General features: G+C 68.7%; 56 protein-coding genes and 1 riboswitch (2 of these 57 cut by a window edge). Of the genes, 25 read left to right on the forward strand and 31 right to left on the reverse strand.

The window, feature by feature from the left end; all coding sequences use genetic code 11:
- Positions 1–441, reverse strand: partial view of a CaiB/BaiF CoA transferase family protein gene (locus FNM00_RS12765; RefSeq protein WP_185973136.1) — the 5' end (the start) only. Its footprint begins 744 nt before the window's first position; the window shows 441 of its 1,185 coding nt (coding positions 1–441); the start codon lies at positions 439–441; its stop codon lies beyond the left edge, outside the window.
- Between the two features lie 253 nt (positions 442–694).
- Here FNM00_RS12765 and FNM00_RS12770 point away from each other — a divergent pair, with 253 nt between their 5' ends.
- Positions 695–1,612, forward strand: a complete 918-nt coding sequence (locus tag FNM00_RS12770; RefSeq protein WP_143913933.1) for a LysR family transcriptional regulator — start codon at positions 695–697, stop codon at positions 1,610–1,612.
- 317 nt (positions 1,613–1,929) lie between these two features.
- Here FNM00_RS12770 and FNM00_RS12775 read toward each other — a convergent pair whose 3' ends face one another.
- From FNM00_RS12775 to FNM00_RS12785, 3 genes are all read right to left on the reverse strand, one after another.
- Entirely contained in the window at positions 1,930–2,265 is a 336-nt protein-coding gene (locus FNM00_RS12775) for a hypothetical protein (RefSeq protein WP_143913934.1), read from the reverse strand.
- A 24-nt stretch (positions 2,266–2,289) separates the two neighbouring features.
- The gene (locus FNM00_RS12780; protein ID WP_143913935.1) at positions 2,290–2,715 is read right to left on the reverse strand and encodes a VanZ family protein; all 426 of its coding nucleotides are present in this window, start codon (positions 2,713–2,715) and stop codon (positions 2,290–2,292) included.
- A gap of 66 nt (positions 2,716–2,781) precedes the next feature.
- Positions 2,782–5,457 carry a hypothetical protein gene (locus FNM00_RS12785; protein ID WP_143913936.1) on the reverse strand — a complete coding sequence of 892 codons (2,676 nt, stop codon included), beginning with the start codon at positions 5,455–5,457 and terminating at the stop codon, positions 2,782–2,784.
- Positions 5,458–5,603: 146 nt separating this feature from the next.
- Between FNM00_RS12785 and FNM00_RS12790 the strand changes: the two genes are divergently transcribed.
- Positions 5,604–8,126 carry a helix-turn-helix transcriptional regulator gene (locus FNM00_RS12790; RefSeq protein ID WP_185973137.1) on the forward strand — a complete coding sequence of 841 codons (2,523 nt, stop codon included), beginning with the start codon at positions 5,604–5,606 and terminating at the stop codon, positions 8,124–8,126.
- A 116-nt stretch (positions 8,127–8,242) separates the two neighbouring features.
- Here FNM00_RS12790 and FNM00_RS12795 read toward each other — a convergent pair whose 3' ends face one another.
- A complete protein-coding gene (locus FNM00_RS12795; protein WP_143913938.1) occupies positions 8,243–9,385 on the reverse strand; it encodes an acyl-CoA dehydrogenase family protein in 1,143 nt (380 codons plus the stop codon).
- A gap of 10 nt (positions 9,386–9,395) precedes the next feature.
- Positions 9,396–10,559 (reverse strand): CaiB/BaiF CoA transferase family protein, encoded by a 1,164-nt coding sequence (locus FNM00_RS12800; protein ID WP_281281118.1) that lies wholly within the window; start codon positions 10,557–10,559, stop codon positions 9,396–9,398.
- Between the two features lie 77 nt (positions 10,560–10,636).
- On the opposite strand from FNM00_RS12800, the gene FNM00_RS12805 reads away from it, so the two are divergent.
- The 4 genes from FNM00_RS12805 (at position 10,637) to FNM00_RS12820 (ending at position 14,741) form a co-directional block, all read left to right on the forward strand.
- A complete protein-coding gene (locus FNM00_RS12805; RefSeq protein WP_143913940.1) occupies positions 10,637–11,773 on the forward strand; it encodes a hypothetical protein in 1,137 nt (378 codons plus the stop codon).
- A gap of 66 nt (positions 11,774–11,839) precedes the next feature.
- On the forward strand, positions 11,840–12,667 hold the full coding sequence (locus FNM00_RS12810) for an alpha/beta fold hydrolase (RefSeq protein WP_143913941.1): 828 nt from the start codon (positions 11,840–11,842) through the stop codon (positions 12,665–12,667).
- A gap of 269 nt (positions 12,668–12,936) precedes the next feature.
- A complete protein-coding gene (locus FNM00_RS12815) occupies positions 12,937–13,986 on the forward strand; it encodes an NAD(P)-binding domain-containing protein (RefSeq protein ID WP_143913942.1) in 1,050 nt (349 codons plus the stop codon).
- Positions 13,983–14,741: an inositol monophosphatase family protein gene (locus FNM00_RS12820; RefSeq protein WP_143913943.1), complete on the forward strand. Its 759-nt coding sequence runs from the start codon at positions 13,983–13,985 to the stop codon at positions 14,739–14,741. The genes FNM00_RS12815 and FNM00_RS12820 overlap by 4 nt, the downstream gene beginning before the upstream one ends.
- Positions 14,742–15,255: 514 nt before the next feature.
- Here FNM00_RS12820 and FNM00_RS12825 read toward each other — a convergent pair.
- Complete coding sequence (locus FNM00_RS12825; protein ID WP_143913944.1) at positions 15,256–18,243, reverse strand: DUF6531 domain-containing protein; 2,988 nt, start codon at positions 18,241–18,243, stop codon at positions 15,256–15,258.
- Positions 18,244–18,585: 342 nt separating this feature from the next.
- Between FNM00_RS12825 and FNM00_RS12830 the strand changes: the two genes are divergently transcribed.
- Complete coding sequence (locus tag FNM00_RS12830; RefSeq protein ID WP_143913945.1) at positions 18,586–19,122, forward strand: PadR family transcriptional regulator; 537 nt, start codon at positions 18,586–18,588, stop codon at positions 19,120–19,122.
- Here the strand turns inward: FNM00_RS12830 and FNM00_RS12835 are convergent.
- Complete coding sequence (locus tag FNM00_RS12835) at positions 19,098–19,337, reverse strand: SCO4848 family membrane protein (protein ID WP_143913946.1); 240 nt, start codon at positions 19,335–19,337, stop codon at positions 19,098–19,100. The two genes, FNM00_RS12830 and FNM00_RS12835, sit on opposite strands and share 25 nt — an antisense overlap.
- Before the next feature lie 47 nt (positions 19,338–19,384).
- Here FNM00_RS12835 and FNM00_RS12840 point away from each other — a divergent pair, with 47 nt between their 5' ends.
- Together FNM00_RS12840 and FNM00_RS12845 are read left to right on the forward strand one after the other, a co-directional pair.
- The gene (locus tag FNM00_RS12840; RefSeq protein WP_143913947.1) at positions 19,385–19,795 is read left to right on the forward strand and encodes a nuclear transport factor 2 family protein; all 411 of its coding nucleotides are present in this window, start codon (positions 19,385–19,387) and stop codon (positions 19,793–19,795) included.
- On the forward strand, positions 19,792–21,810 hold the full coding sequence (locus tag FNM00_RS12845) for an NADPH-dependent 2,4-dienoyl-CoA reductase (protein WP_143913948.1): 2,019 nt from the start codon (positions 19,792–19,794) through the stop codon (positions 21,808–21,810). The genes FNM00_RS12840 and FNM00_RS12845 overlap by 4 nt, the downstream gene beginning before the upstream one ends.
- Positions 21,811–21,819: 9 nt before the next feature.
- Here FNM00_RS12845 and FNM00_RS12850 read toward each other — a convergent pair whose 3' ends face one another.
- From FNM00_RS12850 to FNM00_RS18855, 3 genes are all read right to left on the reverse strand, one after another.
- Positions 21,820–23,364 carry a sigma-70 family RNA polymerase sigma factor gene (locus FNM00_RS12850; protein ID WP_143913949.1) on the reverse strand — a complete coding sequence of 515 codons (1,545 nt, stop codon included), beginning with the start codon at positions 23,362–23,364 and terminating at the stop codon, positions 21,820–21,822.
- 95 nt (positions 23,365–23,459) lie between these two features.
- Positions 23,460–24,980: a sigma-70 family RNA polymerase sigma factor gene (locus FNM00_RS12855; protein ID WP_185973138.1), complete on the reverse strand. Its 1,521-nt coding sequence runs from the start codon at positions 24,978–24,980 to the stop codon at positions 23,460–23,462.
- A gap of 82 nt (positions 24,981–25,062) precedes the next feature.
- Positions 25,063–25,218, reverse strand: coding sequence for a DUF6131 family protein (locus FNM00_RS18855; RefSeq protein ID WP_185973139.1), 156 nt, complete (start codon positions 25,216–25,218; stop codon positions 25,063–25,065).
- A 120-nt stretch (positions 25,219–25,338) separates the two neighbouring features.
- On the opposite strand from FNM00_RS18855, the gene FNM00_RS12860 reads away from it, so the two are divergent.
- Both FNM00_RS12860 and FNM00_RS12865 read left to right on the forward strand, forming a co-directional pair.
- Entirely contained in the window at positions 25,339–25,863 is a 525-nt protein-coding gene (locus FNM00_RS12860; RefSeq protein WP_143913951.1) for a DUF1697 domain-containing protein, read from the forward strand.
- Complete coding sequence (locus FNM00_RS12865; RefSeq protein WP_143913952.1) at positions 25,860–26,663, forward strand: NAD-dependent protein deacetylase; 804 nt, start codon at positions 25,860–25,862, stop codon at positions 26,661–26,663. Before FNM00_RS12860 ends, FNM00_RS12865 begins: the two co-directional genes overlap by 4 nt.
- A gap of 137 nt (positions 26,664–26,800) precedes the next feature.
- On the opposite strand, the gene serA is transcribed toward FNM00_RS12865, so the two are convergent.
- From serA to FNM00_RS12880, 3 genes are all read right to left on the reverse strand, one after another.
- Positions 26,801–28,045, reverse strand: a complete 1,245-nt coding sequence (gene serA, locus FNM00_RS12870) for a phosphoglycerate dehydrogenase (protein WP_246065175.1) — start codon at positions 28,043–28,045, stop codon at positions 26,801–26,803.
- 50 nt (positions 28,046–28,095) lie between these two features.
- A riboswitch (ZMP/ZTP riboswitch) is annotated at positions 28,096–28,184 on the reverse strand.
- Between the two features lie 84 nt (positions 28,185–28,268).
- Positions 28,269–29,270, reverse strand: a complete 1,002-nt coding sequence (locus FNM00_RS12875) for a hypothetical protein (protein ID WP_143913953.1) — start codon at positions 29,268–29,270, stop codon at positions 28,269–28,271.
- A 206-nt stretch (positions 29,271–29,476) separates the two neighbouring features.
- Positions 29,477–29,896, reverse strand: a complete 420-nt coding sequence (locus FNM00_RS12880) for a PaaI family thioesterase (RefSeq protein ID WP_143913954.1) — start codon at positions 29,894–29,896, stop codon at positions 29,477–29,479.
- A 241-nt stretch (positions 29,897–30,137) separates the two neighbouring features.
- Here FNM00_RS12880 and FNM00_RS12885 point away from each other — a divergent pair, with 241 nt between their 5' ends.
- Positions 30,138–30,455, forward strand: coding sequence for a YbaY family lipoprotein (locus FNM00_RS12885; protein ID WP_143913955.1), 318 nt, complete (start codon positions 30,138–30,140; stop codon positions 30,453–30,455).
- A 21-nt stretch (positions 30,456–30,476) separates the two neighbouring features.
- Positions 30,477–32,417 carry an ABC transporter ATP-binding protein gene (locus FNM00_RS12890; protein WP_143913956.1) on the forward strand — a complete coding sequence of 647 codons (1,941 nt, stop codon included), beginning with the start codon at positions 30,477–30,479 and terminating at the stop codon, positions 32,415–32,417.
- Here the strand turns inward: FNM00_RS12890 and FNM00_RS12895 are convergent.
- Complete coding sequence (locus FNM00_RS12895; protein WP_143913957.1) at positions 32,412–32,909, reverse strand: GNAT family N-acetyltransferase; 498 nt, start codon at positions 32,907–32,909, stop codon at positions 32,412–32,414. The genes FNM00_RS12890 and FNM00_RS12895 overlap by 6 nt on opposite strands.
- 1 nt (position 32,910) lies before the next feature.
- Positions 32,911–33,393, reverse strand: coding sequence for a hypothetical protein (locus FNM00_RS12900; protein ID WP_185973140.1), 483 nt, complete (start codon positions 33,391–33,393; stop codon positions 32,911–32,913).
- Between the two features lie 107 nt (positions 33,394–33,500).
- Here FNM00_RS12900 and FNM00_RS12905 point away from each other — a divergent pair, with 107 nt between their 5' ends.
- Positions 33,501–34,772, forward strand: a complete 1,272-nt coding sequence (locus tag FNM00_RS12905) for a hemolysin family protein (RefSeq protein ID WP_143913958.1) — start codon at positions 33,501–33,503, stop codon at positions 34,770–34,772.
- 93 nt (positions 34,773–34,865) lie between these two features.
- Here FNM00_RS12905 and FNM00_RS12910 read toward each other — a convergent pair whose 3' ends face one another.
- Entirely contained in the window at positions 34,866–36,314 is a 1,449-nt protein-coding gene (locus tag FNM00_RS12910; RefSeq protein ID WP_143913959.1) for an NAD-dependent succinate-semialdehyde dehydrogenase, read from the reverse strand.
- Between the two features lie 95 nt (positions 36,315–36,409).
- Between FNM00_RS12910 and FNM00_RS12915 the strand changes: the two genes are divergently transcribed.
- On the forward strand, positions 36,410–36,748 hold the full coding sequence (locus tag FNM00_RS12915; protein WP_143913960.1) for an ArsR/SmtB family transcription factor: 339 nt from the start codon (positions 36,410–36,412) through the stop codon (positions 36,746–36,748).
- Positions 36,745–37,371: an SRPBCC family protein gene (locus FNM00_RS12920; RefSeq protein WP_143913961.1), complete on the forward strand. Its 627-nt coding sequence runs from the start codon at positions 36,745–36,747 to the stop codon at positions 37,369–37,371. The genes FNM00_RS12915 and FNM00_RS12920 overlap by 4 nt, the downstream gene beginning before the upstream one ends.
- 19 nt (positions 37,372–37,390) lie before the next feature.
- Here the strand turns inward: FNM00_RS12920 and FNM00_RS12925 are convergent, their stop codons facing one another.
- Positions 37,391–38,071, reverse strand: a complete 681-nt coding sequence (locus tag FNM00_RS12925; RefSeq protein WP_246065176.1) for a DedA family protein — start codon at positions 38,069–38,071, stop codon at positions 37,391–37,393.
- A 95-nt stretch (positions 38,072–38,166) separates the two neighbouring features.
- On the opposite strand from FNM00_RS12925, the gene FNM00_RS19030 reads away from it, so the two are divergent.
- The 3 genes from FNM00_RS19030 to FNM00_RS12935 all read left to right on the forward strand — a co-directional run bounded on the left by FNM00_RS19030 (position 38,167) and on the right by FNM00_RS12935 (position 39,809).
- A complete protein-coding gene (locus FNM00_RS19030) occupies positions 38,167–38,331 on the forward strand; it encodes a winged helix-turn-helix domain-containing protein (RefSeq protein WP_221933720.1) in 165 nt (54 codons plus the stop codon).
- 126 nt (positions 38,332–38,457) lie between these two features.
- The gene (locus FNM00_RS19035) at positions 38,458–38,688 is read left to right on the forward strand and encodes a hypothetical protein (RefSeq protein WP_221933721.1); all 231 of its coding nucleotides are present in this window, start codon (positions 38,458–38,460) and stop codon (positions 38,686–38,688) included.
- Positions 38,685–39,809 carry an MFS transporter gene (locus FNM00_RS12935; RefSeq protein WP_143913962.1) on the forward strand — a complete coding sequence of 375 codons (1,125 nt, stop codon included), beginning with the start codon at positions 38,685–38,687 and terminating at the stop codon, positions 39,807–39,809. Before FNM00_RS19035 ends, FNM00_RS12935 begins: the two co-directional genes overlap by 4 nt.
- Here FNM00_RS12935 and FNM00_RS12940 read toward each other — a convergent pair.
- Positions 39,782–40,264, reverse strand: a complete 483-nt coding sequence (locus tag FNM00_RS12940; RefSeq protein ID WP_185973141.1) for a tetratricopeptide repeat protein — start codon at positions 40,262–40,264, stop codon at positions 39,782–39,784. The genes FNM00_RS12935 and FNM00_RS12940 overlap by 28 nt on opposite strands.
- Positions 40,265–40,403: 139 nt before the next feature.
- On the opposite strand from FNM00_RS12940, the gene FNM00_RS12945 reads away from it, so the two are divergent.
- On the forward strand, positions 40,404–41,894 hold the full coding sequence (locus FNM00_RS12945; protein ID WP_221933722.1) for a multicopper oxidase family protein: 1,491 nt from the start codon (positions 40,404–40,406) through the stop codon (positions 41,892–41,894).
- 3 nt (positions 41,895–41,897) lie between these two features.
- Here FNM00_RS12945 and FNM00_RS18860 read toward each other — a convergent pair whose 3' ends face one another.
- The 4 genes from FNM00_RS18860 to FNM00_RS12960 all read right to left on the reverse strand — a co-directional run bounded on the left by FNM00_RS18860 (position 41,898) and on the right by FNM00_RS12960 (position 44,445).
- A complete protein-coding gene (locus tag FNM00_RS18860) occupies positions 41,898–42,071 on the reverse strand; it encodes a hypothetical protein (RefSeq protein ID WP_185973142.1) in 174 nt (57 codons plus the stop codon).
- A 208-nt stretch (positions 42,072–42,279) separates the two neighbouring features.
- Complete coding sequence (locus tag FNM00_RS12950; protein WP_143913964.1) at positions 42,280–42,939, reverse strand: VOC family protein; 660 nt, start codon at positions 42,937–42,939, stop codon at positions 42,280–42,282.
- Between the two features lie 189 nt (positions 42,940–43,128).
- Complete coding sequence (locus tag FNM00_RS12955) at positions 43,129–43,671, reverse strand: GNAT family N-acetyltransferase (RefSeq protein WP_143913965.1); 543 nt, start codon at positions 43,669–43,671, stop codon at positions 43,129–43,131.
- A gap of 36 nt (positions 43,672–43,707) precedes the next feature.
- Positions 43,708–44,445: a GTP pyrophosphokinase gene (locus tag FNM00_RS12960; protein ID WP_246065177.1), complete on the reverse strand. Its 738-nt coding sequence runs from the start codon at positions 44,443–44,445 to the stop codon at positions 43,708–43,710.
- A 115-nt stretch (positions 44,446–44,560) separates the two neighbouring features.
- Here FNM00_RS12960 and FNM00_RS12965 point away from each other — a divergent pair, with 115 nt between their 5' ends.
- Positions 44,561–45,361, forward strand: a complete 801-nt coding sequence (locus FNM00_RS12965) for an MFS transporter (protein WP_143913966.1) — start codon at positions 44,561–44,563, stop codon at positions 45,359–45,361.
- A gap of 78 nt (positions 45,362–45,439) precedes the next feature.
- On the opposite strand, the gene FNM00_RS12970 is transcribed toward FNM00_RS12965, so the two are convergent.
- From FNM00_RS12970 to FNM00_RS13005, 8 genes are all read right to left on the reverse strand, one after another.
- The gene (locus FNM00_RS12970) at positions 45,440–45,952 is read right to left on the reverse strand and encodes a copper resistance CopC family protein (RefSeq protein ID WP_143913967.1); all 513 of its coding nucleotides are present in this window, start codon (positions 45,950–45,952) and stop codon (positions 45,440–45,442) included.
- Positions 45,952–47,346 (reverse strand): copper resistance CopC/CopD family protein, encoded by a 1,395-nt coding sequence (locus tag FNM00_RS12975; protein ID WP_143913968.1) that lies wholly within the window; start codon positions 47,344–47,346, stop codon positions 45,952–45,954. Before FNM00_RS12975 ends, FNM00_RS12970 begins: the two co-directional genes overlap by 1 nt.
- On the reverse strand, positions 47,343–47,966 hold the full coding sequence (locus FNM00_RS12980) for a YcnI family copper-binding membrane protein (RefSeq protein ID WP_185973143.1): 624 nt from the start codon (positions 47,964–47,966) through the stop codon (positions 47,343–47,345). Before FNM00_RS12980 ends, FNM00_RS12975 begins: the two co-directional genes overlap by 4 nt.
- A 315-nt stretch (positions 47,967–48,281) precedes the next feature.
- A complete protein-coding gene (locus FNM00_RS12985) occupies positions 48,282–48,791 on the reverse strand; it encodes a hypothetical protein (protein WP_143913970.1) in 510 nt (169 codons plus the stop codon).
- A gap of 365 nt (positions 48,792–49,156) precedes the next feature.
- On the reverse strand, positions 49,157–50,845 hold the full coding sequence (locus tag FNM00_RS12990; protein ID WP_143913971.1) for an FAD-binding dehydrogenase: 1,689 nt from the start codon (positions 50,843–50,845) through the stop codon (positions 49,157–49,159).
- Position 50,846: 1 nt separating this feature from the next.
- Positions 50,847–51,431 carry a TetR/AcrR family transcriptional regulator gene (locus FNM00_RS12995; protein ID WP_143913972.1) on the reverse strand — a complete coding sequence of 195 codons (585 nt, stop codon included), beginning with the start codon at positions 51,429–51,431 and terminating at the stop codon, positions 50,847–50,849.
- Positions 51,432–51,735: 304 nt separating this feature from the next.
- Complete coding sequence (locus FNM00_RS13000; RefSeq protein ID WP_143913973.1) at positions 51,736–52,380, reverse strand: response regulator; 645 nt, start codon at positions 52,378–52,380, stop codon at positions 51,736–51,738.
- A complete protein-coding gene (locus FNM00_RS13005) occupies positions 52,377–53,474 on the reverse strand; it encodes a sensor histidine kinase (RefSeq protein ID WP_143913974.1) in 1,098 nt (365 codons plus the stop codon). Before FNM00_RS13005 ends, FNM00_RS13000 begins: the two co-directional genes overlap by 4 nt.
- A 110-nt stretch (positions 53,475–53,584) precedes the next feature.
- Here FNM00_RS13005 and FNM00_RS13010 point away from each other — a divergent pair, with 110 nt between their 5' ends.
- The 4 genes from FNM00_RS13010 to FNM00_RS13025 all read left to right on the forward strand — a co-directional run.
- Positions 53,585–54,328, forward strand: coding sequence for an ABC transporter ATP-binding protein (locus FNM00_RS13010; protein WP_143913975.1), 744 nt, complete (start codon positions 53,585–53,587; stop codon positions 54,326–54,328).
- Positions 54,325–55,104, forward strand: coding sequence for an ABC transporter permease (locus tag FNM00_RS13015; protein WP_143913976.1), 780 nt, complete (start codon positions 54,325–54,327; stop codon positions 55,102–55,104). The genes FNM00_RS13010 and FNM00_RS13015 overlap by 4 nt, the downstream gene beginning before the upstream one ends.
- The gene (locus FNM00_RS13020) at positions 55,101–55,679 is read left to right on the forward strand and encodes a DUF998 domain-containing protein (RefSeq protein WP_143913977.1); all 579 of its coding nucleotides are present in this window, start codon (positions 55,101–55,103) and stop codon (positions 55,677–55,679) included. Before FNM00_RS13015 ends, FNM00_RS13020 begins: the two co-directional genes overlap by 4 nt.
- A 196-nt stretch (positions 55,680–55,875) precedes the next feature.
- Positions 55,876–55,949, forward strand: the start of a protein-coding gene (locus FNM00_RS13025; RefSeq protein ID WP_143913978.1) for an SAM-dependent methyltransferase. The gene runs 355 nt beyond the window's last position; only the first 74 of its 429 coding nucleotides appear in the window; the start codon lies at positions 55,876–55,878; its stop codon lies off the right edge, out of view.

The raw sequence follows: 55,949 nt of genomic DNA on the forward strand, positions 1-55,949 counted from the left end.
CGCGAAGGCCTCGGCGACACGGGCGAATCCCGGACGCTCCGCGTACGGTCCGGTACGCCCGAAGGCGCTGACGTGGACCATCACCAGGTCAGGGCGGAAGGCCACCAGGTCGTCGAAGTCGACCCCGAAGCGACGCAACGTCGCCGGACGGAAATTGGTCACGACGATGTCCACCGCGGCCGCCAGCCGCCCCACGACCTGCGCGGCGCCCGGCTGGTGCAGGTCTACGGTGACGCTGCGCTTGTTGCGCCCGAGGACCGACCACTGCGCAGAGACGCCCTCCACCAGCGGCGGATAGGAACGGGCCGGGTCACCATGGCGGGGTTCCTCGATCTTGATGACATCGGCACCGAACTCGCCCAGCAGCGAGGCCGCCATGGGCCCGGCCAGGATGGTGGACATGTCGAGGACGGTCACTCCCCGCAGTGGGGCCTCGGTCATGGTCGGTGCCTTTCGATCGCCGTGCGCCCCACGACTGTGAGGCGCGTCACCAGCGACTATCTCGAAGAAGCCCGGCGGGGGGAACTGAGCGGAACCTTCCATATGTGAAAGGTGAAAGTTATCGTCTGACACGCTCCTGCTCGCGCCCTCACCTCCGTGGCCGTGATGACGGCGCAGATCTCCAGCGAGAGGATCTTGCGGTGATACAAGCAGACACTTTCACCGGCGGGCGTCTCCCGGATATCGTGGCGCCGTGCGAGTCGAGCGAGCCCGATACTTCCTCGCGGCCGTCGAGACGGGGTCGCTGCGTGCTGCCGCCGTCCGCTGCGGCATCAGCCAGCCCGCCCTCGGCCAGCAGATCGCGCTACTGGAAGAGGAGCTCGATGTCGTCCTGCTGACCCGCAGCCGATCGGGTGTGCGGCCGACACCCAGCGGCCAGGCCCTCCTGCAGCCGATGGCGCGACTCGTCGCGGCCGAACAGGACGTGCACGATGCCGCCACCGAGTCCGGCGGGTCGTATCGGGGACGGGTCGCCATCGGCGCCATCTCGGTGGTCGTCGAGACGGTCATCGCCAGCGTGATCGGCCGGCTGCACGAACAGCATCCGGGCCTGCGATTCACCCTGACAGAGGCCGCCTCGACGGCGATCGAGGCGGGCGTCGCCTCGGGCGAGCTCGACTTCGGTCTCGTCACGATGCTCTCCGAGCCCGCGGCACCGACCATCGAGCGGACCCTGCTCCTGCAAGCTCCCATCGGCGTCATCGTGCGCGCCGACCACCTGCTCGCCGAGCGCGACAGCGTCGAATGGAGCGATCTGGAGACCTGGCCGATCGTGACCATGCGCGAGGGAACGGTCATGTGGGAGCGGCTGCACGCCGATGTGCCTGAGCCGGACGTGGTGGTGCAGGCGATGTCGGATCGATCGGTCAAGGTGATGGTCGCCCACGGGGCCGGCATCGGCATCCTCGGCCCCTTCGACACGTCGGTCGACGTGCCGGGACTGCGCTGGATCCCCCTGCGCAACACAGCGCCGATCCGCATCGGCCTGATCCAACGCCGCGACAGCCGCCCCTCGCCCTCGGCCCTGACCGTGCGCCGCCTGATCACCGAGCGCGCCGCCGAACTGCTGACGGCGACCGTGAGCGCCCATCGGCTCGGCTCAGGTCGTTGAGATCCTCCGCCGCTGGGAGGATGTCTCCAACGGAGGTAACGATGGCGGATAAGGCGAGGGGTACCGATCCCCTGACAGCACTGTCCTCGGGGATACTCGGCATCCTCCTCGTGGGCGTTCTCGCCCTCGTCTTCCTGCCGGAGAATCGCTTCGGTCCGATAGCGACCCTCGGCGCGATCGGTGGCCTAGGAGGGTTCGGTTGGACGCGATGACCCCTCGCTGACCTATCCGGTCCTCGGCCTGGCACTCGGAATGGCTGCGGGACTCCTCGCCGGAACCGTCGCCTGATCTGAAGGAGGCGCGACTCCGAGGCTCGGTCAGTGGAGGGTGAAAGGTGCCCACGACACGAGGTACACGCCGGCGAGCATCGGCAGTAGCCCGAAGGCCAGCCACGGCACCGACAAGGGCGAATACCCGAGGATCACCCGGGAGACCGCCACGGTCAGCATCCCCGCCAGGGCCGTCATCACCAGCATCAGCACCGCCTCGGGCATCCGCCCGTCCTCGGCGAGGTACTGGCCGACGAGCGGCAACGCCACCACACCGTGCAAGGCGATCGCCAGGAAGCCAATCACCGTCACCCGGCGGCGGACGCGGTCGAGGGACTCGAGCTCCTCGGCGACAACGGGTTGGCTCGGCGCATCCTCATGCATGGCGGACCTCTCGACGACTATTACTTAGCGTACCAAGCGTCTGCCAGCCGCCCATCGCACAGCCAGGGCACCAAGGGCGGCGCCCCCCGTGTTCGCGAGCACATCGGTCACCGACGCGGTGCGATCCAGTGGCGCCACGGCCTGCACCACCTCGATCACCACCGACACGAGCGCACCGACGAGCACGACTCCCCACCACCGCCATCCCGGGAACCGCCAGGAGACGAGGAGCCCCAGTGGCACGAAGAGCGCCACATTGGCCGCCACCTCGATGACCGCATAGGCCGACGAGGCCGAGATCCCCAGGACCGCTGCCAGCGCCCGGGTCAGCGGCCAGTCGACCACGCCGAGGCCCGCATCGACATGCGTCGGCCACCAGGCGATGAGCACCAGCGCCGCCAGATACGTCGCCCCCACCACAAGAGGTAGCAGTCGGAAGGCGCGGCGCATGTCCTGAGAGTAGACGGCATATGACTGAGGGCGGGACCAGAACGGCCCCGCCCTCAGCTCAGAGCATCAGCGCAGTGCGCCGCCCTGGGTGCGCGAACGCGCGATCAGGAACCCGCCGCCGAGCAGGAGCAGCAGCGCCCATCCCGCGACACCTCCCGCGACATTCGCCCCGGTGTTCGGCAGGCGATCCCCGCCGTCTCGATCACGGTCACGATCGCGACCGCCATCACCGCCGCCACCGCCGTTGCCGCCGTCGTCGCCGCCGCCATCATCGGCCTGCGTGATGGTGATCGAGGTCCATCCCAGGAGGATCTCTTCCTCGGCATCGGCGTAGACCGCGAGACGGTGGTCGCCCACCAGCCCGTCGGGCAGCGTGACCTGGATCGTGCGGTTCTCGCTCACCTCGAACGCACCGAGGTACGTCGGCTCGGAGAAGGCCCAGACGCCGACCCGGCTGCCCGGCTCCGCACCCGGCACGACCAGTTCGATGGTCGAGCCCTCGACGGCGGTGTCGGGACCGGTCACTCCACCGCGGTTGCCGTCGGTGAGGTTATCCTCCGACGGCGGCTCGGTCGGGATGGTCGCATTCGGGTCGGGATCGGCCGTCACCGTGAACGTCGCCTCGGCACTCGCATCGCCGACGGCAGCCGTGACGGTGTGCTGTCCGATGCTCGCATTGTCCGAGGTGAGCTGGGCGGTGGCGTTGCCCTGCTCGTCGGCCGTCACGCGGGCGGCTTCCTCGCCACCGACGCTGAAGACCACGACATCGCCTTCGAACCAGCCGGTCGAAGCGACCGTGACGCCCGTGTCCCGCGCCTGGGACTGCGTGAGCGTCTGCGGCGTCACGGTGACCTTCGGGTCACGCACCGCCGGATCCTCCGTGACGGTGACCGTGGCCGAGTCCTGGCCGGCAGCACTGGACGCCGTGAGCGTCAGCGTGCCCGGCTGGTGCTGGCCCTTGTAGGTGTACGAGAACGCACCCCCGCCATTCGCGGCAACCGTCTCGACAGCACTGCCATCGGCCGTGATCGCGACCTGCGCGTTCGCGCCGAAGTCCTCACCCGAGAACACCACACCATCGGACGCCAACTGCGACACCGTCACCGAACCCGGCGACACACCCACCGACGGCTCAGGCTCCGGATCCGGATCAGCCGTCACCGTGAGATTCGCCTGATCGGACCAGTCACCGCTCACGAGCGCAACCGGATAAGTGCCGGGCGCGACGCCCTCGCGCACCAACTCATAGCTCACCGTGCCGCTCGCATCCGAGCCCACGGTCGCCACAGCGGAGCCATCGAAGCGGACCTCGACATCGGCGTTCTCGGGGAATCCCGTGCCGCTGACGGTCACGCCGCCACCGGCGAGCGCCGACTGCGTCACCGAGGTCGGGTCGAGGGAGACGTCCGGGTCGTAGACGGGCGCGTCAGCGGTCACCGTGACCGTCGCCGAGTCCTGACCCGCAGCACTCGAGGCCGTCAGCGTCAGCGTGCCGGGCTGATGATCGCCGGTGTACTGGTAGGAGAACGCACCCTGGTCATCGGCGAGGACCACGATCTCATCGCCCTGACCGTTCGTGATCGTGACATCGGCATTCGCGCCGAAGTCCTCGCCGGAGAACACCACACCATCGGACGCCAACTGCGACACCGTCACCGAACCCGGCGACACACTCACCGACGGCTCAGGCTCCGGATCAGGGTCGGCGGTCACCGTGACCGTGGCCGAGTCCTGGCCGGCAGCACTGGACGCCGTGAGCGTCAGCGTGCCCGGCTGGTGCTGGCCCTTGTAGGTGTACGAGAACGCACCCCCGCCATTCGCGGCAACCGTCTCGACAGCACTGCCATCGGCCGTGATCGCGACCTGCGCGTTCGCGCCGAAGTCCTCACCCGAGAACACCACACCATCGGACGCCAACTGCGACACCGTCACCGAACCCGGCGACACACCCACCGACGGCTCAGGCTCCGGATCCGGATCAGCCGTCACCGTCAGGGTGCTGTCGACGCTGCCATCGGCGGACGAGAGCTCGACGGGATAGGAGCCCGGAGCGAGGGGGCCGTTATAGCCGAAGCTCACGGCGCCATCGGCATCAGCGTCCTTGGTTCCGACCTGCGACCCAGCAACCGTGAGGGTCACCGAGGAATCGGCGATGAAGTCGCCGCCGATGATCTGGACACCGTCGCTGACCAGCTGGGACTCCGTCACCGAGGAGGGCTGGATGCTGATGGTCGGCTCGATCGGACCGGGATCCCCGCCGCCACCATCCGGCCCCTGAGCCGTCCAGGTGAAGTTCATGCCGCCGCACGTCCCGGAGGGCAGGAAGCCGGCCCGACCGGTGCCGCTGGCCGAGCCATCGGCGTTGACCGTGCCGGTCAGCTCGTAGTAGGCCCGAACCGATCCGTCGCCGAACTCCCATCTGAGATCGAACGGCTCTCCGGCATTGACCGGAGTGGAGGGCATTCCCGCCCACTGCACCGGATACACGCCGAAGCCGTCGAAACAGTAGCTCTCGGTATCGAAACCGCTCATATTGCCGTTGGCATCGATCTCGAAGTCGACCGTCGCGCCGGTGTACGCCGTACTCGTGCCGGTATACGAACCCGCGGGCGGCGCCTCAGCGGCCGTCGCAGGTGGGGTGAGCGTCAGCGCCACGAGGGCGATGATCATGCCGAGGACGCCGAACCGGCCGAACCGCCGCCGAAGGCGGTCGGCCGTGGTCGTTCGCCGGTGCTGAGACACAGGGGGACCTTTCGTCACGAAACTGAGCGCCGCGTGGGCAACTCACCCCGGGCACCGAACCCGTCCACGCTACGAAGCCAGCCACCCGGCCCGGTACCCGTATTGCTACGGGTATCCGAAGTCCGCGCGTCTGTGAGATGATGTCGATGCGGACCATGGCGTCCGTACGGGAGCATGGGGGATACGTGATCGGTCGTCATGAGGAGAGGGTCTTCCTCCTCGGACAGTTGCATGCCGCACCCTCCGTACCGCCCCGCATCATCCTGGTCGACGGCCCGATGGGATCGGGCAAGACCGCTCTCGTGACCTCCGCACTCGCCGAGATCGAGCGTCCCGTACTGCTCGCCCGCGCCGATCGTTTCGCCGGCGCCTCCCCTCTCGCCAGCGCCCGCCCCGTCATCGAGAGCCTGCTGGACGCCGACCTGCAGCAGATGATCGAGGAGCACTCGCTCCGCGGCATCCTGCGCGAGTGCATCACCGTGCTCCGCGAACGAGACGCCATCATCACCATCGACGATGCTCAATGGCTGGACCCGATGTCGAGTCAGTTCTTCGCCGATCTGATCAGCGGCACCGCGCCGCTCACCGTTTTGCTCGCCTATCGACAGGCGATGGCTCCGGTCCGACTCATCGATACCGCGCGCTCTGCCGGAGCGAGCATCGAGCATCTCTCCGTCGGACCACTGGCCGATCCGGACATCGCGACCCTCTCCGCCGGGGTGACCACCGAGCAACAGCGGATCGTCGTCGAGACCGCGGACGGCAATCCGCTCTTCGCCCGGACGCTGCGCGCCGCCTTCCTCCGTCACCCCGACGCGACCACGCTCGATGAAGTGCTCCCGCTGGGCCGCGGCCCGCGTTCGGAGTTGCTCCGCTCGGTCGTCAGCGCGGATGTCCGGGCGCTCCCCGCCTGTGCCCGCCGCACACTCGAGGCGGTCGCGGTGCTCGGCGCCATCGATCCGGCACGCCTCGCCGCGCTCACTGGAGGCGATGTCGCGGAGGATCTCGTTCTGCTGCGCCGCCACGGGCTGATCGACGACGAGTCGAGCGAGGCCATCCATCCGGTCGTGCGCTCCAGTACCTATCAGTCCGCCGCGGAGGACGACCTCGCCGACCTGCATCGGCGCGCCGCCGCACTCGCCGGCACCACCCCGCTCGAGAGCGCCGAGCATCTCTCGCGGCTCCGTTCACATCTCACCGACGACGATCTCTCCGTCCTCCTGGACACCGCCGAGCACGCCCTCGGCACGGATCCCGCGAGCGTCGAACGCTGGCTACGCGCCTCACTGCACCTGCGCGAGCCGCGACGGGATCTGCTGCTGGCCCGTGCGCTGGCACTGAGCGGCCGAGTCGACGAGGCCGCGCCGCTCCTGGAGCCGCTGCTCGATCTCCCCGGCCACGGCGCTGAGGCGCGGGCGCTGCTCGCGCACGCGCTCCGGATGTCGGGCCAGCCGGATGAGGCGCATGAGGTCCTCTCCTCCTATGCCGGACCCCGCATCCCCGCGCTGCTGCTGGAACTCGCCGCCACCAGTTCGCTCACCGATGGTCACGACCCGGCCGATCCGCTGCTGATCGAGCTGTCGGCGGCCCACGGCGAGCCCTATGCCAGCGCGAGTGCGGCACTACGCACCATCGCGCTCCTCAACACGGGCAATATCGGCGCCGCACGTCGCGAGTTCGACGGCGTCCTGGCGGCGATGCTCGCGCGTCCGGCCGAGGAGCTGCGCGAGGTGATGGATGCCGCGGCCTGCGCCGTGTGGTGCGCGTACATGCTCGACGAGCTGCCCCAGGGCATCGAGTTCGGCGAGCGCATGCTGCGGATCGCCCGGCGATTCGGCCGGATGAGCGTGCAACCCCTGCTCTACTGCGCGCTGGCCTTCTGCCTCACCCAGGCCGGCCGCCTGGAGGATGCCGATGCCGCCGCAGACCTGGCGGTCGAGACCGCCGAGCGCTACCGCGTTCCCGATATCGTCGCGATGGCCCGCGTGGCCCAGGCGCTGTCCGCCTTCCTGCAGCAGGACATGGAACTGCTTCGAGAACGCCGCGATGCACTACAGGCGAGCCCCTTGCCGGCCGTGCGCTGGTGGCGGCGCACTGCCCAGTCCGCGCTGGCCCGGACGAGTGCGATGCTCGGCGAACCGATCCCTCACGTCCTCGTCACCGACCCTCCGGATGTCACGACGCCCTTGCGCTATGCCGATGCCGCGACGGTCGCTCTCTTCGAGGGCGATACCGAGACGGCTCGCCGCTACTACGAGGAGGGCCGACAGCTCGCCCTGGAGTACGGGGTGGCGAGCCAGTCGGCGCTCCTCGGCGTCCTGCTGTCGGGAGTCATCGCGGGCGACGGGCCGGCCTCAGCCGCTCGAGCCATCGACCTCCTGGAGGAGGCGCGCGACAGCTTCGAGCGGCTGGGCATGCCGTGCCACCTGTCCATGGCCGTCGGCAATCTGCAACGGCTGCGTGCCAGTGCCACCGGTGAGGCCCTCAACGCGTTGACGCCACGCGAGACCGAGGTGGCCGACCTGCTCGCCGATGGCAAGACCAATCAGGAGATCGCCGATGCCTTGGTGATCAGCCGGCGGACGGCCGAGGAGCACGTGGGCAATGTGCTGCGCAAGCTCGGCCTGTCCTCACGGCACGGGGTGCTCTCTGCCCTACGCGGGCGTTAGAGACGCGACGTGACCGTGTGGCTCGCCCTCCCGCTCGGGCGGTGGGATAGGCACCTGTCCACGGCTCGAAGAGGTGCGTAGCCCACCGCCCCTCGGGCGGAGAGGCGGGGCGAGAGTCAGAGCCCGAGGCCCCGGCCGACGATCTCCTTCATGATCTCGGTCGTGCCGCCGTAGATCGTCTGGATCCGTGAATCCAGGAATGCCTTCGAGATCGGGTACTCGGTCATGTAGCCGTAGCCGCCGTGCAGCTGCAGGCAGCGATCGGCGGTCTTGGTCTGCAGCTCGGTGGTCCACCACTTGCCCATCGCGGCGTCCTGGACCGTCAGCTTCTTCTCGTTGAGCAGCTCGATGGACTTGTCCACGAAGACCTGCGCGATCTGCTGCTCGGTCTCCAACTCGGCGAGGGCGAAGCGAGTGTTCTGGAACTTGCCGATCGGACGACCGAAGGCATCGCGGTTCTTGACGTAGTCGAGGGTCATGTCGATCATCTGCCGGCAGGCGGCGGCCGCGACGACGGAGATCGTCAGGCGCTCCTGAGGCAGCTTCTCCATCAGGTAGATGAAGCCCTGGCCCTCCTTGCCGAGCAGGTTCTCCTTCGGCACACGCACATTGTCGAAGAAGAGCTCGGCGGTGTCTTGAGCCTTGAGTCCGACCTTGTCGAGATTGCGGCCCCGCTCGAAGCCCTCCATGCCGCGCTCGACCACGATGAGCGAGACACCCATCGCGCCCGCGTCGGGATCGGTCTTACAGGCCACGATCACCAGATCGGCGAGGATGCCATTGGAGATGAAGGTCTTGGACCCGTTGAGCACATAGTCGTCGCCGTCGAGCTTGGCGGTGGTCTTGATGCCCTGCAGATCCGAGCCGGCGACCGGCTCGGACATCGCGATCGCGGTGATGAGCTCGCCGGTGCAGAACTTCGGCAGCCAGCGCTGCTTCTGCTCCTCGGTCGCGTAGCTGAGCAGATAGGTGGACACCAGATCCGTGTGCAGGGCGAAGCCGACGCCGCTCGCGCCGACACGGGTGAGCTCCTCCTGCACGATCGCGTTGTAACGGAAGTCGTCGACACCTCCGCCGCCGTACTCCTCGGGCATCATGAAGCCGAGGATCCCCAGTTCGCCGGCCTTGAGCCAGACCTCGCGCGGCACGATCGAGTCGGCCTCCCACTGCTCGTGGTGCGGGACGATCTCCTTCTCGCAGAAGGCGCGCACCATGGCGCGGAAGTCGTCGTGCTCAGCCTCGAAGATGGTGCGTTCCATAGATCTTCCCTCAGTTCTGGACGGCGACGCCGTCGGCGATCAGCGCATCGACATCGTCGATGCCCCACGAGGCGAGCGCCTCGCGGGTGTTCTCCCCCGGCCGCACCGGGGGCGTGGTCAAGGTGGCCGGGGTGGCCGAGAAACGAGGAGCGGGGGCGGGCTGCATGAGCCCCTCATGCTCCACATAGGTGCCGCGCGCACGGTTGTGCGGATGCTCCGGCGCCTCGGCGAGCGGCACCACCGGCGCGACACAGGCGTCGGTGGGGGCGAAGATGTCGTTCCAGTGGTCCTGGGTCTTGGTGGCGAAGACCTCCGCGAGCCGCTCACGCAGGTCGGGCCACTGGGTCACGTCGTTGCGATCGGGCAGGTCGGTGACGCCGTGCTGCGCGAGGGTGGCCTCCATCGCGGCCCAGAACTGGGGCTCGAGGCCGCCCACGCTCATCCATCGTCCGTCGGAGGTCTCGTAGACGTCGTAGAAAGGGGCGCCGGTGTCGAGCAGATTGGTGCCCCGATCATGACCCCAGCCGCCGGACTGCTGCATCGAGACGATCATCGACAGCAGATGCGCGACGCCGTCGGTGATCGCGGCGTCGACCACCTGGCCTTCGCCGGTCGAGCGCGCATGCGTGAGAGCGGCGAGGACCCCGGCGACCAGGTAGACGGCCCCGCCGCCGAAATCGCCCAGCAGATTCAACGGCACCTGCGGCGGCCCGCCCGCGCGTCCGATCGGATCGAGGCCTCCCGCGACGGAGATGTAGTTGATGTCGTGTCCGGCCTGCTGAGCGAGGGGACCGTCCTGTCCCCAGCCGGTCATCCGCCCGTACACGAGGCGAGGGTTGCGGGCGTGACAGTCGCCGGGCCCGAGCCCGAGACGCTCGGTGACGCCGGGCCGGAATCCCTCGAGCAGGATGTCGGCTCGCTCCACGAGCCGGAGCACCGTCTCGCGTCCCCGGTCGGCCTTGAGGTCGATGGCCGCGCTGGGTCGCCCACGAGCCAGGATGTCCTGCTCGGCCGGCGCGACGCTCAGCGCGCCGCCGCCGGGGCGATCGACGCGGATCACCTCCGCACCCAGGTCCGCGAGCATCATGGCGGCGAAGGGCCCCGGGCCGATGCCGACGAGCTCGACGACACGCACGCCCGCCAGGGGGCCGGAGGTGGTGGGAGTCACGGTCACGATAGTGACACTAACACTGTCACTGTTGCAACGCGGCATGCCTCGGTGGCCCGCAACGCGCGCACTAGGATCTCTCCGTGATCCGCCTGTTGCTCGCCGCCGTCGTCGGAGTAGGAGTCGGGGGTGCCGTCGCGCATGCGCTGACCCACGACCCCCGCTACATCGCCTACTGGACCGTCGCGCTGCCGGTGGGCGTCATCTGCGCCGTCCTCGTCGGCATCGGCGGCTCTTTGCGCGGCCTCGCCGGTCCGCCCCAAGAGCAACTCGATGCCGCGCGCACGGCCGGCCGGCTGACCGCGGCCCGCATCGACTCGATCACCCAGACCGGGACGCAGATCAACGACGTGCCCGTCTGCGAGATACACCTGACGGTCGATGCCCGCGACCGGGGGAGCTACCGCACCACCGTGCGACGTCTCGTGCCGATGATCGAGGCACCGCAGTTCCAGCCGGGTACCGCGCTCTCGGTCGTGCGCCTCCGCGCGGACGAGCCCGCCGTGGCGATCGTCCCCGATGGGCTCCCCCACCTGCACGAGCGCGTCGCTCGCCTACCGAAGGCGTCCGGGGTGCCGGTCTGGGCCGGGGAGACGACCTCGGGTCCGCGATCGATCATCTCGACCGGTCGCAAGGGTCGCGGCCGGCGCTGGCTCGCCTACGCCGCATTCGCCCTGGCCGGCCTCGCCGTGGTGGCTGTCCCCGCGCGCACGGAGCTCGCACTCTCAGCCGGCGCACTCGTCTCCGGCGATGATCGCGACAGTTATCTGTACTCCGAGGACCGCGTCGCCGACGCCGTCGCCGAACTTCGCGAGGTCACAGGCGACGACGCGGCGACCGAGGTGCTCTTCTACGACGACATGGTCCGTGCCACCGCGCCGAGCGAGCCCGGCGCCACGACCTACGACGACTACACGATCCGCTACGGACGAGGCAGCCACGACGACCCGTCGACGATCCAGCCCGACGACACCGCGTCATTCACCCTCGACGAGGTGTCCTGGGCGGCGATACCCTCACTCGCCCGGCGGGCCGCGCAGGAGACCGGCGTGACCGGCGAGGACCCCCACGTGCACGCCGATGTGAGCCGCGCACTGACCCCGTCGGACGACGGCTTCTCACCCGTGCGCATCTCGATCTACGTCTCCGGGGACTACGACAGCGGCGCACTCATCGCGGACGCCGACGGCACGGTCATCGAGGTTCGCCGAGCCGACTGAGTGGTGACAGCGGCCACTTTCCATGTCACACTCTCGATGTCACATTGATCGTCCGAGGGAGTACCGATGCTGTCCGAGCTCTCCTACTCGCGTACCGGCGGCGGGGAACCACTCGTCCTGATCCACGGGATCGGGCACCGCTGGCAGGCCTGGGAGCCGGTCATCGAACGCCTCTCCGAGCACTATGACGTCATCGCGATCGACCTGCCGGGCTTCGGTCAGTCGCCGCCGCTGTCGGCTGCCGGCGTGCCCACGCAGATGGAGAACGTCATCGCGGCGATCGCGGAGAACTTCGAGGCCTGGGGCATCGAACGACCGCACGTGGTCGGCAACTCACTCGGCGGCGCGATCGCGCTCTACCTCGGCGATCAGGGCTTGGCTCGCAGCGTGGTCGCCCTGAGCCCGGCCGGCTTCTTCCGCCTCGCCGGCAAGGCCCAGGCGATGGCCGCGCTCATCGTGCTGAAGCTGGCCACCTACAGCCCCGATCCGGTGCTCCGGCTCGTGTCGCGGAGCAGCTTCGGCCGTCGGCTGAGCGGCTATCTGCTCTATGCCCATCCCGACCGCTATGACATCGAGCGAACCTTCGGGGACTCCTCGGCCCTCAAACGCGGCAAGGCATTCTGGCCGACCTTCTTCCAGGCGGCGCGCTTCCGCTATCGCGGAGGTGTGCGCGTGCCCACCACGATCGCGTGGGGTACCAAGGATCGGCTCCTCAACCCGCGCCAGGCGGTCCGCGCACGCCACGAGCTGCCGACGGCGACCCATGTGCCGCTGCCTGGTGCCGGGCACGTCCCGATGGGCGACTGCCCCGAGGAGATCGCCCGCATCATCGAGGAGACCACCGCTCGCGGCGACGAGGCCGCCGGCAGCGTGCCCTTCTCGCACTCGGCCTGAAAGGCCGCCCCAGACCGGTCGGTCGTCGCCCGTCGTGGAGGGAGCGGCGGGCGACGGCCGGCCTTTTGTCGGTGCGCGTTCGCCTGGTGGCGACGCAGGATGTGCTTTCGCGGTTGCTCCGGCAACCGCATCGACACATCCTCGGTGGACCCGCGCACGGACGATGTGACTCCAGGGTCGCTATAGCAGCCGCCTCATCACATCCTCCGTCAACGACGAGCGAAGACCGACGAGGGAAGTCCTCGGGCCCGTGGGGTGTTGATCTCGGTGTGGAGACGTACGAGTCGATCGTGATCGGTGCCGGTCAGGCGGGGTTGTCGACGTCGTACCATCTGCGGCGGCGAGGCGTGGAGCACCTCGTCCTCGACGCGAACGCCGAGCCCGGCGGGGCATGGCAGCATCGCTGGCCCGCGCTCACCATGAGTGACGTGCATGGCATCGCCGATCTTCCCGGTATGCGGCGCCTCCCCGATGACGGTGACGATCAGGCCCGCGATGCCGTGCCCCGCTATTTCGCCGAATACGAGCGCCGGTTCGAGCTCCCCGTCCTGCGTCCCGTCGATGTGGACGCCGTGACCGAGGAGGACGGCCTGCTCGTCGTCCACGCCGGCGACCGGCGATGGCGCACCCGGACCATCGCCAATGCCACCGGCACCTGGACCCATCCGTTCGTCCCCTACTACCCCGGCATCGAGACCTTCAGCGGGCGCCAACTGCACACGGTCGACTTCACCCGTCCGGAGGACTTCGCCGGGCAACGCGTGCTCGTCGTCGGCGGCGGGCAGTCCGCTGTGCAGTTCCTCGGGCTGCTGCGGCCGGTCACCGACACCCTGTGGGTCACCCGCCGCGAGCCGCGATGGCGGACCGAGCCCTTCACCGTGGAGGCCGGGCGGGCGGCCGTCGCGCTCGTCGAGGAACGGGTCCGCGCGGGCCTGCCACCGGACAGCGTCGCCGGAGTCACCGGTCTGATGCTGCGGTCGCAGGAGGAGGAAGCGCAACGTCTCGGGGCGTTCGAGCGGCACCCGATGTTCAGCCGGATCGAGCCCGACGGCGTGCGCTGGGACGGCGGATCCTTCGAGCCGGTCGATGTCATCTTGTGGGCCACCGGATTCCGGCACGCACTCGACCACCTGGCTCCCTTACGGCTGAAGGGCCCCGAAGGCGGTATCCGCATCGACGGATCGTCCACCACTCCCACGAATGTGGCCGACGATCCCCGGATCCAGTTGGTCGGCTACGGGCCGAGTGCCAGCACGATCGGCGCGAACCGGGCCGGTCGCGTGGCAGCGCGTGGCGTGCTGCGTAGTCTCGGCAGATGACCCTCGACCACTATGCCGTCCTGGCCACCGCCCTGGACCTCGCGCGCGGCGGCGGGGAGCTGGCCCGCCGGTTCGCGGCCGAAGGCGTCGAGGTGGAGGCGAAGGACGGGATCGATCTGGTCACCCGCACCGACCGTGATGTCGAGCGCCGGATGGTGCACCATCTGCTCGCGCGGTATCCGGACCACGCGATCCTGGGCGAGGAGTCGGGCCATCACGGACCAGAGAACGCGCGAGTTCAGTGGCTCCTCGACCCGCTCGACGGCACGCACAACTATGCGATGGGGCTCGATGTCTACGGCGTGTGCCTGACCGTGCTGCTGGATGGTCGAGCCGAGGTGGCCGTGGTCCATGACTCGCCGTCCGGTCGCTCCACCAGCGCCATCCGCGGGCGGGGAGCCTGGCAGGAGGGACGCCGACTCGCGGTGCGCGATGCCGGACCGCTGGCCCATGCCACCGTGTCATGGATCCAGGGCTACGGGATCGACCTCGACGATCCGGCCCGGCGTGCCGCCTTCGACCCTGTGGAACGATCGGTGAAGCGGGTGCTGCGCACCTGGGCCCCCTCACGCGACTGGGCGCTGCTCGCCGAGGGCGGCACCGATGCCGTCGTCGCCTTCCGCAATGAGCCATGGGACCTGGAGGGTGGCGCGCTCATCGCCTGCGAGGCCGGGGCCGCCGAGCTGCGCACCGACGATCTCGTCATCGTCGGCATACCGGCGATCGTCGCTGAGCTGGGTGCGCTGCTCGGCTGACCTGGGAACCGGCAAGTCACTCGCCGCCTCGGGTCCGCCGGGTGCGGCGAGCGGTGAGCAGTCTGCGAATCTGGGCACCGATTGCCACCACGACCACGCTCGAGGTTGCTGCCCACAAAGACCACTGCCAGGAACCAACGGGGAACTGGAAAAGACGCCAAATTGCGATAACGAGGCAAGCGATAAAGAAGGGCAATGACCACCGCGCGGTTTCCTTCACGAACAAGCCGCCTTCGTTGGGGCAAGGGGGTCGAACGTCCCAGTAGCGACCTCGGCGCCGACTACTGCAGAACCGACCACTCGACCAGCGTTGGAAGCCAACGAGGCGGAACCACCGTAAATAAGGCCCCCCAAGGTTGACCAGACCAACGCCGGTGCAGAAGAGCTGACCGCCGACGCTTACGTCGACAGGGCCACCACCCCATGTCTGGCAGCCCGGTGGCACCCAGTATCCCGTGGCGGCGTTGCAGAGGTCTGTAGACAGGCCCGTCGGGTCAGCATAGTTGATGGGGTTTCACGCGGCGTAGAGATAGGGGCTGTCCTCCTGGCCGGCAGGGTCCATCTGGGTGAAGATGCCGTGGCTCGGGTCGTAGAAACGGGCACCGAACTTCACCATGTCCGCGGGTGCGGTCTCGCCTCCGGCGTAGCCGACCGGGATCAAGTCACCAGTGCGAGAGCGCTCCTTGCCCCACGTGTCGTAGGCGACGGTTCCGGTGACCTCGCCGGAGTTGAAGACGGCGACCACACTGCCGAGATGATCGGTGACGGCATAGCCACCGCCGGCATCATTCCAGGAACCGATGAGCTCGCCGTCAGGAGTGCGTAGGAAAGTCCGACGAGACTGATCACGATCGATCAGATCAGAGTCCGTCTCGGTATACGCCAGGCCAAGTGGGCCGCGGATCTCGTATTCGGTGCCGAAGTCGACGTCCGTGGTGTGCCGGGCGGCGTTGGTGCTTCCAAGGTAGGACATGGTCTGTTCAGTGTTGCCCAGATTCCACTCGGTTGCCTGGTCAAAAGCGTTATAACCGGCCGAGTAACGATTCTGCTGCTCGGTGATATTGCCGTTCTCGTCATAGCCGATGGTGTCGGCCCAGCCGTCGATCGAGGTGATCTGATTCGACGCATTGAACTCATAGTCGACCCCCTCGGCACGGGTGCGGTTGCCATTGTCATCGAAGTCGTACAACCAGTCCTGGATGCCGCCCGGACCGTCCTCAGTGACCGAGACGAGACGGTTGAGCGAATCGTACTCGTAGGTTTGCTGAGTCCCCGCTTCCATCTCGAGGCCGGCGTGATCGGTGCGCGACTGGATCAGGATCTGATCCTCATCCTCGGCGTTGGTGAAGGAGTACTCGTAGTCGACGACCTCATCACCATCGGCACCCAGGGCGGTGATACGGGTCAGACGACCCGAGTCGTCGTACTCGTGATAGATCACGGTCTCGCCAGGCAACTCGCGGGTGGTTTCCAGACCGTTGCGATCGTACGAGAAGATCACGGGATCGTCGGTACCACCGTTGATCACGCTCAACTGGTTCGCGGCATCATAGGCGTAGGTGACCTCGGCACTCTTGTCCGAATAAGAGGTCATGTTCCCACGACTGTCGTAACCCATCTCGATCGTGTCGAGAACAGTCCAACTATCGGTGATCTTCTCGGTCAACTGGTTGTCCCGCGCGTCCCACGTGCGGTCGACCCGCAGCTGACGACCGCTTGCCGGGGTGTAGGTCACCTCGGCAGTGATGTTGCCGTCCGCGTCGTAGTCGCGAGCAGCCTGCACGTCGGGAGCGGTCTCAAAGCTCAGTCGGTCGAGGCGATCGTAACCGTAGTTGGTCGTCTGCCCACGTCCATCGGTGGTCGAGGTGACGCGGCCGACCGAGTCGTACGCGTAGGTGGTGGCAGCGAGAGGTCCGGGCGGGTCGATGCTGGTGATATTGCCGTCGCCGTCGTAGGTGTAGGTGGTGACGCCGTCATTGCCGTCCGTGGCGGTGCAGATCTGGCCCTTCTTCGCGCCGCAATCAATGTCGTCGGTGTCCTGGCGCGTGTAGGACAGTTCGCGTGTGCCGCCATCGCTGGTGTCGGAGGTGCTCATCAGGTTGCCGGTGCCGTCGTACTCGAAGGTGCTCTGATTGCCGGCGGGATCGCTCGCACATTTGACCAGATACTGGTGGTCCTGTGTCGCACTGCCGCACTCCTCATCCGAGGTGTAGGACGCGCGTGCCGCTGCACCGGTCGGCATCGACACCTGGGTGGGATTGTTGGCATCGTCATAGGAGTACGAGGTCACATTGCCCTCACCGCCGTCGCCGCCCATCGCGTCGGTGGAGGAGGAAACCTGCGAGTTCGGGGTCCATTCCTGCGAACGCTTGCGCCCCAGTGGGTCGGTCACGGACTCCACACGCCCCTCGTCATCGAGCGCGACCTGGGTGTCGTTATCGGCAGCGTCGGTGATCGTCGTGTCGTCGGCGGCGTAGGCGAACGAGGTGGTCGCCTCACCAGCATGATCGACCGATGTCACGCGCCCGGTGCTGTCATAGCCGATCGCGGTCTCATGCCCCTCACCGGACGTGACCGATGTCAGCCGGCCATCGGCGTAGCCGTAGCTGCGAGTCGTGCCGTCAGGGCCAGTAACCTCAGTGAGACGATGCGCATCGTCGTAGGTGTACTCGGTCACCCGATTCGCCGGGTCGGTGATGGAGGCGAGCTTGCCGGCGTCATGGTCGAAGGTCGTCACCCGTCCGGCCGCGTCGGTGACCGAGGCGATGGTGTTGTCGCTGTTGTACGCATACGTCAGCGCGTTGCCGTTGCGGTCCTCGTTGCGCAGCAGGTACCCGCCAGCGGTGAACACCAGGCGTTCGCCAGTGCGGCGGTACTCCACCACCCACTGGCCGTTGTCCTGCTCGGAGAGGTCAGCCTGCAGACCGGCCGGAGGTGCCCACCCGTCGCCATCCTCGGAGAACCGAGCGCGAAAGCCCGACGGCGCGCGGAAGACGATGCTGCTCGGCCCGACCTCCAGACCCACATCGGTCGCCGACGACATCGCCCACCTGGGACCATGCGCACCGGGACGCTCCGACAGACCGTTGTAGAACCGTTCCAACGACAGCCCGATCTCGGGGCCGTTGATCGTCACGTCGGTGGCGCGAACGACCAGATTACCGTTACCGAGATTCACCGCGATGCTCTGGCGGTCATCGATCGCGAACTCCTCGAATCCGTAGTGCTCCTGCACTCCCAGACCTGGCGCCGCCACCGCATCATCGATCGCCGCGGCCTGACGACGCTGCTGAGACGACTCTCCGTCATCGGCGGGAACGTACGACCACGCCGCATCGGGCTCACCGCCCACAGGGGTTCGGTTCACCTCAGCCGGCGCCTCCCACACCTCGGGCTCGATATCAGCCAAGGGCTCGCCCATTGCCGTCGGGCTCACCGCCAGCACAGAACCGGCGATCCCCACGCGCAGAGCGATCCCCGCTCCGAGTACCCGAACACGCATATGTCATTCCCCGATCCACCGACCCCCGAGGCCGGATGTTGTGGTCGATGTGGCGTTCGGGCCACCCGATCACAGATCAGCGCGCCGCGGTAGCAAAACGGAGAAATTGTTTCAAAACTCGGATGGACAACCGAGATTGCCGGCTTTTCGGGTCACGCCCTTGCGCGGCACCCGTGCAGCCGTTACACGCCCGCGCGCGACGGCGAGCACAGCCGGGCGACGGAGGATGTGACTCGGTGGCTGCACTGGCAACCACAGATGCACATCTTTCGTCCGCCCCAAGGTGAGGTGCGAGAGTGGAAGCGCTTGCCATGCAACTAGTTGCATGGTTAAGGTGCTCGCATGGCCCTCGAACACGCGATCCTGGTGTCGCTTCGCGAACAGTCGGCGACCGGCTACGACCTCGCGCGGCGCTTCGACGCCTCGATCGGCTACTTCTGGCGCGCGAGCCACCAGCAGATCTACCGGACGCTGACGCGGATGGCCGCCGACGGCTGGGTCGAGGGCGCCACTGAACACCGTGACGGCGCCACCGATCGCACCACCTACGCCATCACGACCGCGGGACGGGCCGAGCTCGAACGCTTCTCGGCCACACCGTCACCACGCGAACCCCTGCGCAGCGACTTCGCCGTCAAGCTGCGCGGACTCCTCGACACCGAGGCCGCCATCGCCGACGCGCAGGCTCGTCGCGCCGACCACCAGGCCCGCCTCGACACCTACGAGGCCAGCGCCAAGCGGTACTACCCCGACCCGTCCGCGCTCAGCGAGGACGACCGCGGACCCTACCTGGCGCTACGCGGCGGCATCCTGCTCGAACAGGCCGGGATCGCGTGGTGCGATGAGATCCTGGGTCAGCTCGACCGGAGCGAGCGATGAGCCCTGATACCGATCACCAGCACGATCACACCGAAGGTCATCGCCGTCGCGATCAGCACCGCATGCACCCAGAAGAATCCGGTCGGCGCACTACTCCACGTCTCGCCCGTCCACGCCCGATCGTCGGCCACGATCGCCTTCGCGAAACGCGGCCAGATCACGATATTGAACACGCCGGCCGCCACCAGCAGCCAGGCACTCGCTCTTCCGATCACCTCCCCAGTGTGACAACGCACCACCACCGCCTCGAAAGGACCGCACCATGAAGGCATTCCGTGAACTCGTCGAAGCCCAGATCGCGACCGGCGAGATGAGCGGCGTCGAGGAGCTGCTCGCCGACGATGTCGTCTTCCGCAGCCCCGTCGCCTTCAAGCCCTACCCCGGCAAGGCGATCACGGCAGCCATCCTGCAGGGCGTCAGCCGGGTCTTCTCCGACTTCCGCTACGTCAACGAGATCGAGGACGGCCGGCACAGCGCCCTCGTCTTCGAGACGAAGGTCGGCGACACCTCGGTCCACGGCTGTGACTTCATCACGACGAACGACGACGGTCTCATCACCGAGTTCACCGTGATGGTGCGTCCGCTCTCCGCCGCCAACGCCCTTGCCGAGGCCATGGGTGCGCAGTTCGACCGCATCCAGGCCGAGGCCGTCGCGATGGAGGAGACCCGATGACCCGCTACCCGCACCTGCTCGAGCCCCTCGACCTCGGACACACCACCCTGCGCAATCGCGTCGTGATGGGGTCGATGCACACCGGACTGGAGGACCGCGCCAAGCACCTGCCCGAGCTGGCCGCCTTCTTCGCCGCACGCGCCGAGGGCGGCGTCGCGCTGTCGATCACCGGCGGTTTCGCGCCCAACCGGCGCGGCTGGCTGCTGCCCTTCGGCTCGGAGATGGTCAGCCGTCGCCACGCCGACCGGCACCGCGTCGTCACCGATGCCGTGCACGAGCACGACGGCAAGATCGCGTTGCAGATCCTGCACGCCGGACGTTACGGCTACTCGCCGATCAAGAAGGGCGTCTCGTCGATCAAGAGCCCGATCACCCCCTTCAAGGTCTCGCCCATGAGCACGCGCGAGGTCGACCGCACCGTGACGGACTTCGCCCGGTCGGCCCAGCTGGCGCAGCGCGCCGGCTACGACGGCGTCGAGATCATGGGCTCCGAGGGTTACCTCATCAACCAGTTCCTCGCCGCGCGCACCAATGACCGCACCGACGCCTGGGGCGGCAACGCGGCGGCACGCATGCGCTTCCCGATCGAGGTGGTGCGCCGCACCCGCGAGTTGGTCGGTGACGACTTCATCGTGCAGTACCGGATCAGCCTGCTCGATCTGGTCGACGACGCCCAGTCCTGGGAGGAGACCCTCGAGCTCGCGCTGGCCCTCCAGGACGCGGGAGTCAGCCTCCTCAACACCGGTATCGGCTGGCACGAGGCCCGCATCCCGACCATCGTCACGTCCGTGCCGCGGGCGGCCTTCGCCTGGGTGACCGGCAAGCTCACCGCCGCTGTCGATGTCCCGGTGATCGCCTCCAACCGCATCAACGACCCCTCCGTCGCCGAGGAGATCATCGCCTCCGGACAGGCCGATCTGGTCTCGATGGCCCGGCCGCTGCTCGCCGATCCGGACTTCGTCGTCAAGGCCGCGGCGGACCGCGCCGACGAGATCAACACCTGCATCGCCTGCAACCAGGCCTGTCTCGACCACACCTTCTCCAACAGGCGCGCGAGCTGCCTGGTCAACCCGCGCGCCTGCCACGAGACCACCCTCGTCCTCACTCCCACCCGCACCGTCAAGCGGGTCGCGGTGGTCGGCGCGGGACCGGCGGGCCTCGCTGCGGCGACCGAGCTGGCGGGCCGGGGTCACGAGGTAGAACTCTTCGAGGCCGAGGACGCGATCGGCGGGCAGTTCCGCATCGCGATGGCAATCCCCGGCAAGGAGGAGTTCGCCGAGACACTGCGCTACTACACGGTCAAGCTGGAGAAGACCGGTGTGAAGGTCCATCTGAACCGCCGCGCCACGGTCACCGATCTCGCCGACTTCGACGAGGTCGTCATCGCGACCGGTGTCGAGCCGCGCATCCCCGACCTGCCGGGGGTCGACCACGCCAAGGTTCTGACCTATCAGCAGGTGGTCCGCGAGGGCGCCCCCGTCGGCGAGCGGGTCGCGGTGATGGGCGCCGGTGGCATCGGCTTCGATGTCTGCGAGTTCCTGCTCCACGACCCTGCCGAGAGTCTCGACCACTGGAACGAGCGATGGGGCGTCGTCGACCCCGAAGTCGAGCGCGGCGGTCTCGGCACCAAGACCCTCGCACCGCCCCGTCGCCAGGTCACCCTGCTACAACGCAAGACCACGTCGCTCGGCAAGGGCCTCGGCAAGACGACCGGCTGGGTGCACCGCACGACCCTGCGCGACTCGGGTGTGGAGATGGTGCGCGGGGCGAGCTATGACCGTATCGACGACGACGGCCTGCACATCACCGTCGGCGACGACGACGCCCGACAGCAGCGGGTGCTCGATGTCGACACGATCGTGCTGTGCACGGGACAGGAGTCCGTGCGCGAGCTGGTCGATCCCCTGGAGGCGGCCGGCGCGACGGTGCATGTCATCGGGGGAGCCGACGTGGCGGCCGAACTCGACGCCAAGCGGGCCATCAAGCAGGCGACCGAACTGGCCGCGCGGATCTGAGCCGGGAGGTCAGGCGGTGTCCGCCTCGGCGGGCGGAGGCTCCGGGGCGCACTCGACGGGCGGGTTGCCGAGCACCGCTCCGATGAGGAGATCACGCCCGACCTCGACGGATTCGCGCACTACCGTGCGTGACCCGTCCGCCTCGATCCGATACCCGGTCCGGTGCCGGACGGTGATCGTCTCCTCCACCACGGCACGCATCGTGCGTTCGCGCAACGAGCCGTCGCACATCACCTCCCAGCGATCCTCCTCATCCATCACCAGATCGATCACATGCCGGTTGACGGTGATCTCGTCGTACTCCCGTTCCCACACGACCTGACCTGGCCGAGCTGTCTGCGGCCCGCCCGCCACCTCGCGATCATCGGTCCGCGTCGTCTCCGTCTCACGCCGGACATCGCGAGCCCGGTAGACGTCCTCGGTCCCGCCGGTGAATCGATCGCCCACCTGGGGCGGCGTATCGGTCCAGTCCGGCAGCTCGGCCGGACCCGAGGGCGCAGAAGGATCGGGGTCCGGAGTCTCGGGCGTCGGCGGTGCCACGGAAGCGGCAGTGCCGTCCATCTCCGCGGCTGCGGTCGAGGGGTCGGGATCCCTGATCTCCGCCACCTGCGGCAACGGCTCACCGAGCTGCCCGTCCATGGCCGGCGGTGTCTCAGCGCGGGCCTCGGGCAGGGCAGCAGGCCCCGCGCCGAGCACTCCACCGGCGATCACACCCGCGGTCACGACGCCGATCAGTGGCAGCGTCACCAGTCCGGCGAAGCTCGCGGCCACGCCGCCGGAGGCCGCGAGTCCCAGCCCGCCGAGGCCCACACCGGCCGCGGGCATCAGCCAGGAGTCGAGCTGCTGATCGAGACGGACCAGTTCGGCTCGAACCTCCCGGCAGGCCGGGCACTCCCGCAGATGGCGCCTCACCCGCTCGCTCTGACGACGGCTGCTCGTCCCACGCACGTCCTCAGGCAGCAGACCCAGCGCCACGCGGCACCCAGGCGCAGCATCATCGATGGGACGGAGGCACTCAGTCAGGTAGGCCGTTCGCAGACCTCGTCGCGCGCGGTAGGCCACAGCGGAGACGCGGGCGGCGGAAACACCCTCCGTCCGCGCGACCTCACCGACCGCGCGCCCTTCGACCTCGATCTGCCACAGGACACGCCGCCACCGTGACGGCAGCGAACGGTAGGCACGGGTCACGGTGGTCGACTCGAACCACGGCCCGGCATGATCGGGGACCGGCGCGAGACGTTCGGCCAGTTCTTCCTCGCCGCGGGTACGGGCGGCCTGCCGGTGACGGTCGATCGCCTTGTTCACGACGACCCGACGCACATAGGCGCGCACGTCGGTCGTCGGCCCCTTTCCGTCGCGCAACTGCAAGTAGATCGCAAAGAAGGCCTCGGCGACGATGTCGTCCTCGTCGCCGAGAGCATGCTCGCGAGCCACCTGCTCGGCGAATCCCCGGTAGCGCTCGAAGAGCACGCGGAACGCCTCGGCATCGCCGGCGCGCACCGCCTCGGCGAGCGCGTCATCGTCCCACGACATCCCCGTCGTGTCCCCTCCCACGGATCCAGCGTGCCATGGCCGAGATTGCCCGTCACTGGCTCACTCTGACGATCAACGCCCCATCCTGACCGACCACGGCCGCTGCCGATGGTATCTCAGGCGACTCCCTCGGAGGCCTCCTCAGGATCCGTCACAGCACACTCCACGACCGGATTGCCGGGCAGCATCCTCACCCCGGACCACCGATCGATCTCCTCGGACTCGCTCACCGGGGTGCGGGTTCCATCGACCTCGATCCGATACCCCTCGCGGTGTCGGATCGTGATGAACTCCTCCAGATACCCGACGGCCTGCCGTTCGCGAACCGAACCATCGCAGACATCCTCCCACCGCTCGACCTCGTCCTCTACCACCAGAACGACCATGGTGCGCTCGACGGTCACCTCGTCGTATTCGCGCTCCCACACCGTGGAACCGCCGGGTGCGTCGGCCTGCGGCGCAAGCTCCCGCTCCTCGCCTCGCTCGGTCTCAGTGGTGTGCTCGACACGCTCCACCACCATGACGTCCCGGCCTCCGATCAGGACCCGATCGCCCACGCTCGGCGGACGCTCAGTCCAATCGGGCTCATCCAACCGCTCCGTCTCATCGACCGGTACCGCCTCGGCATCGGGACTCGGGGCCGGTGCGGGCACCCTCTGCTCGGGAGCAGAGCCGTCCGGCCCCGCCACGGCGGGTCGCCGGGACTCGCTGAGAGCCGCCGGGGGCGTGTCGTGATTCGTCCCGCGGGAGACGTCCGGGCTCCGCTCGGCGCTGCCGGCGAGGAGTCCTCCCGCGACGATCACCGCCGTCACGGCACCGACCAAGGGGAGCGTCACGAACCCCACGAACCCCGCCGACACACCACCGGCCACCGCCAGACCCACACCACCGGCACCCGCCCCCGCGGCTGCCGGGAACAGCCAGCCATCCAGCTGCTGATCGAGACGGACGAGCTCGGCACGGGCCTCCTGACACTGCCCGCACTCGCGCAGGTGACGCTCGATCCGCTCACGCTGTCGCCGGGTGGCGACTCCACGCACGTCATCGGGCAGCAGCCGCCGCACGTCCCGGCATCCGGGCTCCTGGGTCACTCCCAGGCACTCGGTCAGATAAGCCACCCGCAGCCCCCGCCGAGCGCGGTAAGCCACGGCCGAGAGGCGCGCCGCCGACACACCCTCGACGTGGGCGACCTCGCCCACCGCGCGACCTTCGACCTCGACCTGCCACAGCACGCGCCGCCACCGGTCGGGCAACGATCGGTAAGCCCGCGCGATCGTCCTCGACTCGAACCAGGGATCAGCGGGGTCCGGCTCGGGATCACGGCGGTCGTCGACATCGTCATCGGCCGACACCCGGCCGGCCCGGCGATGCCGGTCGATCGACTCGTTCACCACCACCCGTCGCAGGTACGCACCGACGTCATCGGTGGGGCCGCCACCCGCCCGCAGCCGCACGTACACGGCGAGGAAGGCCTCGGCGACGACATCGCCCACGTCCGCGGCAGGCACGAGGGATCGCGCCACCTGCTCGGCACGAGGACGATGTCGTGCGTACAGCGTGCTGAACGCCTCCCCATCGCCGGCACGTACCGCATCGGTCAGCGCGCCGTCCTCAGGCGACTCAACCTCTCCGGTCACCGCACCAGAATCACATACAGGTGCTAGACGCGGCGAAGGGGCGGTGACCGGTCTCCCGGCACCGCCCCTCGTAGCCCTGTCGTCAGAACCAGTGTTTGCGTCCGCCGACAGCCCGCCCGGTGGCACCGAGGATCCAGAGGATGACCCCGACGACCAGGAGGATGCCGCCGATCGTGTACAGGATCGGGACGTTCAGGACAGCACCCAGGATGGCCAGAATGGCTCCGAGGATGATCATGTGGCGTACTCCTTCATCGGGTCACGACGGTTCCCGTCGCTCGGACCACGCTAGTGATTGCTGAGCAATCCGCATTCCGAGTGAAGTGGCGGCCCATGTGACCTCGTCCATACTGGTCACGTGGCTGAGATCGTGGTGCTGCTGCGCGCCGTCAACGTCGGCGGCGCGAAGCTGCCGATGGCCCGGCTGCGGGAGATCGTCGCCGAGCTCGGCGCCTCGGACATCTCCACCCACATCGCCTCGGGCAATCTGCTCTGCACGCCCGGCGGCGGAGTCGCCGAATTCGCACGGGAGCTGGAGCGACGGATCGCCGATGAATTCGGCTTCTCCCGCGAGGCGATCGTGCGAACCCCCGCCGAGCTGAGGGCCGCGCTCGACGCCTACCCCTTCGCCCCCGCGGACGAACGCCGCGCCCACATCCACTTCCTCTACTCCGACCCGACCGGTGACGCCGAGTTCACGCCCGCTCAACTCGGCGACGATGAAGCCCGGTTGATCGGCCGCGACCTGCACCTACGATTCGACGCCGGTGCCGGACAGACCAAGCTCACGACCGCCGTGCTCCAGCGCGCGCTCGGCACCCCCGGAACGGCACGCAACCTGCGCACCATCCGTGCACTCATCGAGAAGGCTCGAGGCACATGAGCGCGGGCTGGGAATCACGCCGGTGGCTCGTGCTCACCGGTGCCGGGGTGTCGACCGACTCCGGCATCCCGGACTATCGCGGTCCCGATGTCCCGCCGCGTACTCCCATGACCTATCAGGAGTTCATCGGCTCGGCGTCGGCGCGGCAGCGGTACTGGGCTCGCGCCCACGTCGGTTGGACGCACATGCGCGCCGCCGAGCCGAATGCGACCCACCACGACCTCGCCCTCCGCCAGCGCGACGGCCAACTGCTCGGCCTCATCACCCAGAATGTGGACGGCCTGCACCAGCGGGCAGGCTCGATCGGGACCATCGACCTGCACGGGCGCCTGGACCGGGTGCTCTGTCTCGACTGCGGCGAGACGACCCTCCGCGACCAGCTGCACCGCCGGCTGCACGACGCCAACCCCGGATGGACCACACGCACGGTCGAGGTGGCTCCCGATGGCGATGTCGTCATCGACGACGCCGGTTCCTTCGTGGTGACACCCTGCCTCCGCTGCGGTGGCCGGCTCAAACCCGATGTGGTGTTCTTCGGCGAGACCGTGCCCAGGACACGAGTACAGCGGTGTTTCGATCTCGTCGAGCGGGCGCGCGAGGAGGACGCGGTGCTGCTCGTGCTCGGATCCTCGTTGCAGGTGATGAGCGGCCTGCGCTTCGTCAAACGCGCGGCGAAGGAGGGGGTCGACATCGTCATCGTGAACCGGGGGCCGACAAGGGGCGACGGCCTCGCCGCCCTCAAGCTCGACGCCGGCGTCGCCGAGACACTGACCGCGCTGCCCCATCGCCTCAGCGCCTGACCCCGGCCGGCGGCGGTACGCCATCAACCCTTCGAGCCTGGCCGCGGTATCTGGTCAACCTCATAGCCACCGCGTGAGGTTGACCAGATACCGCGGGCAACAACGAGAAGTGTGAGGGGCTACCTCCCCCGTGGGGTTCAGGACAGCTGGCGCAGGCGGATGGTCTCGGGCAGCTCTGCCAGGGCGGTCAGCACGTCGGGCTTGACCTCCGAGGAGACATCGGTGACGACATAGCCCAGCTCGCCACGCGTGGCCAACTGCTGGCCCTCGATGTTGACGCCGTGATCGCCGAGGATCGCATTGATCGAGGCGAGCACGCCCGGAGCATTGCTGTGCACATGCGCGAGGCGATGCTTGTCCGGGTCGGTCGGCGGGTTGAGCTCGGGGAAGGTGACGCTCAACGATGTGGACCCGAAGGCCGCGTACGAGCGCAGCTTGGACGCCACGAAACGGCCGATGTCCTGCTGCGCCTCCTCGGTGGAGCCACCGACGTGCGGCGTGAGGATCACATTCGGCAGGCCACGCAGGTCGCTCTCGAAGGGATCGCCCTGGCGCTTGGGCTCGACGGGGAAGACATCGATCGCAGCACCGGCGATGTGACCGGACTCGATGTGCTGGCGCAGTGCGGCGGTGTCGACCGCGATACCGCGAGAGAGGTTGAGGAACAGCGAGCGCGGCTTCATCCGGCGCATCTCCGCGTCACCGAACAGGCCGGCATTGCCGGGGCGGCCGTCGACGTGCAGCGTGACGACATCGGCGGTCTCGAGCAACTCCTCCAGCGTCGAGCAGCGCTTGGCGTTGCCGAGGGCGAGCTTGTCGTCGATGTCGTAGAAGATCACCGAGAGGCCGAGCGCCTCCGCGATCACCGACAGCTGGCTGCCGATATTGCCGTAGCCGACGATGCCGAGCGTGCGGCCGCGGATCTCGTGGCTGCCGGCGGCCGACTTGTTCCACACGCCGGCGTGCATCGCCGTGGACTTCTCGTGCAGGCGGCGCGCGAGGGAGATGATCTCGGCGATCGCCAGCTCGACGACGCTGCGCGTGTTGGAGTAGGGCGCGTTGAAGACCGCGACGCCGTGCCGACTCGCTGAGGCGAGGTCGATCTGATTGGTCCCGATGCAGAAGGCACCGATCGCCATCAGCTCGGGAGCGTTCTGCAGCACCCGGTCGGTGATGTAGGTGGTGGAGCGGATGCCCAGCAGGTGCACCCCCTGGACCGCCTCGATCAGCTCGTCCTCGCCGAGGGCGCGGTCGAGAGTCTCGACCTGATAGCCCTTGCCGCGCAGGAAGTCGGCGCCGTCGGCGTGGATGTTCTCCAGGAGCAGGACGCGCACATCGGCGTCATCCAAGGTGCGGAGCGGTTCGGTGGCCGCAGCGTTCATCGTCATCATCGTCATTTCAGTCATGCCTCCGGTCAGCAGTCAACGGGCTGACGCGGGGCCCAGGCGAACGGTCCCGGTGTCGAACAGTCTCGTCGCTCCCTGGTGGTCACCCACCTCAACGCCAGTCGCGACCAGACGGCTCCATGGTACTGGTGCCACCGACCGCGTCACCCGCATGCTCACCCTCCGGACGATCCTCGCCGGTGGCGGTACCTCATCAACGTCACCCCGCCACCGGCGGTAACTGGTCAACGTTACCGAGGCCCGATTCGGTTGACGTCGTACCGCTACGGCGGACGACCCGGGACAGACGCCGACCGAGATCGCGCCATCGACCGGTGAACACCGGAGCCGGTCCCTCATAACCGTGACGGCACATGGCGCGATAGACGGCGACCACTCCGGCCACGGGCGAGGTCGCCCGCGTCAGCTGCACATAGTCGATCCCGAGGCGACGCAGATCGGCATACCGTTGAAGATCGACGAGGTACTGCCGGGGGTCCTGCTGATGACGGCCGCCCTCGTACTCGGCCACGGTGTGCCAGCGCAGGAAGCCCAGGTCGCTGATGGTGACCAATGCGTCCGCCGCATCGTGGATCGAGACATTGACCTCGGGTTCCGGCAGTCCCGCGGCCACGAAACGCAGCCGCCAGCTGGTCGCCTCGGGCGATCGGGAGTCGGCGCGCAGGTGCCGGGCGATCCATCTGGCCTTACGCGAGCCCGCGCGCCATCGCTCCGCCGATGCCGTCTCGACCAGGCCGTGGACCGACATCGATCCTTGTGCGACGAGCCAGTCCCCCGCTCGCGCGGCCTCGAGCACCGTCGCCTCGGCACAGTAGGCGATGAACGCGGCCGTCGGACTGACGCCGAGCGCTCCTGTCGCGGGCATGGCATCGGTGCGATGCAGGAAGACGCCGTCCAGGTGGGCGTGATGGTCGCGGGCGATCACGCAGTGGAGCGGGAACCATGCCGAGCCATCGTCGTAGCCGAGAAGACGAAGGAGGGTGGCGCCGGTCGGCTGCGCGTCCTCGGGGAGTGCCGCGCTCGCGGCGCCCACCCACGCCTCGTGGCCGGGCTGCCACTCCGCCCAGGCCCAGACCCCGGGGAAGAGCCGTCGCCAGCAGGCGCTCTGCAGTTGACGGTCGGACAAGCCGTGCCGGCGGGCGTGGTCGCGGGTGAAGTGGCCCTGCCGGAGGGCATCGGGAACATGGGGTCGTCGAGGCATGTCACGAGACGATCACAGCGAAGCGCCCGGGACGACCCTTCTCTCGACTTCTGTGGACGGCCGCGGTCGTCCCCTGACGCTGTGGAAAGGTAGGCCAGCAACCGAGTCAGCCCTCGATAGCGTTGACCAGCTACCGCCACTCGCGAGGTGAGGTTGAAGGCCTACCGCCACCTCGCACGTAGCGTTGACCAGCTACCGCCACCGGGTCAGGAGGCGGTGAAGGCGGCAAGGGCCTCGGGCGGGATCTCCTGGTCGAGATTGGCGAGGCGCACCTGGCCCTGGGCGATGAGCCGGCCATCGCCGTCGACCGAGTCCAGATGCCACAGCTGCTGCGAGCGGCCGCGGTGGATCGGCGTCGCCGTGGTGGTGATCGTGTCGCCGACCTTGGCTTGACGCAGGAAGTCGGTCGAGTTGTTGGTGCCGACGACGACGCCCTTCGTCCCGAGCCACACCTGGCCGGCGATGCTGGCGGTCGACTCGTGGACGGCACAGTAGATGCCCCCGTGCGGGATGCCGAAGGGCTGGAGGTGCCGTTCGGTGATCGTGAAGCGCACGACGACCTTGTCAGGTCCGACCTCCAGGTGCTCGACACCGAGCACCCCGTCCAATCCGGGGATCTCACTCATGAGGGCGACTCTAACCGGCCGCCTCTGCGCCGAGTACGGAACGGCGGCTGTCACACCCGGCGACTAGGCTGTGTCTGGTAATTCGTGGTCGTTGCGAGCGGTGTATCACGGGATGCCTCGCAAGGCGCCGGAGCGAAGCCATACCGGGTGTTGTCTTGCGAGTGACGGCAACGCCGCGAGGTGCCCGTGAGACGCCGCGCAGTAGGCCAGGAATTGCCAGACATGGCCTAGGCTCGAGAGCATGGACGACGTGCTGGAGATCACCGGATCGGTCACACTCGACGAGGTGGAGGCCTTCCGCCCCGGATCGATCCTCAGTGTCAAGCTCGTGGACCCCGGGGGTGAGGTCCTCGCCGCCACCGCCTCCGTGATCGATGAGCTTCCCGCCACCTTCGCTCTGCACGCCGATCCCGCCCAGGTGGCACGGCCCGATCGCCTGTTCCTGTGGGCGCTCCTCCGCGACGGCGACACGGGGTGGGGCACCCTCGAGCTCGCCCGCGTCACCGACGACCACCCGGCGATCGTGTTGTCCCGGGTCCCGTCCGGCGGCGCGCAGTGACCGCATGAGCCGGGGCGCCGCATGAGACCGGGTCCGAGCACCCAGGCCACGCACCTCGATCCGGCGGAGGTCCGCAGCGTCGAGGCCCGTCCCGTCCTCGGGCGCATCGCCCGAGTCCTGCGTCCCTACCGAGCGCAGATCGGTGCCGTCGCCGCGCTGGTGGTCATCGCGGCGATCCTCACCTCGATCGTTCCCTTCCTCACCCGAGCGGTCTTCGACAACGCACTGTTCCCGGGCGACGGGTCGGGCCCGCGCCTGTCCCTGCTCGGGTGGCTCGTCGCGGCCATGTGCGCACTCCCGCTGCTGACCGCGTTGCTCGGCATCGCGCAGAACTGGCTGACCTCCACCATCGGCAACTCGGCCATGGCCGATCTGCGCGGCGACCTGTTCGCGCATCTGCAGAAGATGGAGCTGGCCTTCTTCACCGCCACCAAGACGGGGGCCATCCAGTCCCGGCTCGCCAACGATGTCGCCGGCGTCCGCACGGTGCTCACCGACACTGCCACCTCGATCCTGCAGAACTCGGTGACCGTCGCCGCCGCGTTCATCTCGATGGTCATCCTGTCGTGGGAACTGACCCTGCTGACGCTCATCCTCATGCCGTTGTTCGTCTGGCTGCAGCTCAAGGTCGGACGTCGACGCCAGCAGCTCGCGCGCAGGACGCAGGAGTCGCTCTCGGAGATGACGGCCATCACCGAGGAGGCCCTCAGCGTCTCGGGCATCCTGCTGTCCAAGGTCTTCGACCGCGGCGATGCCGAGGTCGAACGGTACCGGGCCGCCAATCGCCAGCAGACGCGGCTGCAGGTGCAGCAGGCGATGACCGGTCGCGCGTTCTTCGCCACCGTGCAGACCTTCTTCGCCATCACTCCGGCGCTGCTCTATCTCGCGGCGGGTTTCATGATCGCCGGCGGCACCGGGGGTCTCACCGCCGGAACCCTCGTCGCCTTCACCACCGTCCAGGCCCGGCTGCAGATGCCGCTGCTGTCCCTCATGCGCGTGACCCTGGACGTGCAGACCTCGCTCGCGCTGTTCCGGCGGATCTTCGAGTACCTCGATCTCCGCCCGGCGATCACCGACCGCGACGATGCTCGTCCCCTGGAGCACGTCGAGGGCCGCGTGGAGTTCCGCGATGTCTGGTTCCGCTACCCCGAGGCACGCCGGCTCTCCGGTGACCGTGGCGGGGATCGCTTCGGCGACAGCGGGGTACGGATCGAGCACGATGACGACGCCGAGGACCGCTGGGCCCTCGCCGGTGTCTCCTTCACCGTGGAGCCCGGCCAGCTCGCGGCGATCGTCGGTCCGTCGGGATCGGGCAAGACCACCATGACCTATCTGCTCCCCCGCTTCTACGACGTGACCGAGGGCGCCGTGCTGATCGACGGCCAGGACGTCCGCGAGGTCACCCAGGCCTCCCTGGGCGGCACGGTGGGCATGGTGACCCAGGAGCCGTACCTCTTCCACGGCACGATCCGCGACAACATCGCCTACGCCCGTCCCGGTGCCACCGCCAAGCAGATCGAGCAGGCGGCCCGCGATGCCAACATCCACGAGCGGATCATGTCCTTCGCCGACGGCTACGAGACCATCACCGGCGAGCGCGGCTACCGGCTCTCCGGTGGCGAGAAGCAGCGGCTGGCGATCGCCCGGGTGCTGCTGATGGACCCCAAGATCCTCATCCTCGACGAGGCCACCTCCGCGCTGGACACCGAGACCGAACGACTCGTCCAGGAGGCCCTCGACCGCGCCACCCACCAGCGCACGACCATCGCGATAGCGCACCGGCTCTCCACGATCCAGAACGCCGATGTCATCTACGGGCTGCAGGACGGCCGGCTGGTGGAGCGCGGGACCCATGCGGAGCTGCTCGAATCCGAGGGTCTGTACGCACGGCTGTATCGCGAGCAGTTCACCCACGTACGACGTCGGGAGCCGGACGACCGCCGCGCCGACATCCCGCTATGAGCCGACCCAGAAGCGCTGCTCGCCCTCGTGGTTCAGCCCGTCCTCGGCGACGCCGCCGTTCGCGATGACGACCCGCCGCGACCACTCGTTGTCCGGCGCGACGGTGAGCAGGACGCGGTCGACCCCGAGCGAACGGGCGACGACGAGGCCCTGGGCGAGCATGCGCGTCGCATGCCCCTGGCGCTGCCACGGTTGGACCACGTGATAGCCGATGTGACCACCGCCCTCGTCCTCGGTGAGCCGGTGACGCACGACGAGGCTGCCGAGATAGTGCTCGCCGGACACGAACCAGAACAGCGTCGACGGAACGCCCCATCGTTCGCGCACCCCGACGCGCTCGGCCACGAAGGCCTCGAAGTCGGTGCTCGCAGCGGCCAGCCAGGAGGTGTCGGCTCCGCGCGACCGCATGTCGGCCTGTTCACCGGTCAGACAGGACACCCGGACGGCCGTCGTGGGCTCGACCAGTCGCGGCGTCTCGGACAAGGAGATCACGTCACCCTCCGGCCCCCGCGCCGGCGAAGTGCGCCGCGAGCCGGCGGTGCCGGTGCCGGAAGAGAAAGGACACGATCGTGCGCGGCACACGAGCCGGCACGGGAAGCCGCGGCTCGATCGTCAGCTCATCGGTGACGAGCGTCCGTCTCTCACCGACCCTCGCAAGCTGGCGACGATGTTCCCATACGCGTGCCACCAGCATCGACGAGCGCTCGTGGAATCCGTGCGGCGGATCGAGCTCGGCGATCGTCAGGTCGTCATAGTCGATGGGCACGATCCCGCCGAGCCGGAGCCACGCCTTGCCCAGCGGGACCCCCACAGGCACGGTCGCCACGGTCGCATCGCGGTGATCGCGGGGCATCCCCATCGAGAGGATCGGTGCGAGCTCGTCGTTGATGCCCGCCGGAGACGTCACCCGTTCCCACACCTGCTCGAGGGGAGCGTCCACGGTGACCGCGAGCCGCACGACGATGCGTTGAGCCATGGACCGACGCTACCGCGCCCGTGACACTTGCGGGAGCCGGTCGAGTCGCGTTCGATAAGGACATGAAGCCTCGAAGTCCCCGTCCATCCCTCGAGAGTCGGTGAGGGATGGATCTCGGAACCCTCGCCAATGTCGGCTTGGTCGCGCTCTTCATCCTCATCGGCGGTGTCTTCGCCGGCACCGAGATCGCCTTCGTCTCCCTGCGTGAGAGCCAGATCGACCAGCTGGACCGCCGTGGTGGACGGGGCGCACGCGTCGCCGCGGTCGCGCGCGACCCGAACCGCTTTCTCGCGGCAGTGCAGATCGGCGTCACCGTCGCCGGGTTCTTCTCCGCCGCCTACGGTGCGTCGACCATCGCCCCGGATGTCGCCCCCTATCTGGAGGATCTCGGCCTCTCCGCCGGGGTATCCGGCAGTGTCGCGCTCATCGCCCTCACCCTGCTCATCGCCTATCTGTCGCTGGTCTTCGGCGAACTGGTCCCCAAGCGGTTCGCGTTGCAGAAGTCGACCGGTCTCGCACTGATCACGGGACCGCCGCTGGATCGCTTCGCGCGGCTCATGCGACCGGTCATCTGGCTGCTCTCGATCTCGACCAATGCGGTGGTCCGGCTGCTCGGCGGCGATCCACGAGCCACCAACGAGGAGATGACCGAGGAGGAGCTGCGGGAACTCGTCATCACGCACGAGGGGCTGCCCGATGACGAGCGCCGCATCCTGCACGACGTGTTCAGCGCCGCCGATCGCTCCGTCGCGGAGGTGATGCAGCCCCGGCCCGATGTCGCCTTCCTGTCCCGCGACTCCACCCTCGACGAGACGGTCGCCACGATCGCCGAGCAGCCGTACTCGCGCTATCCGGTGACCGGCGAGGACTTCGACGACGTCATCGGCTTCGTACACGTCCGCGACCTGTTCGCGGCCCAACAGCGGCCGGGAGCCGCGGACGTGCTGATCGGCGATCTCGTCCGCGAGATCGTGGTCGTCCCAGCCACCAATCCGCTGCTGCCCACCATGTCGATGATGCGTCAGAGCCGCGTGCACATCGCGGTCGTCATCGACGAGTACGGCGGCACCGACGGCATCGTCACCCTGGAGGATCTCGTCGAGGAGCTGGTCGGCGAGATCGAGGACGAGCACGACGACGAGGACGCCGATATCGAGGGTGATCGCACCGTCGAGGGCGCGCTCAATATCGAGGACTTCGCCGACGAGACCGGTGTGGAACTGCCCGACAGCGGCGACTACGAGACCGTTGCCGGCTACGTGCTCGTGCAGCTGGGACGCGTCGCCGAGGTGGGTGACACGGTGACGGCCGGCGAGCACGTCATCGAGGTCGTCGAGGTGGACGGGCACCGCATCGCCCGTGTCCGCGTCACCCGCTGACCACGACGCTACCGCTCGACTTTCGCCGGGCTATGGCCCCTGAGAGTGGGTCAGAAGGGCCATAACCCGGCAAAAGTTTGGACCCGGAGGGTCCTAGAGGGCGAGGCCGACGTACTTGGTCTCGAGGTACTCCTCGATGCCCTCGTCGCCGCCCTCGCGGCCGAAGCCCGAGGCCTTCATACCGCCGAAGGGCGCGGCGGGATTCGAGACGACCCCCTGGTTCACACCGACCATCCCGGTCTCCAGGCGCTCCGAGACGAGCATCGCGCGGGAGAGGTTCTCGGTGAACAGATAGGACACGAGACCGTACTCCGTGTCATTGGCCATCGCGACGGCCTCGTCGTCGTCGGTGAAGGTGAAGATCGGTGCCACCGGGCCGAAGATCTCCTCCGACCAGATCTTGGTCTCGCGCGTCAGCTCGGCAAGCACGGTCGGCGGGTAGAACCAGCCCGCGCCCCCGGGGACCTCGCCGCCGGTCAGCACCTGGGCGCCCTTGGCCTTGGCGTCCTCGACCAGTTCGGAGACCTTGTCGCGCTGCTTCTCCTCCACGAGGGGTCCGACGTCGATGGAGTCTCCGGTGCCGTCGCCCACCGAGAGCGAGGACATGCGCTCGGCGAGACGGCGGCCGAACTCGTCGGCAACCGACTCGTGGACCAGGAACCGGTTGGCCGCGGTGCACGCCTCGCCGATATTGCGCATCTTGGCGAGCATGGCGCCGTTGACGGCCTTGTCGAGGTCGGCGTCCTCGAAGACGAGGAAGGGGGCATTGCCGCCGAGCTCCATCGAGACCCGCAGGACTCCCTCGGCGCTCTGCTCGATGAGCGAGCGGCCGACCTCGGTGGACCCGGTGAAGGTGAGCTTGCGCAGCCGAGGATCTCGGATGATGGGCTCCATCACCTGACCGGTGCTCGACGTGGTGACGACATTGAGCACCCCTCCGGGCAGACCGGCCTCCTCCAGCACCGAGGCGAGCCAGAACATCGTCAGCGGCGTCAGGCTCGCGGGCTTGACGACCATCGTGCATCCGGCCGCGATCGCCGGACCGATCTTGCGGGTGCCCATCGCGAGGGGGAAGTTCCAGGGGGTGATCATCAGGCACGGGCCCACCGGCTGCTTCATGGTGAGCAGCCGGGTGGCGCCGTTGGGGGCGACCGAGTAACGGCCGGCGATCCGCACCGACTCCTCGGCGAACCACCGGAAGAACTCGGCCCCGTAGGCGATCTCGGCGCGGCTCTCCTTCAGCGGCTTGCCCATCTCCAGGGTCATCAGCAGAGCGAGCTCCTCGGTGCGCTCGGTGATGAGCTCGAAGGCCTTGCGGAGGATCTCGCCGCGATCACGCGGTGCGGTGGCGGCCCAGTCCGCCTGCGCGGCGACCGCGGCGTCCAGTGCCGCGCGCCCGTCGGCGACCGAGGCATCGGCGACGCGGGTGAGCGCGTCACCGGTCGCGGGATTCTCGACCGCGAGGGTGGCACCGTTCTCGGCGTCGCGCCACGTGCCGCCGATGTAGAGCTGGGTGGGAGTCGTGGGCAGCGAAGCAGTCATATTCGCCACTGTAGGACCTTCCCGGGGGTGGGCGCAGCGCACTCCGCAGAACATGATTCTTGACTTATATAACTGATGGCTGATCTACTAGCGATGTGCACGCACTCGATGTCCTCGGCGACCCGGTCCGCCGCCGCCTGCTGGAACTCCTCGCCGCAGGCGAGCGGCCGGCCGGCGAGCTCACCGAGGTCGTCCGAGCCGAGTTCGGCATCACCCAGCCGGCCGTCTCCCGCCACCTGCGCGTGCTGCGGGAGCACGGCTTCGCGACCAGCCGGGCCGAGGGCACCCGCCGCCTCTATGCGGTCGAGGCCGACGCGCTACGGGAGGCCGATGACTGGATCGACCGCTTCCGCCACTTCTGGGTGCCGCGCTTCGCGGCCCTCGAAACCGAGATTGCCCGGGGCAAGCGCGCCCGGCGAGAGGAGTCCTCATGACACCCGACGACCAGATCGACGCCGTCCGGCGCGGCGTCACCGTGACCGAGAGCAACGATGCGCTGCGCACCGTGGTCCAGATCAGCCAGTCCTTCGCCACCACGGTCGAGGACCTCTGGGACGCCTGCACCGACACCGAGCGGCTTCCCCGCTGGTTCGCCCCGGTGTCGGGCGACCTCGAACTCGACGGGCGCTATCAGATCCAGGGCAATGCCAGCGGCACGATCACCGCCTGCCATCCGCCGAACGGCTTCAGCCTCACCTGGGAGTTCGCCGGCGCCATCTCCTGGGTCGAGGTCGCGATCGAAGCCGATGGCGGCGACCGAGCGCGACTCACCCTCACTCACACCGCCGGTGGCGAGGACCGCTCCTTCTGGGACACCTACGGTCCAGGAGCCACCGGCGTCGGCTGGGATCTGTCCTTCCTCGGCCTGGCGACGCACCTGCGAGACGGATCGAGTCCTGCCCAGGACGCAGCGAATGCCGACCTCGCGGCCCTGGCTCCCTTCATGCGGGCCAGCAGCACCCGATGGGCCGATGCCGCCGTCGAGGCTGGCACGAGCGAGGAGCAGGCCCGAGGGGCCGAGCAGCGCACCACGGCCTTCTACCTCGGCGAGTCCTGACGCGTCTGAACCAAGATGTTCAGGCCGGGCGGTCGCGTCGGTTGCGGTAGATCTCCCGGACGCGGACGACCACGAACCAGCACACCACCACGAGCACGGCGAGGATCACGAGCCGCTGGAACCAATCGGCATACGGCTCGATGCGGTGCCACTGCTCGCCGAGCGAGTAGCCGGCGACCACGAAGATCGAGTTCCAGATCAGGCTGCCGATCGTCGTCAGGACGAAGAACAGCCAGAACCGCATCCGCTCCACACCGGCGGGCAGCGAGATGAGGCTGCGGAAGATGGGCACCATGCGCCCGAAGAACACCGCCTTGGTGCCGTGCTTGGCGAACCAGCGCTCGGTCATCTCCAGGTCGCTGAGCTTGAGCAGCGGCGTGTGCACGAACACCCAGGCCGTACGTTCCCGCCCGAACATCCGGCCGAGCCAGTACAGCAGGCACGCGCCGATGACCGACCCCGCCGTCGTGGCGAAGAGCGCTCCCGCGAGCGAGAAGGTGCCCATGCTGGCGGCGAAACCCGCCATCGGCAGCACGATCTCGCTGGGGATGGGCGGGAAGAGGTTGTCCAGACCGACCGCGATCGCGGCCCCGAAGAGACCGAGACGATCCATCAGATCGACCATGAAGCCGGCGAGGCCGTCCACATCCTCCACCCCCGGAGTGTTCGAGGACGCCGCCAGCGCAGTGCTCAGATTCACTCGCTGAGCATAGACAGCACGACTGAGAAAGCGATGAAGGGCCGAGCCGAGCCCCGCTTATTGCCAACAAGATTTTGCAAAGTTATCTTTGTAAAATGCGTGAGCGGCGGATCGAGGACGTAGACACCCTCAGGGCCCTGGCCCATCCGTTGCGATTGGAGGCCCTCGGGGAGCTGCGGGCGCACGGCCCGGCGACGGCGAGCGAACTGGCCCGGGCCCTGGGCGAGTCGAGCGGATCGCTGTCCTATCACCTACGCTAGCTCGCGCGTTACGGCTTCGTCACCGACGACGCTTCTCGCGACAACCGCGAGCGCCGCTGGCGAGCAGTCCACGAGACCACGTCATTGCCGTCCTCGCTCCGCGATACCGATGAGGGACATGCCGCGATGAACGTCGTCGCCGGAGTCCAACGTTCACATCTCCTCGCCCAGCTGAAGGCGGCCGAGAGCGACCCCACGGCACTGTTCGATCAATCGGACTACCGGCTGCGGCTCGACCGCGCCGAGCTGGACGACCTCCTGCGCGACCTGCACGAGGTCGTCGGGCGCTACGCGGATCGCGGCGGTGAGCACGAGATGGCACTCCACCTGGTCGCCGTGCGCCCGACTCCGCGATGAGCGTCCGCTCCCGGTTCCTCGTCCTCCTGGCCCTGCGCTGGTCGGCGACCGGGCTCATCATCCCGGTCGCCCTGCTGCTGCCGCTCTCACGGGGTCTGAGCGTCACCGAGGTCGGCGCCGTGACCGCCGCCCAGGGGATCGTCGTCCTGGTGATGGAGGTGCCGAGCGGGGTGCTCACCGACTCGTGGGGGCGGCGGCCGGTCTTCGTGCTCTCGGGTGTCGTCGCGATCATCGCCTACGGCCTCCAACTCGCTGCCCACTCGGTCATCGCCTTCGCCGTCGCCTGGGCCGTCTCCGGGCTCTTCCGCGCCCTCGACAGCGGGCCGCTGGAAGCCTGGTTCGTGGACGCCGAGAACGCCCGCGGTGCAGCCGACAGAGTTCCCACCTCCCTGGCCTCGGCGAGCGGTGTCATCAGCGGATCGATCGCCGCCGGCTCGCTGGCGAGCGCCGGCCTGCTCTGGCTCGCCCCCTGGGCACCCGCCACCACCCTCGCCGTGCCCTATGCCGCGGCGATGGTGCTCGTCACGGCACAGGTACTCACCGCCTGCCTGGTGATGGAACGCGCGCCCCTCACCCGCGCCGCTCCCCCGACAGGCTGGCGGGAGGCCCTCGGCGGCGGCCTGCGACTCGTCGGGGGACCGGCCCTCCGGATGCTGGCGGTCGCGATGCTCTTCGTGGCCGTCGGGGTGAGCGCGCTGGAGCTGCTGATGCCGGTCCGCCTGGACGAGTTCAGTGCGGACCCTGCAACGGCAGGCACCGCGATGGGGGCGGTGACGGCGGTCGCCTGGGGCGTCGGGCTGGCGACGATGGCACTCGCCACGGGACCGACCGTGCTCATCATCGGCTTCTGGATCGCCTACCTCGTCCACACCGCCTTCGGCGCCGCGTACAACTCGCTCGTACACGCGCGGGTCGACGACGCGCACCGTGGGACGGCCCTGTCCGTCACCTCGATGGCCTTCCTGGGGTCGGCCGCCGGAGCCGGCATCGTCGTCGGCGCGCTGTCGGACGCCATGTCGCCGTCGCTCGCCCTGCTCGTGGGTGGTGCCGCGCTGGTCGCGGCAGCGGCCCTGGTGGGGAGGGGCGGGCGGGCTCAGTCGTCGACGAGGGCGTCGGCGTAGCGCTCGATCGCCGCACCGTACTCCGGCAGCGTCGGTGCAAGGGCGTGCAGCGCCACACGCAGGGCCTCGCCGCCGCGCCCTTGGTCATGCAGGGCGAGCGCGAGAAAAGCGTCACGGGCGCCGCCGACCACCGGCGAAGGCTCCAGCCGGGTGAGCACGCCGACCGCCTCGTCCGTCCGGCCCAGGACCCGCAGCGAGCTCGCCAACTGCACCGATGCTCGTTGCTCCCGTTCGACGTCGAGGCCGCCGGTGAGCGCCTGCCGGTAGAGCGGCACCGCATCGGAGGGTCGGTCGAGGAAGTCGTGCACCGAGGCGAGCTCGTACAACGCGATCGGATCGCCCTCCGGCCGCCGCGCCACCAGCATCTCCATCATCGTGAGGGTGGCTCCCGGGTCGTCTCGCTCAGCCATCGCCCAGAACTCGGTGACCTCGCGCTCCCACCTGTCCACACCCATGAACCCATCGTGGCGCAGCACCTCTGGGCCCGCCACCGACGAACTGTCTCGGGGTGCGCCCTGAACCGTCCCTGAACTACCCCGTAATCCACTGTCATTCCAGTCTCTCGCCATCGAAGGTGGTGTCATGCGTGCCTCCATGAAGTTTCTCGTCGTCGTCCTCGGCCTGGGCGTGCTCGCGATCGGAGCCTTCGCGGCCTGGATCGCCATCGCCTTCGTTCGAGCCCCTCTCGACACGGTGGGCGACGTCGACTTCGACCGAGCCCTGACCATTCCCCCGCTGGCCGAATCCCGTGTCGACGGGGACGTCCGCACCTTCGATCTGCGCTTACAGAGCGGCACGAGCGATCTCGGTGCCGATCACCTGACTCCCACCTGGGGAGTCAATGGGGAGCTGCTAGGCCCCACCCTGCGCGCCGAACGAGGCGAGGCCGTCGCGATGCGGGTCCACAACGACCTCCCCGAGACCTCCACACTCCACTGGCACGGCATGCACCTGCCCGCCGAGATGGACGGCGGTCCCCATCAGCTGATCGAACCCGGGAACGTATGGTCGCCGACCTGGACGATCGATCAACCGGCGTCGACCCTCTGGTACCACCCTCATCTGCACGGGGGGACGGCCGACCACGTCTACCGAGGGCTCGCGGGCATGTTCATCATCGACGACCCGCTGGAGGCCGAGCTCGATCTCCCGCGCGACTACGGCGTCGACGACCTTCCGCTCATCGTGCAGGACAAGAACCTCGACGATGACGGCGAACTCGACATGAGCGAGTCCTTCTTCGCGTCGGCGGGGGTGATCGGTGAGACGATCGTCGTCAACGGCACGCCCGGGCCCTACGCCGATGTGACCACCGAGGCGGTCCGGTTGCGTCTGCTCAACGGCGCGAATGCGAGACCCTTCACCTTCGCCTTCGCCGATGGGCGGGACTTCGACCTCATCGGCACCGACGGCGGGCTGTTGGAGACCCCCGTCGCGATGGACGCACTCCAGCTCTCACCGGGCGAACGTGGCGAGATCGTCGTGCGCTTCGAGCCGGGTGAACGCGTCGTGCTGCGCAGCGACCCCAGCGACACCGGCAACGTCTTCGCGGGCGGACAGGACCGCTTGGACATCATCGAGTTCCGGGCGGCCGAGCAGCTCGACCCCTCGCCGAGGGTCCCCGACCAGCTCGCGGAGGTGCCGCGCCTCGACCCGGAGGATGCCTCCGAGGAACGGTCGTTCCGGCTCTCCGACTCCACCATCAACGGCCTCGAGATGGACATGGAACGGGTGGACGAGGTGGTGGAGGCGGGGGCGACCGAGATCTGGACCGTCACCAATGCCGACGGCGGATCGCACAACTTCCATGTGCACGACGTGCAGTTCCAGGTGCTCGACATCGATGGTCGCGAGCCCCCGCCCCACCTACGTGGCTGGAAGGACACCGTCTGGCTACGGCAGAGCGAACCGGTCCGGCTCATCATGCGCTTCGGTCACCACACGAGCACCGAGTGGCCGTATATGTTCCACTGCCACACCCTGCGACACGAGGACGAGGGCATGATGGGGCAGTTCATGGTCGTCGAGCCCGGCCAGTCGCCGGGTCCGATCCCCCATGCCGAGGGACACGAGCATGAGCACTGAGGCTCAGACCAGGGCGGCGATCTCCTCCAGATCGGCGAAGTCGCACCAGCGACACTCGACTCCCAGATGATCGGCGCTGAGGGTGTCGAACAGGGCTCCGCCGCGCTCGCACCACGGGCAGCGCGCGGCCTCACCCGCTGTCTCGAGGATCTCGATCGTCAGCATCGCGTTCGTCATGATGACCTCCTGCTCTCAGGGTAGGAGCGCCCACTGACAGAACCACGATTCGCTCGGCGCGTGTCGCCGCTGACACCAGAATCAACCCCATGTCGTGGTGGCGGGGCGGTGGCTCACGCACCCCTCGATGGTGTTGAGAGGTGCGTACGTCACCGCCCCGGCAGGTGAGAGGTGCGCAGCTCACCGCCCGGCGCGTCTCGTCGCCTCGTCAGTCCGCGGTGGGTGGGGGCATCTCGGTGCAGATGCAGGCCTCGTTGCCCTCAGCGTCCGCGAGGACCCACCAACTCGGGGCGAAGCGATCGGTGAGTAGCGTGCCGCCCGCCTCGATCACCTCGGCGACGCGCTGCTCGGCCGCATCGACGGGCACCAGGATGTCCAGGTGGAGCCGGTTGCGCTGCGCCCGAGGCTCCTCCATCGACTGGAACCACACCGCCGGGGCGATGCCTTCGGGATCGACGAGATCGCCGTCGACGTCCGCATAGGCCAGCGCCGCCCTCCAGAACGGCCGGATCGCCTCGGCATCGAGCGTGTCGATGCCGATCGTGATCCGGCGCGGCATCTCCGGCTCCCCCTCGATGCCGAGCTCGTCGGCGATCGCGGAGATCTCCGCCGCCAGCGCGGTGTCGCGCTCAGTCAGGGCGCCCACGTCGTGGGACACGAGTGCGACGTGCACCCGGCCGTAGCGCAGGTCGATATCGGGGTGATGCTGCGCGCGCTCAGCCGCCTCGGCGACCTTGGCGATGAAGTCCAGTCCGCCCATGAAGTCGCCGGTGGCGAAGGACGTCCGCAGTGAGCCCTCGACGACGCGCCAGTGACGTGGGTCGACGCGAGCCGTGGCGTCCGCGAGCGAAAGCGATGTGTCACTCATCCTTCGAGGGTCACACGGATTCCGATGGGCTGCCCGGTGCCATCGGCCACCGCTGACGCCACCCCTGCCGAGAATCAGCGGTGACGTGCGCACCTCATGACCCGACCGGCGGTGGGATACGCACCTCTCGACGCGGTCGAGGCGTGCGTAGGTCACCGCTCCCGACCTCGCACCGCCCGCTCGGCGTCGTCAGTGCGTGAGGATCCGCTGGTAGAGGAGATGGTCCTGCCACCGTCCGGCGATCCGCAGGTACTCCGGCGCCGTGCCGAATCGCACGAACCCGTTGCGCTCCAGCACCCGCTGCGAGCGGATGTTCTCCAGGAGCGTGCCCGCCTGCAGCCGGTGGAGGCCGAGCGAGTCGCGCGCGAACTCCACGACGTGGCGTACCGCGGCGGTCATCAGCCCGCGACTCTGGAAGCGCGCATCCGTCCAGTAGCCGATATGGCCGTTCTGGAATGCTCCCAGCACGATGTCGTTGACGCTGATCGTCCCCACGACGTGATGATCGTGCGAGAGCACCAGCGGCACCTGCGTGCCCTGCGCCATGCCGGTGAGCATGCGCTCGATCCGGTCGAGCTGGCCGTCGGTGGTGAAGTACTCGGGCGAACGCTCCGGCTCCCACGGAGCAAGGTGCTGACGATTGCGCAGCAGCGCCGCGGCGAGGGCCGGCGCGTCATCGGGCTCGAGGACGCGGAGGACCACGCCGTCCTGGAGGGCGATCGGGAACGTCATGCGCCGAGTGTAGGTCCGTCCCAGACGATCGCGCGCCTAGTCGTGGCGCTGATGCCGGACGACACCGTCGCGACCGCCGAGACGCGAGACCTCGTCGTGCAGGCGCGCCATGGTGCGGTCGAGATGGTCGGCCACCACCGCGGCCTGATGCAGCTCATCGCGCAAGCGCTCGGGGATCTCTCCCTCGTACTTGTAGTAGATCTTGTGCTCGAGGCTCGCCCAGAAGTCCATCGCGATGGTGCGGATCTGCACCTCGACGTAGACCTGCTCGGTGTGATCCGAGAGGTAGACCGGCGTCTGCACGATGAGATGCAGGCTCTGGTAGCCGTTGTCCTTCGGCTCGACGATGTAGTCCTTGACCTCGATCACGGTCACATCAGGCTGGCTCGTCAGCATGTCGGCGATCCAGTAGGCATCGGCCACGAAGGCGCAGGTGATCCGCACCCCGGCGATGTCGCGGATATGCTCCCCGACCTGTTCCAGATCCCGCGGGCTGCCCGTGCGCTCGATCTTGTCCAGCAGGCTGTCCATCGACTTCAGCCGTGTGCGCACATGCTCGATCGGGCTGTACTCGTGGGTGTGCTCGAACTCCTCGCGGAGGATGTTGATCTTGGTCTCGAGCTGGTCGATCGCGAACTGGTACTTGAGCTGGAAGGCCACCAGCCGGTTCTGGAGCTCCTTGAGGGCCAGCCGCGAGTCACCGGCGATGCGATCGGGAATCGCGCGAAGATCCGGCAACGTCTCGGAGAGACGCTCGAACTCTGATTCGCTCACGATGTCCTTCTGGCAGTCGGCCGGCGACGCGGCGGCGGTGTCACGACGAGCCTAACCAGGGCGGGCAACGTCCGCTCGTGCTGCTGAACGCGGTCAGAATGCCTACCGTCGTCCTATGAGCGAGCACTCCCCGAACGCTTCCCCCGCCCTCCGTCCCGACGTGTCTCGGCCGCTGCTCGCCGTCGTCTTGCTGGCGTCGATCCTGCAGGCGGCGGCTCCTGTCGTCCCCTATGCGGGTGGCGGAGCGCAGCCGAACGAGTCGACGACCGACCTGCTGATCACACCGGCCGGGTACACCTTCTCGCTCTGGGGTCTCATCTACGCGCTCTCGATCGTGACCGCCGTCGCGATGCTGTGGAAACGGTCGACGGGCACGGGACAGCCGATGCGGCTGAGCGTCGATCTGCTCGTCGCCTTCGTGGGCGCGGCCGTGTGGATCGGGGTCTCGGCGGCCGAGTGGCCGTGGGTGACCTCGATCGTGCTGACCGTCATGACGGTCGCCCTGCTCGACGCGGCGCGGATCGCCGCCACGACCGCGGACCACGGCGCTCCGGCCTGGCTGACGGTGCTCACCCGTTCGACCATCGGGATCTACGCCGCCTGGGCCACTGCGGCGGTCTTCCAGAACTGGGCATCGGACATCGGTGCGAGCTTCGGCGATCCGGGTGAGCCGTGGTGGCAGATCGCCGTCCTCATCCTGGCTGTTCTGATCGGCACGGCGGTGACAGCTCTCTACGGCGCGCAGCTTCCCCTGTACCCGGTGACGCTGGTGTGGGCGCTGGTGGGCATCATCGTCACCGCGTGGGGCGAGACCGCGACCGTGGTCGGCACCTGCCTCGCCGGGATCGTCGTCGTCCTGGCCGCCCTCGGGTGGTCCCTCGCCCATGACCGCCGCGGCTCGTCCTCACGGCGGTAGGCCATCAACCTCATCGGCGAGGAATGAGGTTGATGACCTACCGCCACGTCGAGCGAAGGGTTGATGGCCCGAGCGAGGTCAGCGGCGGCGGCCGCCGAGCACCAGCCAGCCCACCACGCCGACCACGACGACACCACCGGCGACGAGCACGATGGGCATGGTCATCGAGCCCTCGTCCTCGTCGCCCCCATCGGCCGGCTCGTCGGGAACGGGGTCGCCCGGGGCGCCGACCGAGAACGGGATCCGGCCGTTGATCGGGTGGCCATCGGCCGAGACCACGCGCCAGCGGATCTCATAGGAGCCGTCGGGAAGATCCGGCGCGACATCGGCACGGACGAATCGTCCGTCGAGCACCGCGTCTCCGGCGACCCGGTTCTCGCCCTCGCTGTCGATGAGGAGCATGGTCGAGCCCGTCTCGATGAGCACCTCGTTGAACTCCAGCTCGATCTCGGACGGGGCCGCATCGAGCACCTCGTCGGCCTCGGGGGTGCTGCCGATGAGCTGAGCGTGAGCCGCGGCCGGTGCCACCGACCAGAGCATCAGCAGGGACAGGCCGGCGACGGCGACGCCGATGAAACGAAGGAGACGCATCAGGAAAGATCCTTTCGGAAGGAAGGAAGAAGTCGGAAGGTGGCCGCGCCGAGCGCGCAGCCGAGAACCAGGACCGCCAGCACCGCACCGGGCCCGGCCGGCCCGCCCGTGCGCTCACCCGCCTCGGCGAGGGACGCGGAACGCGGCGACACCGACACGAGCACGCTGGTGACCGCCACCACGACGCCCAGCGCACCCGCCTCGGCGGCGAGGATGCGGCGCAACGTCCGCCGGGCATCGCCCGAACTCTCGACCGCGCCGACGAGCCGGTGCCGATTCCACGCACCGAGCACGACGACGAGTGCCGTGACGAGCACCTTGACGAGCACCAGCCGCCCGTAGCCGGTCTGCCAGAGGCCCTGGAAGGAGCCGGAGATCCGCCAGTAGAGCACCAGGGCGCCCACTGCCAGCAGCGCGACCGCGCCGACGGCCACCGACGAGAACCGGGCGACCATTCGCGCGGCGTCACGTGCTCGTGGCCGGGACGCGAGGACGACCAGCAGTCCCACGAGTCCCCCGGCCCACACGGCCGCCGAGGCGACGTGCAGCAGGTCGGCGGGCAGCACGAGCCATGCCGGACCGTAGCTCCGTGTATGACCGACCACCGTCAAGGATCCCAGCACAGCGCCGACACCCGCACCCGCCAGAGCGGGACCCCCGAGCCGAGGTGTCCCCAGGATCGCGACCGCACCGAGCACGACCAGGACGGCGGCGACGGCGGAGGGATCAGCCACCGTGAGCCCCGAGGAGGACCCGAGCGGTTCCCCGGACTCCCACCACGCGGTCAGCGGCACCAGCAGCACCGCGCCCGCGCACGCGGCGACGGCCGCTCCCGTCGTGGCCCGGCGCAACCGGACGCGAGCCACCTCGTCGCGTCGCGTGACAGGCACCGCCAGCATCCCGAAGACAGCGAGACCGGCCAGCACGAGGACACCTCCGTAGCGCACCGCCTCGGCCACCGCCTTCAGGACGTTGACCTCCCGCTGCTCCTGCACCGACGGCATGGGGATCACGCTCTCGCTCGGCTCACCGACCGAGAAGCTGGTCCCGCCCGAGACAGGGTGGCTGTCCGCGGAGATCACCCGCCACCGCAGGAGATACGTCCCGTCGCCGAGCGCCTCCGCCGGCACGACCGTGAGCTTCGCCCCGTCGGCGGAGAACTCGGCATCGACCGCCCTGCCCCGCGCGTCCAGGAGCTCGTTGCCGGCTGCCGCGGCCACCACGGTCTCGTCGAAACGCACGGTGAGACGATCGGGCGCGGTCGGCACGACCTCGCCGTCGGCGGGATCGGTGTCGACCAGGTTCGCGTGCGCGGACGCGGACGTGGGCATCAGAACGAACAGGCACGCGACCAGCCCGGCGAGCACCGCCCGCCGGGCGGTCGCGGCTGTCACGCCGAGCGCCGTGTGCGTAGGAGAGCCGTCACACCGGCCGCGAGACCCAGGGCGCCGAGCGCGAGGCCGCCCCAGCCGGCCGCCTGAGCGGCGGACGAGCTCGTGTCGCCCTCGTCACCGGCCGAGGCATCGGCCTCGGTCAGGGTCAGATAGGGCGCCGGATGTGCGGGTTCATCCTCCCCCTCCGAACTCGTCTCGGTCCAGGCGGTCTCCCCCTCCTCGCACGTCTGGAGGATCGGGAAGACGACCTCCTCGCCCGCCGTCTCGGGCAGCGGGAGGGCGAGCTCGAAGGTGTCGCGGATGCCGTCCTCGAGGGGCTGATCGGCGGTGAAGACGACCTGGTCGACGTGATCGTCGTTCGTCACGGTGCTGATCTCCCAACCCGGGTGCGCGGTCGGGGTCACGGTGACGACCTCCTCGGGGATGTCGATGGCGACGGAGGTGGTCGCCGATCCGTCGCAGCCGTGGCCGACCGCGAAGCTCAGCACCGAGTAGGCGCCGGCCTCCGTGGTGGTCGGAGAGACATCGATGTGGGCTGAGGCTCCGGCGGCGCCGAGCAGCAGCAGGGTGGACGCGGCACCGCCGACGAGGGCGGCGCGCGTGAGATGACATTGGTGCATGGTGAGTCCTTCGACTGAGCTCCTGCGAGCGCAGGAGAGCGGGCGGCGTCCGTGATCGGTCACGGAGCCGCAATGGAGCGGGTTCTGGGCATCCCCGAGCGCTGCGGAGCGGCCAGTCCGGCGGAGCGAACCGATGATGATGCATCGCGGTCGCGGGGGCAGCCGTTTCGCATCAGATTTCGTCCGCTCGGGGAGCGACGGTGATGCATAACGGCGCCTATAGCGACCACCATGCATCACTATCGGTCCCCACGGGCGGGGCCGGCCGACGCACCGGATACCACCGCCGGACTGAGTCGCGGGATGGGTCGGGGGTCAGACGAAGGAGGGTGGCCCGCGCGTCGGCAGCACGTCGGCATGCCAGCCGACCGGGACGATGCGAGAGGTGACGCCGTAGCCGGGCAGCCGCCGAAGGCTCGGCGGAACGACGAGGGTCAGCCGGGTCAGGGCACGCGTCATCCACCGCCAGAGGCGCCACCACAGGCTTTCACCCGCGCTCAGCAACAGGCAGCTGACCAGGGTGGCCACCACGTGCGCCGCGATCATCGCGACCGAGACGTGCGCGTCCCCGGTCAGATAGACCGAGAGCCCGTGCACGGCCACCTGCGCCGTCCCGACACCGAGCACCAGCGCGCCGAAGGACCAGCGACGGCCCGACATCGCGAGCGCGACGGCTGCCACCACGGCCACGACCGGCACGAGGGCGACGACCGGAGGCGGGGTGCCGTGCCCGAGCACGTGCGCCAGCACCGCCACGGTCGTCACCACGGCACCGACCGCGAGCGCACGCAGCGCGCGCGCCATCGGGGCGGTCGGGGCGATCACGCCCCCATCGTAGGCTCGGCCGGTCGGCATCGATCGTCTCGGCCCAGCCGATGACCGCGCTACGGTACGACCATGCTCGATGCCGATCGACTCCTCACAGGGGCCACGAGGCCGGCGTCTCTGCTTCGAGCTGATCGCCGAGGCCGACGATGGGCTGCCGGGCCGGGTGGGGGACCTGATGACCCCGAACCGGGATCGACACCCGTCGTCGCCGGTGGCTGGTCGACCCGGATCTCCAACAGGGCGGCGCGCCTGACCCTCCTCGGGCGGCGGCGGTACCTCATCAACCTCATCGAGCCCGGTTGAGGTTGACCCTCTACCGCTACCGCGCGGGAAAGGTTGATGGCTTACCGCTGCCGGGGAGGTCAACTGCGGGCGAGGGCCCTGCCGGCGGCGCGACCGGAGAAGATGCAGCCGCCGAGGAACGTGCCTTCGAGCGCGTTGTACCCGTGCACACCGCCTCCGCCGAAGCCGGCGACCTCGCCCGCCGCGTACAAGCCCGGCACCGGTTCCCCACTCGGGCCGATGACCTGCGAGTTCAGATCCGTCTGGAGACCGCCCAGCGTCTTGCGAGTGAGGATATTGAGCCGTACCGCGATGAGCGGGCCGTGCTCGGGGTCGGCGAAGCGATGGGGCTTGGCCACACGCACGAGCTTGTCCGTCCGCGAACGACGCGCGTTGGCGATCGCCATGAGCTGGAGGTCCTTGCCGAAGTCGTTGGCGAGCTCGGCATCGCGGGCGAGCACCTGACGTTCCACCAGGTCGGCATCGAGCATCGGACCGCGCGGCTCATCGTCATCGGAGACGATGCCGTTCATCTTCTGTACGAGCTCGCGGACCGTGTCCGCGATGACGAAGTCGATCCCGTGCTCTTTGAAGGCCTCGACGGGTCCCGGCGCTCCCTTCGCGAGCCGGCTCTTGAGCAGGAATCGAAGGTCCTTGCCGGTGATGTCGGGATTCTGCTCCGAACCCGACAGCGCGAACTCCTTCTCGATCACCGACTGCGTGAGCACGAACCAGGAGTAGTCGTACCCGGTCGAGAGGATCTCGCGCAGCGTGCCGAGGCTGTCGAAGCCGGGGAAGTTCGGCGCGGGAAGGCGGCGACCGGTCGCGTCGAGCCAGAGCGAGCTGGGGCCGGGGATGATGCGGATGGCGTGATCGGCCCACACGGGATTCCAATTGTGGACGCCCTCGGTGTAGTGCCACATGCGGTCGCGGTTGACGATGCGACCGCCGGCGTCCGCGGTGATGGACAGCATGCGGCCGTCGACGTGGGCGGGGACACCGGAGATCATGTGCCGCGGCGCCGGCCCGAGACGGTCCGTGGGCCAGTTGTCGCGGATGAGCTCGTGGTTGTGACCGATGCCGCCGGAGGTCACGATCACCGCGGGAGCACGCAGCTCGAAGTCCTCCACCACGTCACGGTTGGAGGCCACGCCCCGCTCGGCCTCGTCGGGCGCGAGCACCGCGCCCCGGACTCCGACGACCGCGCCGCCCTCGACGATCAGCTCGTCGACACGATGCCGGAAGCCGAACTCGACCATGCCGGTGCGCTCGGCGGCCTGCACGGGCTCGGCGAAGACGCGCACGACCTCGGGCCCGGTCCCCCAGGTGAGGTGGAAGCGCGGAACGGAGTTGCCGTGACCGAGGGCGTCGCCGCGTCCCCGCTCGGCCCAGCCGACGATGGGGAGGACCTTCAGTCCCAGCTCGCGCAGGTAGTCGCGCTTCTCATAGGTCGCGAACCGCACATAGGCCTCGGCCCACTGGCGCGCCCAGACGTCCTCGTCCTCGAGGCGGTCGAATCCGGCCGACCCCTGCCAGTCCTGCCAGGCGAGATCGAAGGAGTCCTTGACGCCCATCCGGCGCTGCTCGGGTGAGTCGACGAAGAACAGTCCGCCGAGCGACCACCAGGCCTGGCCGCCGAGATTGGCGCGGTTCTCCTGGTCGAGGACGAGCACGCGTTTGCCGGCGCGTGCCAGCTCGTAGGTGGCGACCAGGCCCGCGAGGCCCGCGCCGACGACGATGGCGTGCGGCTGGCGTGAGGGTTGCTGCATGTCACTCCTGCAGGACGGGCCACACGAGGGTGGCGAGTTGGTCGACGGCGGCGTCGATATCCGCCGCGCTGTGGGAGACGGGGACCGCGAGGGCGAGCCCGTCGACGACGCTGATCACCACGCGCAGCAGCGCGCGCGGATCGGGAGCGGACGCGGCCTCGAACAATCCGGCCGCGCCGGCCATGAGGATCCGGTGATACTCGTCGGTGGCAGGCTCCAGCGCGCTCCGCAGCTCCTCATCGGTGCGCGCCGCGAGCATGAGCTCGTGCCAGGTGCGGTTCTCGGCCGAGGAGCCGAGACGCACGAGCTCGCGGAGCACCCGGTGGAGGGCCTCCCGCGAGATCACGGGCCCGAGGTCCGCGGCGGCGAAGGCGATGCCCTGCCGCCGGGCGACCTCGGTGGCGGCGGCGGCCAAGAGGGCGCGGCGGCTGGGGAAATGTCGGAAGAGCGCGCCCTGGCTCAGCCCCGCTCGCTCGCAGATCGCGTGCGTCGTAGTGGCGGCGTAACCGCGCTCGTTCAGCGAGGCGATCGCGGCATCGAGCAGGAGCGCGATGGTGCGCTCACGCCGCTCGGTCTGGGTCGCCATGCCGTGAGCATGTCACGCCAGCACGCAAAAAGAAAGTACTCACTCTCTATCTCGGGCGGTGAGCTATCCCGCACCTCTCGCGCAGGCGCTGAGCTATCCCGCGCTTCGAGCGCGAAAGTGCGTGACTACTCACCGCCCGTCAGACCTGGACCTCGAAGCCGAGGTCGAGATCGGCGGACGGAGAATGTGCTTCTGTGGTTGCCATAGCTGCCCTCAAATCACATCTTCCGTCCCGCTGGCGACGGAGGATGTGTGTCCACGGTTGCCAGGACGACCGCAGAAGCACATCCTCCGTCAGTCACGGCTAGCGCAGGATGCCCTCGTGCAGGGCGCGCAGCACCGCGCGGGTGCGGTCACGTACGCCGAGCTTGAGCAGGATGGTCGAGACATGGTTCTTGACCGTGCCCTCGGCGAGGAACACGACCTCGGCGATCTCGCGGTTGCTGTAGCCCGCCGCGATGAGCCGCAACACCTCGACCTCGCGCTCGGTCAGCTCCTGGACCGCGGGAGCATCCGCCCCGACCGGCGGCGGCCCGGACTGGATGGCGCGCACGAGGCGATCGGTGATCGACGGCGCGATGAGCGTGCCTCCCTCCGCCAGGGTCGCGACGGCACGAGCGAGCTGCTCGACGGTGACGTCCTTGAGCAGATAGCCGCGGGCGCCCGCGCGCAGCGCCTCGAGGACGAGCTCATCGTCGTCGAAGGTCGTCAACACCAGCACCGGAATCTCACCGCCGAGCTCGCGCAACCGGTTGAGCGCCCAGATGCCGTCGTAGCGAGGCATCCGCAGGTCGAGCAACACCACGTCCGGGGCATTCCGCTCGATCACCACGAGTGCCGCCTCACCGTCATCGGCCTCGCCGACCACCTCGATGCCGGCGAGATCCAACAGGGTGCGGATCCCCTGTCGCACGAGAGTCTGGTCGTCGACGACCACCACGCGGGTCATCGGACCGGCACCCGGGCCTCAATACGGAACCCGCCCGCACCGTCGAACTCGACCGCCCCACCGAGCGCCGCGAACCGCTCAGTGAGCCCGTTCAACCCATTGCCGGGCCGGACCCCCGAGGCTCCGATGCCGTCGTCGACGGCCGTCAACACGACGAGGCCATCGGCGCATCTGACGTCGACCGTCAGATTGTCGGCTCGCGCGTGCCGCAGGGTATTGGTGACGATCTCCTGCATCGCCCGGACGAGGGTCTCGGTCTGTCGCTCGTCGAGGGTCACGCCGTCCTCGACCTGCACATCGACGTCCAGTCCGGGGGCGTCCTTGCCGACCTTTTTCAGAACGGTCATGAGCTCGGTGGGTCGGTCGCGCAGCTCGCCGACCGTCGACCGCACATTCGCGAGCAGGTCGCGCGCGACCCGGTCGGCGCGCTCGACATGCTCCTTGGCCTCGGCTCCCTCTCGATGCCGCGCTGCCTCCAGCTCCAGGGTGAGAACGGTCAGCTGGTGCCCGATGAGATCATGCAGATCGCGCGAGATCCGCAGCCGCTCAGCGGACCGCGAGGTCTCCTCCAGGAGCACGCTCTGCGCCTGCAGCTCCACATGGGCCTCCGACAGCTCGCCGCGCAGCCGCTGCTCACGCATGATGGCGGCGACACTGAGGTACGAGGCGATCTGGATCAACAGATAGAAGCCGGCCGAGATGACGGTGTTCTCCCACCTGTCGTCTGTCCGCGATACCGCGAGGCCGATCACAGCGGTGTTGGCGACGATGATCGCCGCCGTCGTTCGGCCCGAGACGATGCCCGGGCCGGACGCGGCCACCATGACGAGCACGATCGGCACGAGACCCGTGTGATCGACGCTCAGCAGCAGCAACCAGCCAGCCACCACCGCGACGCCGTAGGCGATCCTCCCCAGGAACGATGTCGTCAGCACCGCGGCGAGAAGTGCGACGAAGGCCACCGCGAACAGCGTCACCCACAGCAGATACGGGATCGAGGTGGTGTTCCAGCCGATGATCACCGGCAGCGACACACCGGCGCACACCACGAGCATGACGAAGCCCGACCACTCCTCGGGTGCCACGCGACGCATGAGGCCAGCCTAGAGTGCCGCGCGGCCGGCCAGGGGTGCCGGAAGTCATGACCCGATCACTGACGATCGGCACAGGTCAGCGACGGTTCGCGGCACCTAGCGTCGATCCCATGACTGAACCAGCCGTACTCGTGGAGAACATCCGCAAGCGCTACAAGGACACCGTCGCCGTCGACGATGTCAGCTTCCGCGTCGACCCAGGTGAGGTGCTCGGCGTCCTCGGCGTCAACGGCGCAGGCAAGAGCACCACCATCGAGCTCGTCGCGGGACTCCGCGCCCCCGACTCCGGTTCGGTCCGGGTGCTCGGCCTGGATCCCCGCAAGGACCGTAAAGCCGTGCGGCAGCTGCTCGGTGTTCAGTTGCAGGAGGCCCAGCTGCACGATGCTCTCACCGTGAGCGAGCTCGTGGACATGTATCGCAGCTTCTACTCCGACCCTCGATCCGCCGATGAGGTGATCGAGATGGTCGAGCTCGGGGGCAAGCGCGATACCCGCTTCGAGTCGCTCTCCGGCGGGCAACAGCAGCGTCTGTCCATCGCGCTCGCGCTCGTCGGCCGGCCGAGAGTCGTGATTCTGGATGAGCTCACCACCGGTCTCGATCCACGCGCGCGGCGCCGGATCTGGGCCGCCATCGAGGCGCTGACCGAGGAATCCGTCATCCTCGTCAGCCACGCGATGGATGAGGTGCAGCGACTGTGCGACCGCGTCGTGCTGCTCGATGCCGGCCGGATCGTCGCCGAGGGCACCCCCGCCGACGTGGTCTCCCAGGCCGGCGCGGCGAACCTCGAGGAGGCCTTCGTCGCCATCACCGGTCACGATCTCGACGCTGATGAGGATGAGGAGGACGTAGCATGACCGAGTCGACGATCCAGACAGCCACCGGCGGTGGTGGCCTGAGGGCCCTCGCGATGTTGGTGCGCGGCGAGGCCAAGATGGTCATCCGCGACACCGCCGGACTCGTCATCCCGGTCGCGCTCCCGTTGCTCATCATGGTGATGAACGCATCGTCGGCGAACAGCGAGGAGATCGTGGACGGGCGGACCGCGCTGGACATCTACGTCCTGCCGATCGTCTTCGCCATCGTCATCGCCACGATCGGCATCGTCAACATGCCCAGCTTCCTGACGATCTACCGCAAGACCGGGATCCTGCGGCGGCTGGCGGTGACACCCGTGTCACCGATGACCGTCCTCAGTGCCCAGGTGATCGTCAGCCTGATCCAGGCGCTCCTGGGCCTGGCGATCGCCTTCACGGTCGCGGCGGTCGCCTTCGACGCGCGGCTGCCGATCGACCTCGGTCCGGCCCTCGGCATCGTGGTCCTGTCGATCGCGGCGATGTACGCACTCGGGATGGTCGTCGCCTCACTCGCCCCGACACCCAATGCCGCGATCGCCATCGGCCTGATCGTCTTCTTCGCCATCGGCGCGCTCGGCGGGATGTTCGGCGGTCCGGACACGCTTCCCGATGTCATCGACCGCATCGGCTCGGTCCTGCCCTTCGGGGCCTCGGTCGACGGTCTCTCCGCGGCCTGGGCCGGCGAGACGGTCCCCTGGCGGTGCTGGGTGAGCCTTGCCGTCACGGCCGTCCTCGGTGCAGGCGTCGCGGCGACCACGTTCCGTTGGGACCGATGATCCTGGTCGGCGCCGTCACCGCGGCGATCTTCCCGGTCGTGTTCGCCCTCGACGGGTGGACGCGACCGGGATACGACCCGAGGCGGCAGCCGGTGAGCGCGTTGGCTCTCGGCCCGCGTGGCCGGGTGCAGACCCTGAACTTCCTCGTCGCTGGCACGGGGACCGTGATGGGTGCCGTCGGACTGGCGTCCTCTCAGCCCTGGCCCGCGGTCGCGATCGGGATCGTGGGGTGTGCGCTGATCGCCTCGGGAGCTTGGCGGATGGACCCGATGCGCGGCTACCCGCCGGGCACGCCCGATACGACACCCGACTCGTTCTCACCGGCCCACCGCCGCCACGACCAGGCGGGCGCGATCGTCTTCGGTGGATTCCCGATCGCGGCCGCCGTCACGGCGCTGACGGGGGACGACCTCCCCCTCCGCGGCACGTCTCTCGCGGTGACCCTCGTGTCCGGATTCCTCGCCGCGCGCTTCGCCACCGCGTGGGAGAACGACGCACCCGATGCCGGGCGGTGGCAGCGCCTCTTTCTCTGGGTCGCCTTCGGGTGGCTCGCCGCGGTGTTCGCGACGGGCTGAGGACCTTCGGCCAAGCCGGCGTATCTTCGCTGCCCAGCTCTCCCGCGTCATGGACATCCGGCCCTCGCTCACCGAACAGTACGACTCACCGGTGAGGCGTTCGCCGCGATCCAGCAGCGGCTCTTCGACTGGGCCCTGCGGCTCCGGGACGAAGAGAAGGGGTGACGAAAGGCCCCGACGCGCTCATACTGTCGCCATGGAAGCCCGACTCTCGGACCGGCTGGCGGCGATCGTGGACGCGCTGCCGCTCGAGCCCGGCCTACGCGTCCT

Origin of the sequence: Aeromicrobium piscarium (assembly GCF_007421815.1) — a bacterium.
Lineage (GTDB): Bacteria > Actinomycetota > Actinomycetes > Propionibacteriales > Nocardioidaceae > Aeromicrobium > Aeromicrobium piscarium.

What these genes read in the sequence shown, in the direction of transcription:
- FNM00_RS12820 (WP_143913943.1), top strand. Translation starts at nt 13,983, where the DNA reads ATGACCCTCGACCACTATGCCGTCCTGGCCACCGCCCTGGACCTCGCG.
- FNM00_RS12910 (WP_143913959.1), bottom strand. Translation starts at nt 36,314, where the DNA reads ATGACTGCTTCGCTGCCCACGACTCCCACCCAGCTCTACATCGGCGGC.
- FNM00_RS12900 (WP_185973140.1), bottom strand. Translation starts at nt 33,393, where the DNA reads ATGGCTCAACGCATCGTCGTGCGGCTCGCGGTCACCGTGGACGCTCCC.
- FNM00_RS13005 (WP_143913974.1), bottom strand. Translation starts at nt 53,474, where the DNA reads ATGCGTCGCGTGGCACCCGAGGAGTGGTCGGGCTTCGTCATGCTCGTG.
- FNM00_RS12980 (WP_185973143.1), bottom strand. Translation starts at nt 47,966, where the DNA reads ATGCACCAATGTCATCTCACGCGCGCCGCCCTCGTCGGCGGTGCCGCG.
- FNM00_RS12970 (WP_143913967.1), bottom strand. Translation starts at nt 45,952, where the DNA reads ATGCGTCTCCTTCGTTTCATCGGCGTCGCCGTCGCCGGCCTGTCCCTG.
- FNM00_RS13015 (WP_143913976.1), top strand. Translation starts at nt 54,325, where the DNA reads ATGACCGAGTCGACGATCCAGACAGCCACCGGCGGTGGTGGCCTGAGG.
- FNM00_RS12865 (WP_143913952.1), top strand. Translation starts at nt 25,860, where the DNA reads ATGAGCGCGGGCTGGGAATCACGCCGGTGGCTCGTGCTCACCGGTGCC.
- FNM00_RS12995 (WP_143913972.1), bottom strand. Translation starts at nt 51,431, where the DNA reads ATGGCGACCCAGACCGAGCGGCGTGAGCGCACCATCGCGCTCCTGCTC.
- FNM00_RS12775 (WP_143913934.1), bottom strand. Translation starts at nt 2,265, where the DNA reads ATGCATGAGGATGCGCCGAGCCAACCCGTTGTCGCCGAGGAGCTCGAG.
- FNM00_RS12830 (WP_143913945.1), top strand. Translation starts at nt 18,586, where the DNA reads ATGGCCCTCGAACACGCGATCCTGGTGTCGCTTCGCGAACAGTCGGCG.
- FNM00_RS12950 (WP_143913964.1), bottom strand. Translation starts at nt 42,939, where the DNA reads ATGAGTGACACATCGCTTTCGCTCGCGGACGCCACGGCTCGCGTCGAC.
- FNM00_RS12790 (WP_185973137.1), top strand. Translation starts at nt 5,604, where the DNA reads ATGCGGACCATGGCGTCCGTACGGGAGCATGGGGGATACGTGATCGGT.
- FNM00_RS12840 (WP_143913947.1), top strand. Translation starts at nt 19,385, where the DNA reads ATGAAGGCATTCCGTGAACTCGTCGAAGCCCAGATCGCGACCGGCGAG.
- FNM00_RS13020 (WP_143913977.1), top strand. Translation starts at nt 55,101, where the DNA reads ATGATCCTGGTCGGCGCCGTCACCGCGGCGATCTTCCCGGTCGTGTTC.
- FNM00_RS12935 (WP_143913962.1), top strand. Translation starts at nt 38,685, where the DNA reads ATGAGCGTCCGCTCCCGGTTCCTCGTCCTCCTGGCCCTGCGCTGGTCG.
- FNM00_RS12880 (WP_143913954.1), bottom strand. Translation starts at nt 29,896, where the DNA reads ATGAGTGAGATCCCCGGATTGGACGGGGTGCTCGGTGTCGAGCACCTG.
- serA (WP_246065175.1), bottom strand. Translation starts at nt 28,045, where the DNA reads ATGAACGCTGCGGCCACCGAACCGCTCCGCACCTTGGATGACGCCGAT.
- FNM00_RS12875 (WP_143913953.1), bottom strand. Translation starts at nt 29,270, where the DNA reads ATGCCTCGACGACCCCATGTTCCCGATGCCCTCCGGCAGGGCCACTTC.
- FNM00_RS19030 (WP_221933720.1), top strand. Translation starts at nt 38,167, where the DNA reads ATGCGTGAGCGGCGGATCGAGGACGTAGACACCCTCAGGGCCCTGGCC.
- FNM00_RS12890 (WP_143913956.1), top strand. Translation starts at nt 30,477, where the DNA reads ATGAGACCGGGTCCGAGCACCCAGGCCACGCACCTCGATCCGGCGGAG.
- FNM00_RS12990 (WP_143913971.1), bottom strand. Translation starts at nt 50,845, where the DNA reads ATGCAGCAACCCTCACGCCAGCCGCACGCCATCGTCGTCGGCGCGGGC.
- FNM00_RS12920 (WP_143913961.1), top strand. Translation starts at nt 36,745, where the DNA reads ATGACACCCGACGACCAGATCGACGCCGTCCGGCGCGGCGTCACCGTG.
- FNM00_RS19035 (WP_221933721.1), top strand. Translation starts at nt 38,458, where the DNA reads ATGAACGTCGTCGCCGGAGTCCAACGTTCACATCTCCTCGCCCAGCTG.
- FNM00_RS12845 (WP_143913948.1), top strand. Translation starts at nt 19,792, where the DNA reads ATGACCCGCTACCCGCACCTGCTCGAGCCCCTCGACCTCGGACACACC.
- FNM00_RS12810 (WP_143913941.1), top strand. Translation starts at nt 11,840, where the DNA reads ATGCTGTCCGAGCTCTCCTACTCGCGTACCGGCGGCGGGGAACCACTC.
- FNM00_RS12945 (WP_221933722.1), top strand. Translation starts at nt 40,404, where the DNA reads ATGAAGTTTCTCGTCGTCGTCCTCGGCCTGGGCGTGCTCGCGATCGGA.
- FNM00_RS12940 (WP_185973141.1), bottom strand. Translation starts at nt 40,264, where the DNA reads ATGGGTGTGGACAGGTGGGAGCGCGAGGTCACCGAGTTCTGGGCGATG.
- FNM00_RS12795 (WP_143913938.1), bottom strand. Translation starts at nt 9,385, where the DNA reads ATGGAACGCACCATCTTCGAGGCTGAGCACGACGACTTCCGCGCCATG.
- FNM00_RS12905 (WP_143913958.1), top strand. Translation starts at nt 33,501, where the DNA reads ATGGATCTCGGAACCCTCGCCAATGTCGGCTTGGTCGCGCTCTTCATC.
- FNM00_RS12885 (WP_143913955.1), top strand. Translation starts at nt 30,138, where the DNA reads ATGGACGACGTGCTGGAGATCACCGGATCGGTCACACTCGACGAGGTG.
- FNM00_RS12965 (WP_143913966.1), top strand. Translation starts at nt 44,561, where the DNA reads ATGAGCGAGCACTCCCCGAACGCTTCCCCCGCCCTCCGTCCCGACGTG.
- FNM00_RS13010 (WP_143913975.1), top strand. Translation starts at nt 53,585, where the DNA reads ATGACTGAACCAGCCGTACTCGTGGAGAACATCCGCAAGCGCTACAAG.
- FNM00_RS13000 (WP_143913973.1), bottom strand. Translation starts at nt 52,380, where the DNA reads ATGACCCGCGTGGTGGTCGTCGACGACCAGACTCTCGTGCGACAGGGG.
- FNM00_RS12955 (WP_143913965.1), bottom strand. Translation starts at nt 43,671, where the DNA reads ATGACGTTCCCGATCGCCCTCCAGGACGGCGTGGTCCTCCGCGTCCTC.
- FNM00_RS12825 (WP_143913944.1), bottom strand. Translation starts at nt 18,243, where the DNA reads ATGCGTGTTCGGGTACTCGGAGCGGGGATCGCTCTGCGCGTGGGGATC.
- FNM00_RS12780 (WP_143913935.1), bottom strand. Translation starts at nt 2,715, where the DNA reads ATGCGCCGCGCCTTCCGACTGCTACCTCTTGTGGTGGGGGCGACGTAT.
- FNM00_RS18855 (WP_185973139.1), bottom strand. Translation starts at nt 25,218, where the DNA reads ATGATCATCCTCGGAGCCATTCTGGCCATCCTGGGTGCTGTCCTGAAC.
- FNM00_RS18860 (WP_185973142.1), bottom strand. Translation starts at nt 42,071, where the DNA reads ATGACGAACGCGATGCTGACGATCGAGATCCTCGAGACAGCGGGTGAG.